Here is a 56,060-nt window from a genome sequence, read left to right on the forward strand (position 1 = left end):
TTAGCCTCAGTTTCCCGAGGTTATCGTTCTCTGTAGGGTAGTTTGGCCACGTGTTACTGAGCTATCCGCTACGAGTCTAAGCTCGTACAACTAGCATGGCTAAATCGGACCCCGATAGCAATGACCTCCGGCAGGATCAACCGGAATGTTCCTGACCCTGGTGGGTCAGGGGGTGGCGGGATTTGCTCTCTGACGAGAGCGAATCACCGTTGTGTAAGTATTGCATGGTCCGAGTTCGGTGACGGGACCGTCGGTCGGTCGGGTGTCACCGAACTACGTTGGCTCACATCAGATTCCGTCGTGTACGGCGGACCGCAGGGGCGGAATCCTCATTTCCTTCGGACCTGAACCAATGTGATTCGGGGGTATAAACCCATCGAACCTCGTTGGCGGTCCACGATTGATGGCCGGTTTGAACGACCTCGCAATCGCATCGTGTCTTTGTCTTTCCGCATTACCTCCGAATGCCCTGATACACTTAAGGGCATCGGATGCCGGTCGTCGCCAAATCGATATCCGGCGGCGACCTCGCGTACTTCGACGAAAACACCCTTAGTATATAAGGGCGTCGTCTCGGGATTGCCACAGGGTTCGTGCAGGGCACGACTTCGGGGCAACCCCGGTCACCCCGTCACGGGGCGACCTTCGCATTATCAGCAATGGCAGGGTTACATAAAAGGCCGTCGAACCGAAGGCTCCCCGTCATGCGGTTTCACACCGTGAGAGAGTCGTCGACACGCGACAGTGTAGAACAGAGTACGGACTCGACGAAGACGCGGCTCGAGGAAGTAGTGTGTCGCACGGCAGGAGGTCGACCGGTCATCCCACGCGTTGCGCGTGTGGTCTAGTCGAGTGTTAGCCGCGCGTCTGTCTCTCCGAGTACGCGCTAAAAAATCCTGTCGGAGAACAGCGGCGGCAAAAGATGTCCAGACGACGAACTCCTACTCTTCGATGTGTTCGATACCCTTCTTCGAGACGTTCGCCTCCGTGATGTCGTCGGGCATCCAGTCGGGTTTGTTGTCGGGGGCCGTCTCGTTCCACGCCCACCCGTCGTAGATGTGGACCTTGTCGGTCCCCTTCTCTCGGAGGCGAAGCTCTGTCCGGTCGGCGTTCTCCTCGGAATTGCCGGGTTCGAGCCGTCTCGCGGCCTTCAGCGCCGCTTGTCGGGGAGTATTCCCCGAAAACACACTCGACTCCGTTCCACTCGTATCTCGAAGCGCGAAATTGCGCTTACCGTCTTCACGTACCATGGTTTTCTGCTCTCCATGGCAATCGAACACACGGTCTGATATAAATATATCGGCTAAATGAGCACTATCCGACGAAACCGTTAAATATTATCGTCGTGGCTGCTGGCGATTAGGAGACGAGGAACCGTCGCCGACGCTGGGCGGCCGTCGCCCGGATTTCGTCTTGAATTTCGTGATTTCGTCTCTTTTTCTCTCCGCCCGCGCGCACGCGGAGCGCGGTGAGACAACACTTATGTATATCCTACAGCGAAGTTCGAGTAGACAACCGCGATGGTTCGGAAAAAGAAGCTCAGCCCGAGTGGCGCCAAAGACGAAAACGGCGAATACCACAACGTACACGTAAACCTCCACGAAGACGAACTCGCGGTCGCTGGTCTCGATATCGGTGACGAAGTGTTCGTCCGTGTCCGCGACAACAAGATTATCATCCAAAAAGCCGACCCGGACGAAGTAGAACACGACTTCTGAACGCGTCCGTTTCTCGATAATCCTACTCCGCCAGCGACGCGTCCGGCGGATTAATGCCGGCACGTCGGGTGCGTACACACGATGCGACTGTACGACGCGACGAAACCCGCGCTGTTCGCGCTACCCCCCGAGACGATTCACCGAACGACTCACCGACTGCTCCGCGCCGTACAGCACACCACAGTCGAGGATGCGCTCGCACGACGCTACGTTGTCGACGACGCCCGTCTCCACGTCGAGCGGTTCGGACAGACGTTTCAGAACCCCGTCGGCGTCGCCGCCGGGTTCGACAAGAACGCCGAGATTCCTTCAGTGCTCGCCGCCCTCGGCTTCGGCCACGTCGAAGTCGGCGGCGTCACCGCCGAGCGTCAACCCGGCAACCCCCGTCCACGGATGTTCCGTCTCCCCGAGGACGGCGCCATCATCAACCGGATGGGCTTCAACAACCACGGAGCCGACGCGGTGGGTGACCGACTCGACACCGAAGAACTGCCCGACGTTCCCGTCGGCATCAACATCGGCAAGTCGAAGTCCACGCCGCTGGCCGAGGCGGCCGACGACTACCGTTACACCTACGAACGCGTCGCCGACGCGGGCGACTACTTCGTCGTCAACGTCTCCAGTCCGAACACGCCGGGACTCCGCGAACTCCAGAACCGCGAGTCCTTAGAGCGTATCCTCGGAGCGCTCAGAGACGCCGGTGCCGCCCCATTGCTCGTGAAGTTCTCGCCGGACCTCCCCGAACCGGCTATCGAAGATGCGCTCGCCGTCGTCGACGACCTCGAACTCGACGGCGTCGTCGCCACGAACACGACGACCGAACGCCCCGCCTCGCTCAGAAACCCGAACCAAGCGGAGAGAGGTGGCCTCTCGGGCAAACCCATCGAGAACCGCGCGACGAAGACGATACGGTTCGTCGCCCGTCGGACCGACGTCCCGATAATCGGTGTCGGCGGTGTCTCCGATGCCGAAGGAGCCTACGAGAAGATTCGCGCGGGCGCGAGCCTCGTCCAGTTGTACACGGGTCTCGTCTACGAAGGTCCGAGCGTTGCCCGCGACATCAACGAAGGAGTACTCGCCCTGCTGGAGCGAGACGGGTTCGACAGCGTCGAAGACGCGGTCGGCGTCGACCTCTGAGAACGTCGACCGATAGAAGCAGTCCGCACACGCGGGCGACGCCCGCGTGAAGTTCACCGACTGACCACCCGTTCTGCAGTGAGCGTCGGCTCAGTTCTGGACGATGACGATAGCGTCGTCGGCTTCGAGCATCTCGCCTTCGCCGGTGTAGCGACGTTCGCGGTCCACCTCGAACATCTCCGAGTCGAGTTCGATGCCCGCGACCGAGAGCGAATCGTCGCCGAGTTCGTACTCGTCCGCTTCGAGACCGGCCTCGATTTCGGGCACTTGGCTGCCGTACTCGGGACCGACGACGGAGTAGTCGAGGTCGATGCCCGTCACGACCGACTCGATTTCGGGTTCTTCGTCCAGCATCGTCAGCGAGTCGACGTGCATCACGCGCTGGATGTCCGCCTCGAACCCGGCGACGTTGCCGTACACCTCGACGGTGTCGATAGCGGCGTTCAGCGACAACTGCGCGTCGCTCTTGTACTTACGAAGTGCGCCGACGACGGCCATCGCCGTCTCGCCGGCCTCGTGGTCGGCGTCCAACCCGAGCGGTTCGGGCCAGTCGGTGTTGTGGATGCTCGTCTCGTCGTACAGTTCGCGCCACAGTTCCTCGGTGATGTGCGCGAGGAACGGCGCAAACAGTTTGAGGAAGCGACGGTGCGCCGTCTGCAGCGTGTACGCCGCCGACTCATCGTCGCGTTCCTTGGCGATTTCGAGGTAGTCGTCACAGAACGTGTGCCAGAAGAAACTCCGGAGGTGGTCCCGCGCCTTCGAGAACTCCCGAGCTTCGAGTTTCTCAGTGACGAAGCGGATGGTGTCGTCCATCTCCGCGAGCAACCAGCGGTCGATAGCTTTCAGGTCCGGTTGGTCGAGTCGCTCGTCGGGGGTGAGGCTGTCGACGAGTTTCGACGCGTTCCAGAGCTTGCGGAGCAACTTCTCGCCAGCGACGATGCCTTTCTCGTTGTACGGCAGGTCGTCGCCGACGGCGCTGCCCGCGGCCCAGTAGCGCGCGGCGTCGACGGGGTACTTCTCCAACACCTCGTCGGGCGAGACGATGTTGCCCAGCGATTTGGACATCTTCACGCGGTTCTCGTCGAGCACCATCCCGTTTATCATCACCGAGTCGAACGGCACCTCGCCGGTGTGCTCGTAGCACTTCACGACGGTGTGGAACAGCCAAAACGAGATGATGTCGTGGCCCTGCGGGCGCACGTCGAACGGGTAGATTTCGGGGTGCTCCATCCCGTACTCTTCGCTCTCTGCATCCCAGTCCCACCCGGCGTTGATGAGCGGCGTCAGCGAGGACGTGGCCCACGTGTCGAACACGTCGTCTTCGGCGACGAACTCGTCGTGGCCACACTCCGAGCAGGCGTCGACCGGCGGGTCGTCCGACAGCGGGTCGACCGGCAGGTTCTCCTTGTCGGCGATGACCTCGTGGTCACACTCCGCACAGTACCAGACCGGGAACGGAATCCCAGACGAACGCTGTCGGGAGATAGACCAGTCCCACTGGAGACCCTCAATCCAGTTCTTATATCGAGTAAACATCTTCTCGGGGAACCACTCCATCTGGCGGCCCGCCTCCAGATACTCGTCGGTTTTGTCGAGCAGTTTGATGTACCACTGCTCGGTGACCAGGAACTCGACGCTCGTCCCGCAGCGCTCGTGGACGTTCACCACGTGGGTGATGGCGCGCCGGTCCAAGAGGTAGCCCGCGTCGTCGAGGTCCGAGACGATGGCCTCGCGGGCCTCGTCGCGGTCCAGTCCGGCGTACTCGTCGGCTTCCTCGGTCAGTGTCCCGGACTCGTCGATGGCGATGCGGAGGTCTAGGTCGTGTGCCTGATACCACTCGATGTCGTTTTGGTCACCGAACGTACAGCACATGACGATGCCCGACCCCGTTTCCATGTCGACGCGGTCGTCGGCGATAATCGGCACCGACTGGCCGAACAGCGGAATCGTCGCTTCTTCGCCCACCAGGTGTTGGTTATCGTCGTCGTCGGGGTGGACGAAGACGGCCACACACGCGGGAAGCAGTTCGGGTCGCGTCGTCGAGATGATAAAGGAGTCTTCCGAATCCGTGACCTCGAACTCGAGGTCGTGGAAGTGACTCGGCTGTTCGTCGTCTTCGGTCTCCACCTGCGAAATCGCCGTTTCACACTCGGGACACCAGATGGCGGGTGCGCGCTGGCGATACTCGCGGCCCTGCTCGTACAGTTCGATAAAGGAGAGTTGGGAAGCACGCTGGACCCGCGGTTCGATAGTCCGGTAGGTGTGGTCCCAGTCGATAGAGATACCGAGTGCCTGCATCTTCTCGGTGAACTCCGACTCGTACTCCGCGCAGACCTCGCGGCAGAGCTGTTGGAACTCGCGACGCTCGTAATCTTGGTGCTGGATGTCGAGTTCGCCTTCCGTGAGTCGCTCGGAGGCGATACCGTTGTCGTCGTAGCCGAACGGGAAGAAGACGTTCTCGCCGCGCATCCGCTCGAAGCGGGCGACGAAGTCCTGTAGCGTGAAGCCGTAAACGTGACCCCAGTGGAGACTCCCCGACACCGTCGGCGGCGGCGAGTCGATAGAGAAGACCGTATCCCCGTCTACCGCGGCGTCGTCGTAATCGTACGTGTTCTCGTCAACCCACCGCTCCTGCCACTTTCGTTCCGTGGCCTCCGGGTCGTAATCTCCACTGGGCATTCTCGGACGTGTCTACTCCCCGGACCGCTGTTAAACGCCTCGGTTACGGGACACCGGAGGCGGCGGCGAACGACAATGAAGCGAGGAGGCGGCGGCGACGTCGACAGCGACATCCTCACCGCGACCGCCAACACAGCCGAAAAGCGACCCGATACCTTTGTGCCGTCATGTCGTACCACGGTCTATGCAAGGTATTCGCTGGGTTCAACTGAGCACCGACGAACTGAACGCGTTTCTCGGCAGCGGGGGGACGGGCGTCATCTCCTTCGGTGAAGGGGTCGATAAGTCACCGTTCACGGTTCCGGTGTCCTACGGCTACGACGCCGAGACGGGCAACTTCTACTTCCGACTCTCGTTTCGGCCCGAGGGGACGAAAGAGAGCGTCGTCGACAGGCCCATCACGTTTGTCACACACGCGCAGACCGACGACAGGTGGCGAAGCGTCGTCGCCACCGGGACACTCGAAGACGTGACCGAGGCATCGTACGAGTCGAACGCCGTGCAGGGACTGTGGGCGGTCGAAATCCCAGAGGTAGACATCTTCGACCGACCGCCCGAGGAGATTACGTTCCGCGAGTACCGCCTCGACCCCGAGATGCTCACCGGTCGAAAAGAGGTCAAAGCCGGCGACTGAGCAAAAGCAAACCGAGAACGGAAGTGAGAGGGTCAGTCGTCGTCCGACATCGCCGCCGCGTCACTACTGGCCATCGAGTGCGACGCGAGCGCCGCGAATCCGGCCTCCAAATCCGAAATCAGGTCGTCGACGTGTTCGACGCCGACGGAGATGCGAATCAAGGAGTCAGAGATACCGAGTTCGTCACGTTCGGCCTGCGAGAGCGGCGAGTGCGTCATCGTCGCCGGATGCTCGACGAGCGACTCCACGCCGCCGAGGCTCACTGCCAGTGCGAACTCCGAGAGGTGGCCGAGGAACGCGGCCGTCCCGTCGAGGTCGGTGTCCAGTTCCACCGAGAGTACGCCACCGTAACCGGACATCTGTCGCTCGGCCAGTTCGTGTTGCGGGTGGCTCTCCAATCCGGGGTAGTGAACCGCCCGCACGCGGTCGTGGTCCTCGAAGAACCGCGCGACTTCCATCGCGTTCTCGTTGTGCTGGCGCATCCGCAACGGGAGCGTCTTCATTCCCCGGAGCACGAGATACGAGTCGAACGGCGAGAGCATGTTGCCCATGCCGACGCGCTGGAGGAACGCAATCTCCTCGGACAAGTTCGGACAGTCGGTGATGGCCGCCCCGCCGAGCGAGTCGCTGTGGCCGTTGAGATACTTGGTTGTGCTGTGGACCACGACATCAGCGCCGAGTTCGAGCGGGTTCTGACACGCCGGACTGAGGAACGTGTTGTCGACGCCGAGCAGCGCGTCGTGGTCGCGCGCAACCTCGGCGATGGCTTCGATGTCACAGAGTCGAAGCAGCGGGTTGGTCGGCGTCTCCATCCAGACCAAGGAGGTCTCCTCGCGCATCGCGTCGGCGACGGCGTCGACCTCACGGGCGTCGACGAACGACACGTCGACGTGGAGACGCTCTTCGAACAGTCGGGTGAGCATCGTGCGCGTCCCGCCGTAGAGGTCGTCGAAAGCGACGACGTGGTCGCCGGGTTCGACGGCGGCCATCACCGTGGCGACGATAGCGGCCGTTCCGGAGGCGAAGGCAAATCCGTGTTCGCCGCCTTCGAGCGCCGCGAGTCGATGTTCGAGCGCGTTTCGCGTCGGATTCGAGAGCCGTGAGTAGAGGAACTGGCCCTCGTCGGGGTCCAAGTCTTCGAGACCGACGTCGGGGTTGATGTCGGAGACTTCGTACGTCGAACTCAGGTGGAGGGGAACGACGACGTCCTCGACGCCGTCGGCGGGTCGCTGGCCGCGTTCGCCGTAGGTCACGGACAGAGTCTCGAACTGTTTTTCGTGAGGATTCATGACGTATCGTCCTGCGACAATCAGCCACATATATCCACCGGAGCCTGAGATTCCCAAGAAGAATAACGGAGAATCAGATATTCGTTCGAGTTATTTGTATTCAGTCAGAGAGAATCGAGACCGGAGCCAGTGACAGTTGCTGCAAAAGGGAGTGTGTGAGGAATGAAGCGAGTCGGGTCGAAGCAAGCCGGAAGTCCAGTTGGCGAACCCTGAAGCACAGCGGGCGAATACACGTCGAAAGTGGCTCCAGACGACCTCTCCGAGGGCAAGCAGTCGGAAGCGCCCGTAGTCCGGCCGTTCGGCTACGTCGAAGACGAGGCGGTCGTCCGGCGCATCGGCGACCGGAAACTGTACCTCGGGAACGTCCACGCGGCAAACCCGGAGCGACACGACCACGAGTTCCACGCAGTCCTCTCAGTAACTGACGAAGAACATCCGCTCACGACACACCATCGCCCGCTCGTCGACGGATACGACGCAGAGTGGTCGTCGTTCGAGGGCGCACTCGACACCGCTCGGCAACTGTATCGAACCGACCGGCCGACGCTGATTCACTGCAAAGCCGGCATCTCGCGGAGCAGCACGGTCGTCGCTGCGACGCTCGCAATCGAAGAGAGTCGGTCGCTTGCCGACTCGTTCGCGGTGGTTCGGCAGGCGCGGCCGCACGCCGTGTCGCACCCGAGACTCCGCGAGTTGGCGGTCGTCTATCTCGCCGCGCGACGGTGAGCGTCGTCGCTACTGTTCGGTTTCTCGCTGTACGTACTCGCGTGACTCCTCCAGCGTCTCGGTGTTCAAAAGCAGCTGTAACTTCCGTTCGAACTGTTCGTCGGAGAGTTCGCCGCTGACGTACCGTTGTCGAAGTCGGGTTAGTTCCTGCGTGGGGTTCGACCGCGTGCCGTCGTACTCGGGTCGGGCGGGACCCGACGCAACGAGGTCCGCGAGAAATTGGCTCCACGTGCGGAAGTTCGCCAGTAGAAGCGCGAGTATCAACCCGGCAGGCACGAAAAAGAGCAGTCCAGACGTGATAGGCGAGATGGACCCGGAGAGAAGCGCAAATCCGACCGCGAGACAGAGGCCAACGAACGTCCCGACGAGGCCGATTTCGGCGGGCGTCTGCGATTCCGGGTCGAGAACCATTGCTGTCACTTCGGTAATCAAATGAGATAGATAAGTGTACTCACTGCGAAAAAAGAAAAGCTGAGCGTCCTTACTCCAGCGCCGACAACTCGAACTCGAACGCCACGACGGGCAGTTCGAGGTCGTGTCCGACCAACACTTCGGGGAGAATCTCGCCGACGACACCCACGTTTTCGCCGTCGACGACGACGGCAGCGGTCCGTCCGTCGATGAACGACGGATGCTCAGTAGCAGGAGTCTCCAACTCGACGCCGAAGTCGCCACAGAGCGCCTGCAGTTTGGCTTTCGCGTCCTCGTACGTCGCGTCGTAGCGCGCGAGTACGCCCGCGACGCGGTGACTCTCGGCGACGCCGGTGTTCTCCTCAGTGTCCTCGTGGGCGACGAAGCCGACTTCCGAGAGGTCCTGCGGGTAGGCGCGGTGGGTGTTGTTCTCCAAGACGGTCATCAGCGACGGCAGCGCCCACGTCCGCAGCATCGTGTAGTCTTCGCTGTACGGTTCGACGATGCGGACCGGCGGCGTCGCGCCGAGGACGGTGTCGGCGTCGCTCTCGGATTCAGGCGCCACGGACATCCCATCGTAGTTCATCGCCTCGTCGGTCATGTGGAAGTTCAGCATGTCCTCGAAGCCGAGGCCGACGAGTCGCTCGCGCACCGCGCGTTCGAGGTCCGACCGGTCGTGGCGGCCGCCGACGGTTCCCACGTCGGGGTAGCGCGGTTCGAGCGTGTTGAACCCGTAAGCGCGACCCACGTCGTCGACGAGGTCCACCGGATGCAGCACGTCGACGCGGTACGGCGGAATCTCCACGTCGTAGCTCATCTCGTCGCCGAGGTTGGTGGTGGCGTCCAGTCCGGAGCGCTCGAACAGGTCGACGACTTCCTCGAACTCCAACTCGGCGCCCAGCAGCGTCTCGATACGGTCGTGTCCTACCTCCTTCGTGTCCACGTCGAAATCCGGGCGGACGAGCGTCCCTTCCGGTGTCTCGACTTCGACTTCCTCGACGGTCCCGCCGCGCGCCGACAGCGCGTAGCAGATGATGTTGCACATCTTGTCGATGGTCCACTGGTCGGTTCCGGTCAGTTCGACGAACAAATCGGTCGAGTCCTCGTCGACTTCCGTCCGGCGACCGTTGATGACCGGCGGGAACGAGAACAGTCCGAGTTCGTCGTAGATGGCGGGGTAGCGCTCGTAGTCGGCGACGACATCGGCGTACTTCTCGCCAGTCGGATGCTGTTCGAGCACCTCGCCGGGCGTCAGTTCGGCGTCCGAATCGAGCGGAACGAACCGCTCGCCGTCGGGGTCGACGCCACGGTACGTGATGGAGTTGCCGCCGCCCTCGCCCAAATCCTCGCCTTTCAGCATCACGAGGTCGTGGATGCCGATAGCGCCTTTGACGCGCTTTCGGCCCATCGTCGCGTGGAGTTTCTCCTGCAACTGGATGAGCGAGTCGAGTGTCTCCTCGTCCATGTTGACGCCGCGGACGACAGCGCCCGTGACGTACGGTCGCTGCTCGGGGACGGACTCCTCAACGTCGATGGTCCAATCGGGCGAGTTCAGTTGCGGGACGTACACGCCTCGGTCGTCGCCGTACTGGTAGCGAAGCGACCGGGCGACGCCTTCGACCGAGAGACGGTCGAGGCGGTCCGGGCCGAACTCGAACTGAAGAAGACCGTCCTCGGTTTCGCCCTCGTATTCGAGGCCGAGCGCGAAGAGGTCCTCCTTGAGTTCTTCGTCGGATTTCTCGTCGTGGCCGGTCAACTGGCGAAGTTCGTCGGTGTCTACGTCTACGACTGGCATTAGCGAATCACCTCCGCGTTCCGCAGGAAGTCGAGGTCGGCGAGCGTTCCGTGTAGGTCCCGGATGTCTTCGGCACCGGTGACGAGCATGGCGAGCCGTTCGAGTGCGAGGCCCCACGCCATCACGTCGCAGTCGACGCCCAACGGTTCGAGAACCTCGGGGCGGAACATTCCCGAGTTGCCGATTTCGATGAGTTCACCCGTCGTCGGGTGACGACCGAACAGTTCGAAACTCGGCTCCGTGTACGGGTTGTAATGTGGTTTGAACTGGATATCCGTGATGCCGAACTGGCGGTAGAACTCCTCGAACGTCCCCATCAGGTCGCGCACCGAGAGGTCCTCGGCCATCACCCACCCCTCGATTTGGAAGAACTCCAGAAGATGGGTCGCGTCGAGGGTGTCGTTGCGGTACACCTTCTCGACGGAGAAGTACCGCTGTGGAGGCTCCAACTCGCCCTCGGCGAATCCCGAGAGATAGCGCATCGACAGCGACGTGGTGTGACCGCGCAGGTCGATTTCTCGTGCGACATTCTCGGTCCACGGCGAGTGGTAGCCGTCGCCGTCGTCGCCGACACCCTCGCGGTGTGCGGATTCAACGCGGTCGAGGAGGTCTTCGGGAATCTCCTCCATCGGCGGAACGTCCAGCGCGAACTGGTCCCAGTGGGTGCGCGCCGGGTGGTCCTGTGGCATGAACAGGCAGTCGTTAATCCAGAACTCCGAGTCGGCGTGTGGACCCTCCATCTCCTGAAAGCCCATGCCGACGAGCGTGTCCTTCACTCGCTCTGCGGTTTGGCGAAGGACGTGAACTTTCCCGCCGCGTTCCTCGGGGGCGTCGGCTTCGACGTTGTACTCGGTGAACTCCACGTCGCGCCACTCGCCCGAAGTGAGGAGTTCCGGAGTGAGTCGGTCGACCGTCTCGGCGACTTCGACGCCTTCCATCATCGCGGTGACGCCGTCGTCGGTGAGCGAAATCGAGCGAACCGTCGATTCAGTTCGATTGACGAGTCCGCGACGGTCGAGTTCCTCCAGCACCTGCTCGTCGTCGACCGCTTCGCCGTCCGCGAGCGCGGCGAGTGCCGCTGCCTCGTCGTCGGCGTCGGGGTCCGCGTCCGCGTCGACGACCAACTCGCCGCTGTCGATGCGGCCGTAGCCCTTCCGCGCGAAGTTCGACAGCGCGATGTCGACTTCGGGGCCTGCCAGTTCCGACGCACCGATGACTTGGCCCATCGGGACCGCGTCGGCGTCGCCGCCAGCATCGACGGCGGCGCGGTAGAGACGAACCTCGGGGAGACCCGCCTCGATGTACTGTTCACCCTCCTCGGTGAGCGTCGTCGTCGTCTCGGTCCGTTCCTCGATAGCGACGAGGCCGTCGTCGCGGAGGTCGAACGCCGCTCGCGTCACCGTCTCCGGTTTGAGTCCTGTCTCGTCGGCGAGTTCGCCGACGGTCTGTTCGTCCGTGCTCGCGGCTTCCAACACCGCGACCTGTGATTCCGGGAGTCGCATACTGATTGCTGATTGTCGTTGACACCGTTTGCCCGCTTGTTAGCAGTTCCGAACGCTCGTCGCCCGCGGCGGTCGTCGATGGCCGGCGAGTGGCCACCGGACGACCGGACAGTCGGACGACCGGCCGACCCGAGCGGTTTCGTCGCCGCCGACGCCCTCGCGTCGGTGGAGAGTCCGCCGCTCTCAGGCGGCCGCAAAGAAGAAGCCGAACCCGCCGCTGTCGGTCGATTTTGTTGTCTGACTTGCGCCGATGGGTTCGGTGCGCATACCCCTTCGTTTCCGATGCGCGGGCAAAACGGTTCCGAACACGTGCGATTACGTCTCACGCTCGGCGCTGGTGCCGCCAACCGGCGACGGCTCCGAGCGGAAGCGTGAGCCACCACGTGAGTACGAGGCCGTAGCCGGCGGCGACGACACCGGCCCACGCTCCGCGGGGCGTCCCCTCGACGAGTTCGGCGAGACTCCACTGGTCGAAGAACAACGCGGAGTTGACGTTCTCGACGAAGATTACGACGACTCCAGCGACCGAGACGCCGAAACCCGCGAGGACGTAGCTGCCGAGAACAGTGACGACGCCGGCGACTGCACCTCGTCTCGCCGACGCCGCCGCGGGAACGAATCGTCGCCACGTGACGACCCCGACGAGAAACGCCGCGGGTGTGACGAAGACCGCGGCGACGACGCCGAGAAGCGGGAAGAGAAATTGGAGAGCCGTGTTTCGGACCTGTGGGTCCGTCTGGACGTAGTCGAGAACCGAGACGGCCCCGGAGAGGACGACGAATACGGCGACAGCGGCGAATGCCGCACCAGCCATCGCGTATCCGGCAGCCATCGAGGCCGAGCGCTCTCGGAGATGGGTTCGGAGGAGAGCAGTTCGAGGGAGGGGCGCCATATCGACCGATTCTCTCGACAGGATATAAACACACGACTCCTCGCAGACTCAGGCGACGTTTCGCTCCTCGATGGCCTCGCCCGCCTCGAACCGCGACGACGACAACGCCGACACGTCGACGTGGGAGGCCTCGCCGTCGAGACAGAGTTCCGCGACGACGCGACCCGTTGCGGGCGCGTGCTGAAATCCGTGCCCCGAGAAGCCAGCAGCCGTGACGACGCCGGGCGCGCTCTCCTCGACGATGGCGTGGTTGTCGGGAGTCACCGCGTACAGTCCGGCCCACCCGCGGACGATTCGGGTCTCGGGGCCGAAGTAGTCGGCGCAGTCGGCGGCGCGTTCGACGGCCGTCACCGCCCAGTCGAGGTCCATCGACTCGGAGAACCGGTCCGGGTCCACGTCCGAATCCTTCTCGTCGAACTGGCCGCCGACGAGCGCCTGTCCGTCGCGTTCGGGGCGGAAGTACGACCCCGTGTCGAGGTCGATGGTGAGCGGTTCGGACTCGGCGAGTGTCGACTCTGGCTCGACGACCGTAACTTGGCGACGCCGCGGCGAGATGGGGAGGTCGAGGTCGACCATCGCGCCGACGCGGGCCGCCCACGCGCCGGCGGCGTTCACGACGAAGTCGGCTTCGAGCGTCTCACTCGGCGTCTCGACGCGGAACCGCGGAGATTCGCCATCGGAACCGATTCGGTCGATTTCTTCGACCGGTGTCTTCGTCCGTACGTCGACACCCGTTTCTCGGGCGGCGGTGGCGTACCCCTGCAGCGCGAGATACGGGTCGGCGAAGCCGTCGAGCGGCGAGTAGGTGGCTGCGACGAACTGCTCGCTTCTGACGTGGGGCCACCGCTTTCTCAGTTCCTCTGGTGAGAGCAGCTCGCTTTCTCCGCCACACGCTCGCTGCATCGTCACTTGGTCGCCGAACGCGGCGGCGGTGTCGTCCTCGCGGGCCAAGAAGAGATAGCCCGGCCGGTTGTAGGCGATGTCGACGCCGAAACGCTCCTCGAACGACTCCCAGACGGGTAGACTCGCAAGCGAGAGTTCGACGTTCACCCGCGTGGAGAACTGCGTTCGAATCCCGCCGGCAGCGCGGGCGGTGCTGCCGCCGCCGAGAGTTCCCGCTTCACAGACGGTGACCGCCGCGCCGCGTTCGGCGAGCGCGTGCGCACAGGAGAGACCGACGATTCCGCCCCCGACGACGACTACGTGCATGGCATGCGCATCGGTGGCGTGACACAAGCGTGTTTCGACCGGCGGTCGTCGGCGCATGTCTCCGACCACGAAACGTTCACCTGTCTTCCGTGTGGACTGCTGGCATGACCAGACGTACGATTCGCGTTCTCTCCGACGACGATGTCTCTCGCCTGCTCTCGCTCTCGGAACTCCTCCCAGTCGTCGAAACGGCGTTCGTCAAACAGGGTCGCGGCGAAGTGGAGCGTCCGCCGCGTCCACACTTCCCTGTCGGCACCGACGAATCGGAAGCGAATCCGGCTGGAACCGCGTTAACGATGCCCGCGTACCTCCACGGCTCGGACACCTACGCGACGAAACTCGCGGCGGTCCACGGCGGCAACGCGGAGCGAGGGTTGCCGACCGTCAACGCTCAAATCGCGCTGACGGACGCGAATACGGGGTTGCCGCTGTCGTACATGGCCGGGACGCGCATCACGAACGCCCGAACCGGCTGTATCGGCGGCCTCTCGGCGAAACATCTCGCGGCGGGCGAGAGCGTACGACTCGGCGTCGTCGGCGCGGGCACCCAAGCGCGCTGGCAGACGCGCGCTATCGCGGCGGCGACGAATCTCGAATCCGTCCGAATCTACTCGCCGAGCGACTCCCGCAAGGAGTGCGCAGCGGACCTGCGAGACGACGACGAACTCGCCGGTGTGGACGTGCAAGCGGTGGAGACGCCCGAGGCAGCCGTCTCGGACGCGAGCGTCGTGGTCACCGCGACGACGAGCGAGGAGCCGGTTTTTCGGGGGTCGGCGCTCGATTCTGGGACGCTCGTCGTTGCCGTCGGCGCGTACACCTCGGAGATGCGCGAACTCGACTCGGAGACGATGACGCGAGCGTCACAGATTTTCGCAGACGTTCCCGAGGAGGCGGCGGAGACGGGCGACGTCGCCGACGCGGGACTCACGGAGGCTGCCCTCACACCGCTGTCGGACGCCTTCGAGGGAAAATCGGGACGCGAGAGCGACGACGAGATACTGGTCGTCGCAAGCGTCGGCACTGCGGTGCTGGATGCGGCGACGGCCGCGCACGTGTACGAAACAGCGGAGGACGAGGGTGTGGGAGAGGAAATCGGATTCTGAGCGGACGCGGCGACCGACTCAGTGCTCGCCGCCGGGACCCCGTCGCTTCGAGTCGAGGTCGATGTCCAACGAGTCCAAGAGTTCCTCGGCTTCCTCGCGTTTCTCTTGGTGGTCTTCGAGGAACTCGCGCATCAACTCGGCGGCCTGTTCCTTGCAGCCACCGCAGAGACGTTCGCCGCCGACGCACTCGTCGTACACCTCCTTCGCAAATTCGTCGTCGTCACCCGAGAGCAGGTAGGCGTACAGTTCGTAGACGGGACACTTGTCGGCCTCGCCGCCGAGTTCGCGCTGGAGGTCGGCCGTCTCGCGGCCGCCGGTCGTCGCCGACCGGACCTTGTCGTAGCCCTCTTGGGGGTCGTCGAGCAGGCTGATGTGACTCGCCGGAATCGACGAGGACATCTTCCCGCCGGTGAGTCCCGTCATGAACCGGTGGTAGATAGAGGATGGCGGCAAGAATCCGTAGCCACCGTTCTCTATTTCGACCTGTCGAGCGAGTTCTTCGGCTTCTTCGGCGCTGAGTTCGAACGTGTCGACGTGTTCGTCGAAGACGCGTTTCTCGCCGTCGATAGCTTCGACGAGCGCATCGAACGCTTCCTCCGTCGCGTTACGGTCGAGAAACCGGACGCGGGGGCGAAGCGGTTCCATTCCCGCCTCGTCGAGTTTCGCGCGTGCGGAGGCGACGACGTCGGAGGCGGCAACGACGCCGAGTTCGTCGAGCGTCTCGGGCGTCGCGTCGTCGAGATAGTCGGCGACGTGGACGCATCGGAGGTCGTGGTCGTCGAACTCGTCGGGGTCCAGATGTTCGTAGCAGGCGGCGACCAGTTCCTTCTCGGCATCGTCGAGTTCGAAGCTCGCGTACGCCTCCGTGACGCCGAAGAATCGCATCCGCGAGGCGAGGTCACGGGCGAGGCGGACGTGAGGGTCCTGGTCGGGACCGACGGGGATGACCGTCGGCTTCGGATTCTCCAACTGTGGGTAGAGGATGTCGGCCATCTGGGTGACGACCGACTGCATGTGCGAGACGCTCGTCTCGCCGCCGAAGCCGTAGATAGCCTCGAACTCCGAGAAGTTGGCTTTCGAGCCGAGTTCGAAGGCGAGGTCCTGCAGTTCGCGGTTGTCGGACTGCCGGTAGAGTTCACCGTCTTCGGCGTCGAAGCCGAGGGCGATGAGCGACAGCAGGTAGTCGCGGGCGTGTTCGTCGATTTCGCCCCACGAGAGGCCGCGGGCCGAATGGGCTTCGAGGTCGGCGATGAGGCCGTAGGCGTCGCCGCCCTGCTGTTGGTGCCAGATTATCTCGTCGAAGACGAGTTTGTGGCCGATATGGGGGTCGCCGGTCGGCATGAACCCCGACAAGACGGCGAAGTCGTCGCCGTTGCGCATCGCGTCGGCCACCGGCCGATAATCGCGGTGGCCGAAGATGACGCCGCGGCGCATCAGGTAGTGGGGGTTAGGCACTTCGTCGAGCAGTTCGTCGAACTCCTCGATACCGAACTCCTCGAACAGTTTTCGATAATCGGAGACGGTCGACGAACCCCACGGGTCGAGCGCAACGTCGTCTGCTCCGGCGGTATCGGTCTCTGCTTCGCCTCCATCCGTTCGTACTCGGCCGTCGTCGGTTCGCACTCTCGTCTCGGATGCCTCGGGCATCTCGGGCGTCTCCGTCGTCTCGGGGTCGGTGTCGTGTGTCATGGAAATGGAACTCGTGAATTTCGGTCGCAGTCGGTCACCGTCGGCGAAATCGACGTGCGGAACTACGGCGTCAGCCGACCGACCGAAAGCCAGTCTATGCCTTCGTTGGCGTCGGTTAGCGCAAAAACCATTCGTTTCCGGACCCCGCCGGCGAGGCGAACGTCCAAAGAGAGGTCCCGCGGCGCGAACGAGTGGTCCGGTTGGACGACGCGGACGAGCGTCTCGGAGTGGCCGAGGTCCTCGACGGAGTCGACGCTCGCGTACGTCCGGAAGTCCGCACCGAACTTGAAGCCAGTTTTGGGAACGACGTTGCGCTCGCGCAGGGCGTCGTAGACGCGGAGTCGGCGGTCGAACCGCTCGCCTTCGACCGCGCGGCCGCGTTCGACGACGGCGGCGTGGTCGTCGTCGGTGCCGAACAAAAGCGCGCCGTCGGCGACGAGCGACGCCGATTCGAGCAGCGACAGTTGGACAACTCCCTCGATATCCGCGTCACGGCCCGAGAGCGGCTGGCCGTAGAAGCCGGACTCGAAGAGGTCTTCGGGTGCGTTCCAACAGACCGCCCGGTCGTCGAGGAGGTCACCCTCCAGATTCGTCGGTGGGTCGTACGCCGTCTCGCCGTCGTAACTGTACTCGCTCGCCTCCAGATACGTCAGTTCGCTCTCCTCGTCGACGACGGCGAAGACGTAGCCCGCCATCTCGGTGGCGGAGACGGACGCACGTTCGCCGACGACGCGGACGCAGTGTTCGACGACGCCGTCGTCGGCATCTTTGCCGCGCGGAAAGACGACGAAGTCGCAGTCGGCAGCGTTCGCGGTGTCGGCGTCGACCCACGGTTCGCGGGCGGGCAGGAGGTAGAACCCGCGTTCGCGGAGGTCGGCGTAGACGAGGAACTGCAGTGCAAACCGTGGTTCGGCGTCGGTCGTCGAAACGAAGAAGTCGCGGAACCCGTCGCCGTCGACGCTGTCGAGGTCACCTCGGTAGAGGAGGTGTGCGGCTTCGACGGGCGCGAGGTCGATTTCGTTGCCTTCAACCGGCGCTCCGTAGCCGCGTGCATCGTGAAACTGCTGGCGGGCGTTCCCGCCGACACGGACGGCGTCGTCGCGTGCGTGGCCATGCATACGCTATGGGGCGCGGAGGGACGACATAGTTTCTGCGGTCGCACACCGACGCTCGCATACGATTACCGACCACTGTTTGCAGTCAGTTGCCAACAATCGTGTAGGACCGACTGTCGACCGTCGTCGACGTTTGCCCCTCGGTCACTCCGAGTGAAACGCGTCGCAAGTACCGTCGAGACAGCGTCGGCCGCGCGCCGTCTCGAAAATCGGGAGGCCACAGTCGCAGTCGTCGACGACGACGCCCGCTGGAATCGTGAACGCGGTGTCACAGGCGGGGTAGCCGTCACAGCCTGCGAGAAGCGGGCCGCCACCCGCCCGTCGAACTCTAAGGTCCGACCCGCAGTCCGGACAGGTCCACTCACGGTCGAACGCTTCGCGCACGAGGTCGTCGAGCGACTCACAGGAGTAGTCGATACAGCACTCGAAGACCCGGCCGCGTTCGACGCGCATCAGCGGCAGGCCGCAGTCGTCGCACGTCTCGTCGAGGACCGCCGCACCTGCGGGTAGCGAGTACGACGCCTCACAGTCGAGACACCGAACGTCGCCGCCGGTTCGGACGAGCGCGCCGCCGCAGTCGGGGCAGTCGCCGACCGGAACGCCCGCCGACGTGGCGGGGTAACTCGCGTGTCCGGTCGCCGCGTTCGAGACGACGCGGAGCGTCTGGTCGGTGGTTCGGGCGGTGACGGCGAATCCGGAGTCGTCGGCTTCGACGGTGACCGAGTCGGCGCGGGTGAGCCACGCCACCGGTTGATAGCCGTCGGCGTCGTGGACGAGCACCGTGCCGTCGGGTTTCACGACCACGACGACGTGCCCCCGCTGGGTCTGCTCGCGTGCGCCCTCGAACGTCGTGGTACAGTCGCCGGCGAAGAGTCGTATCTCCTCGGACATACGCCGGGGTGGTCCCGTCATCGGATTTGAACGCTCGGCCCTCCACGCCGAGTTCACCATCTCAAAACTGTGAAAACGAATCATTCATCTATTCATAGAGTGTAGTCGGAGTGATAGCTATGCCAGCCATCGAACTACGCGGCCTGACGAAGCGGTACGGGAGTCGGCGGCGACTTCCGGGACGCGGGCGACGCAGGAAGCGAGAAGGGGACAAAGAGGAGACAGGCGGAACGCTCGCCGTCGACGACCTCTCGTTCAGCGTCGAATCCGGAGAGGTGTTCGGCTACCTCGGGCCGAACGGGGCCGGGAAGACGACCACCATCCGGACGCTACTGGGCTTTCTGTCGCCCACTTCGGGGTCGGCGTCGGTGTTGGGTGCGGATGTGAGCGACGAGACGGCGCTCTTGGACGTCAAACGTCGAATCGGCTACCTGCCGAGCGAAGTCGAGTACGACCCCGGCGCGACCGGACGCGAAATCATCGACTACCACGCGGCGCTGAAAGGCGACGTTCGCAGCGACGAACTCCTCGAACTGTTCGACGCGCCCGTCGACCGTCGCGTTTCGGAGTACTCGACGGGCAACAAGCGCAAACTCGGCCTCGTGCTGGCGTTCATGCACGACCCCGAACTCGTCGTGATGGACGAACCGACCTCGGGGTTGGACCCGCTGATGCAGGAGCGCTTCTACGACTTCCTCGCCGACGAGAAGACGCGCGGCGTCACCGTGTTCTTCTCCTCGCACGTGCTCGCGGAGGTTCGCCGCGTCTGCGACCGAGTCGGCATCCTCCGCGAGGGACGACTCGTCGCGCTCGAAGACGTGGAGACGCTCCTCGACCGCAGCGGCAAACGCGTCAGAGTCCGAACCCTCGACCCGCTCGGCGCGGGCGACTTTGCAGTCGACGGCGTCCACGACCGAGAGCAGTACGGCGAGGCGGAACTGGCGTTCACCTTCACCGGCGAGTACGACGCGCTCGTTTCGGAACTCAGCCGTCATTCGGTCGTCGACATCGACGTCCGCGAAGCGCCGCTCGAAGACGTGTTCATGCGTTTCTACGGCGACATCGACCCCGATACCGACACCAGCGCTGATGCGCTGGCGGACGAATCGGCCGATGCCCGCAGTCCGCAGACTGCGACGACCGGAGGTGACCTCGATGGCTGAGTCGGTCGGCGACTCCGAGCGAGGCGTGGCCACGGGCGAACGACCGGCAGGCAAACAATCTGCGAGCGGGAACCGCCTTCTCGCGGTCGTCCGCTACGAAGCGGGGCGGAAAGTTCGCGGGAGTCTCGCGCTCTCGGCGCTTCTGACCGTGCTGACTGTGATGTACGTCGGTCTCTACCCCTCCATCACCGCGTCGGGCGTCGACCTCGATGCTTACATCCAGTCGCTGCCGCCGGCGTTTCAGGAGGCGTTCGGCGTGTCGACGCTCAGCACCATCGAGGGCTTTCTCGCCGTCGAACTGTACCAGTTCGCGTGGGTGCTGCTTCTCGGCGTCTACTTCGCCTACAGCGCGGCGTCGCTCGTCGCCGACGACGTCGAACACGACCGGATGGACCTGCTGCTGTCGACGCCGACGCCGCGCGGCACCGTCGTCGTCGGGAAGTTCCTCTCGATGCTCGTGCCGATTGTCGTCGTCAACGCCGTCGTTTTCGTGGCCGTACTCGTCTCGACGACGCTCATCGACGAACCCGTCGCACTGGTGGACCTGTTGGCCGCACACGCACTGTCGATACCGTATCTGCTCGCCTGCTCGGCGCTCGGACTGCTGCTGTCGGTGACGCTGGATAGGGCAAGTATCGCCCAGCGCGGCGCTATCGGCGTCGTGTTCGGTCTCTTCCTCTTGGAGACGGTCACCGCCAACACCGACTTCGAGTGGGTCGGTGCGCTCGCACCGACGCGGTACTACGACCCGACGGCGGTGCTCGTCGACGGCGAGTACGGCCTCGTCGGTGCGACGATACTGTTCGGAGCGACGGTCGTTCTCGTCGCCGTGGCGCGGGCGTGGTTCCAGCGGAGGGACCTCGCGTGAGTTCGAGGAGAGAAGAAAACGGGGCGGGGGCGACGCGATGAGGGGCTTCACCGACGCCGAGCGCGAACGAATCGAGCGGGAACTCGTCGACGTCGGCCGTGAACTGTTCGCGCAGTACGGCCTCTCGAAGACGACCATCGCCGACCTCACGGAGCCGGTCGGTGTCGCGCCGAGCACGTTCTACCAGTTCTTCGACTCGAAAGAAGCACTCTACCTGCACATCCTCGAAGGCGAGGGAGAACGACTCGTCGCCAGACTCCACGAGTCGCTCGCGGACGTCGACGACGCCGAAACCGGGATTCGGACGCTGCTCGACGTCGTCATGGGAGAACTGGAGACGAACCCGCTGATTCGAGCGCTCGTGAGCGCGGACGAACTCGGTCACCTGCAGTCGCAGTTCACCGACGCCGAGGCCGCCGACGCCCGCGCGCAGAAGACGGCGTTACTGGAGTCGTTTCTCGACCAGTGGGAGGAAACCGGCCTGTTAGCAGACGAAGGTCCGAGCGTCGTCGCCGACGTACTCCGCGCGGCGACGTTCGTGACGCTGTACCGCGAGGAGTTCGACGACTACGGCCGCGTCCGCGACGCTCTCGTCGACGTCGTCGCCGTCGGCGTCACTGCCGACCGAAGCGACTGAGAGGCACAAACGGACGGTTTCACGTTCGTACTCGCACCCGCGTTCACGCTCACTGGCAGGTCTCACCTGCGGCGCAACGCCCCGGCGACCACCAAGAGCGCAGCGAGTGCAACACCGACACCGAATCCGGGGACCGGGGTCGAACTGGAGTCGTCGCCGTCGAGGTTACCGTTCGGAATCTGCTTGCCGGTGACGGTGACCGTCGCCGACTGCTCGTCGGCCCGGGCAGTGTGGGTGCCGGTTGCGAGAATCGTTCGGGTGAACTGGACCGTCGCGGTACCGTTCGCCGGAACGGTCACCGTCTGTACGTCGGCGACTTCCCCGAACATCCACAGTCGAACGGTGTAGTTGGCGGCCTCGTCCTGCGTGTTGGTCACCGTCGCCGTGAGCGTCACCGGCGACCCGGTCGGAACGGTCGACCGGTTCGGCGAGAGGTCCGTCACCGCGATGGTTCCGGGTGGGAGTCCACTCACCTCAGTCGTCGTTGTCGTCTGTGACTCTGTCTCCGTTGTGTCACTGTTTCCTCCGGTCGTCGGGTCGTCGGTCTCCGTGGGTGTCGAATCCGGTGTCTCAGTGGGAGTGTCGGTCGGCGTCGAAGTTGGAGTGTCGGTCGGTGTCGACGTCGGAGCGTCTGTCGGCGTCGACGTCGGAGTGTCTGTCGGCGTCGACGTCGGTGTCTCGGTCGGTGTCGACGTCGGTGTCTCGGTGGGGGTGTCCGTCGGTGTGGAGGTCGCTGTCTCTACAGGGGTGCTCTCGGATTCCGTCTCGTCCTCGGACTCCGACACGGCTGAGTCGGATTTGTCGGATTCGTCGTCGCTATCCGGGTTTCCAGCGTCTTCCGGCGGCCCATTACCCCCGTTTCCAGCATCCTCCGGTGGACCGTTCCCTTCGTCGCCGGCACCCTCTGGTGGCCCGTTACCTTCGCCAGCGTCCTCCGGTGGGCCACCAGTCCCGTCGGCCTCCCCATCGCCGTCGTCTTCTTCGCCTTCTTCGTCGCCGTTTTCACTGTCGCCATCATCGTCGTCATCCTCGTCTTCGCCGCCCTCGCCCTCGTCGTCTTCGTCGTCTTCGTCGTCTTCGTCATAACCCTCGGCGTCATCGTCTTCGTCGCCCTCCTCATCGCTCTCGCCTTCGTCATCTTCGTCTTCACTGTCGCCATCATCGTCTTCCTCCTCTTCCTCCTCTTCCTCCTCGTCCTCTTCGTCCTCTTCGTCGTCTTCTTCCTCGTCACCGACCTGCTGGAACGTCGGGCCGTCCGTGTCGGAGACGGTCGCGGCCGTCGACACTGCGGGTGAGAGCGAGACGGTCAGACAGAGCAGCACGACGAGACAGACCGTTTTGAGACGTGTTCGTGTCATAGGTGGGGGAACGCGGTGGCTCGGTACGGGTCGCCGTACCGGCCGGTCGTCGACTGCCGGACCCACCGCCGGAGCGGGCTTTGTTATGGGCATCCCCACACCGTTTCTTCGACACTGATATGCTACGGAGAGCGCTTCTTTCCGCCCTTTACGGGTTTTCAGCAGCCGAATTATAAATGAGAAATACTGTCCAATGAAAACGAACGAGTAACCGCGGCTTAGCACGGTTCTCCCCGCAGAACTATCCGTTCGGCCCGTGAGTGAGCGGTATGGATGCGGTCCTATTCGACATGGATGGAGTCATCGTCGACTCCGAGGAGTTCTGGCACGAAATCGAGGACGAGATTATCTTCGCCGACGTCGTCGCCGGCACGCCACCGGCCCGCGACGAGATTACGGGGATGAACTACCGCGAGATTTACGACTACCTCGCCGCCGAGTACGAGGTCACCGTCGAAAAGGACGAGTTCATCGCCATCTATCAGGACGCCGCCGAGGAGATTTACACCGAGAACGTCTCCGTGATGCCGCAGTTCGACGCCCTCCTCGACACGCTTCGGGACCGCGGCGTGACCATCGCAATCGTCTCCTCCTCGCCGCAGTCGTGGATTGCGATGGTGCGAGAACGCTTCGGTCTCGACCCGCTCGATTTGGTACTGAGCGCCGAGGACATCGACGGCCCCGGCAAACCCGAACCCGCCGTCTACGAAGCCGCCGCCGAGAAACTGGGCCTCGACCCCGAAGACTGCGTCGTCGTCGAGGACTCGACGAACGGAACCCAGTCGGCGCACCGCGCCGGCACCTACGTCGTCGGCTACCGAACGGAGACGAACGCTGAAACGGACCTCTCGGCGGCGGATACGGTAGTCGAGGGACCGACCGAACTCAGAAAGGAGTTGCTCGCGCAGACCGAGTCGGCGCGCTGAAGAGACGAAGAGAAGCGAAAACCAGCGAGCAAAGAGAGAAGAAGGCTACTCGACGACGACGGTTCGGGAGTCGACGACCGGCGACAGCGGCAGTTCGGGAAACGCCGCTTCGATGCGGAACTCCAGTTCGTCCTGCGCGCCGAAAACGGCGACCGGAACGGTCGTCTGGTCCGAGAGGTAGGTCGTCTTCTGACTCATCTCGACGCCGTTGACCGTGACGCGAAGGCCCGTCCGCGCCGCGCCGCCGACGTTTTTCACCGTCACCTCGCGCATGTCGTTGTCTCCTTTAGCGATACTCTCGGGGAAGCTTCCCCACTCGATTTCGAGTCGTGGCAACGACTTCGCGCGCTGGACGACGCGTTCGGCGACGCCTTCCGAGAGACCGGCGCGAGTCAGTTCGGAGACGCCGGCGTCGACGACGTCCGCCGGCGACGCGAGACCGCCGGTCGCCAACTTGCTTGCGCGGGTCGGACCGATGCCGTCGACGGCAGTCAGCGCCGCCGCGTCACGACTGACGCCGTGTTCGACTCTCGCCTCGATGCGCCGGGCGAGGTTCGCCGCCCGCGGCCCCGAGAACTCGTCGAGGAACTCCCGAAGCGCCGCCAGCAGTCGCAGCGCGTTTTGGCGGATGACCCACGCGTCGCTTCTGAGGTCCGAGGGCGTCGACCCGGTCATCCCCGCGTGAAGAATGGCGAGCACTTTCCGATTGCCGTCTTCGAGAGTCGTGTCGACGCCCGAGAGTACCGAGTCGACGGCGTCCTGTTCGGCCTGCCGCGCCGACACGCTGTCGAACTCAGATGCGCCCGCGACGGCTTCGAGTACGTCGTCGACGGCGATTCGGTCGCGTTCGGCGAGGTCGGCGAAGCGCCGCGAGGTTTCGAGGCGGAGGTAGTATTTCGAGGCGAGGCGACCGAGCGTCGTCGGATTCACGGCGAGGCTCTCGTCGGTGGCGACGAACCCGCGGTCGACGAGTGTCTCCAGCGTGTCGCGGACGCGTTCGCGGAGGCCCTCGAAGTCGTAGTCGGCGGGTTTCGACCCCGCTCGGACGTAGTAGAACGTGGTTTCGAGCCACGACATCACGTCGTCCAAATCCGCAATGGTGCCCATTGCGATTTCGGCGTTGAGATGCGAGTCGAGGTCCGCAGAAAGCCGCGACTCTATCTCCTTGCCTTCCCGCAGCAGTCGGCGGTACTTGTCGGCCTCCGAGTGGTCGCAGACGACCCAGCCGTAGCCGACGTCGTCGTAGCCGGGACGGCCCGCGCGGCCGAGCATCTGGAGGACGTCGAGGGGGCTGATGTCCACGTCGCCCTCCAAGGGGTCGTGGTGTTTCGTGTCGCGGATAACGACGCAACGGGCGGGGAGGTTGACGCCCCACGCGAGCGTCGACGTCGAGAACAACAGCTGAATCTTCCCTTCTTTGAACCACTTCTCGACGCTGTTTCGGTCGTCTTTGGCGAGGCCGGCGTGGTGGAAGCCGACGCCGTCGAGCACCGCCTTCCGGAGGCTGTCGTTTTTCAGTTCTTTGGCATCAGTGTGGAAATCGTAGTCGCCGCGAGAGCCGATGGGGATGTCGCGCTGGCCGATTTCGTCGCGGGCTTTGCTGGCGGCCATCACAGCGTCCTGTCTGGAGGCGACGAAGACGAGCGACTGGCCCCCGTCGCGGATGTGCGGTTCCGCGAGGTCCAACGCCCGGTAGAGGCGGCGGTACTTGTCCTGAAACGGGTTGTCGCCGGGGCTGTACGTCTGGACGCTCGCGTGCAGGTCGACCGGGCGATAGTCGTCGCCGAACTCGAACGTCGTCTCGGGCACTGCGTCGAGCCACGCCGCCACGTCACCGACGTTCGGCATCGTCGCCGACAGTGCGACGACGCGCGGGTCGCAGATGCGCCGCAGACGTGAGATAGTCACCTCGAGGACGCCGCCACGGGATTCGGAGTCGAGCAGGTGGACCTCGTCGATAACGCAGCAATTCACGTCGGAGATGAACGAGTAGCGCGCGGAGTCGTGTTTCCGAGTGGCCGAGTCGGTTTTCTCGGGCGTCATCACGAGGATGTCGGCGCGTTCGGCGCGACGGGGGTTCAAATCGCGCTCGCCGGTGACGACGTACACCGAGTAGCCCATCGACTCGAAGCGGTCCCACTCGGCTTCCTTCTCGTTCGTCAGGGCTCGGAGGGGGGCGACGAACAGCGCCGTGCCGCCGTCGCGCAGACACTTGCAGATAGCGAGTTCCGCGAGGGCGGTCTTGCCGCTGGCGGTCGGTGCGCTGGCGACGAGGTTCTCTTCGCGTTCCATGATGGCGGGCAGCGCCTCCCGCTGCATCTGGTTGAACTCCTCGAAGCCGAAGGCGTCGGCGAACTCGGGCACCGCCTCGGCGACCTTCATTCGGCGCTCACCAACGGAGTCGGCGAGTGTCGCAGGTGTGTGGAAAGAGGCGACGAGCGGGTCATAGCCGGAATCCGGAACCGCGGCGACAAAGGCGTTTCCTTACTCCGAGCGGTCAGTCGCCGCCGGAGGCGACAGAAACGGCACGTTCGAACATCCCGTCGCTGGTCGTGTAGTAGTAGTACGCGCCGGCACCGACGGCGGCGGCGACGTTCGAGAGCGTCACCGCCCAGAAGACGGCCGAGACGCCGAAGTCGAACAGGTACACACCGACTGCGGCGATGGGGAGTCGAACGCCCCAGTACTGTGCGAGCGAGACGACGAGACTCGTCTTCGTCTTCCGCGCCCCGTTGAAGCCGCCGAGGAACAGATACGTCGCGCCGAGCGCCCAGTAACCGAGCGCGAGAATCTGGAGGTACTGTACCGTCCATCCGAGTGCCACCTCCGAGATGTCGGGGACGAAAAGCAGCGTCAGCGACTCGGGGACGAACCACTGGACGGCCCCGATGAGACCGAGAGCGACTGCAGCGATGGCGACGCCGGTCCACGTCGTCCGGTTGGCGCGTTCGGGGTTCTCCGCGCCGAGGTTCTGTCCGATGATGCTCTGAGAGGCCTGCTGGAGGCCGCCGGCCGGAATGAACGCGATGCTGGCGATGCGAGCGCCGACGGTGTACGCGACGAGGCCCGCCGCCCCGCCCGCGACGGCGACGATGCCGACGATGACGACCCGGACGGCGTCCTGTGCGATTCGCTGGCCGACGAGCGGACCGCCGACGTCTAGAATCTCACGGTACTCGGCGACGTCGAAGCCGACGTCCGCCGTCGAGAGCGAAAACGTGTCGCGGGGACCGACGGCGAGCGCGATAGCGAGCGTCATGCCGGCGGCGAACCCGGCCACCGTCGCCAGCGCCGCACCCTCGACGCCCATCTCGGGGAACACCCAGAGGCCGAGGATGAGAAACGGGTCGAGAACGAGGTTCGTCACGACGGTGACGAGCGTGACGTACAGCGCCGCACGGGAGTCACCCCACCCGGTGAACGCACCTTCGAGCGTGTCGCTGACGACGACAAAGGGCATTCCGAGGGCGTAGGTCGCCAGATAGATAGCCGCCATCTCGGCGAACGCGGGGTCGGCACCGACGAGACGGACGATTTCGGGTGCAGCGACGTACGTGAGCGCGCCGACGACGGCAGCGAAAGCGAGACCGAGCGTCACCCCGTGGAAGGCGATGCGTCTGGCACCCTCGGGGTCGTCGCCGCCGACGCGTTGGGAGACGATGACCTGCGTGCCGACGAACGGCGCGAGCGTGACGAGGATGACGACGAGGCTGATAATCGGGTAGTTCAGCCCGACAGCGGCGACGGCGTTCTCGCCGTAGCGGCCGAGCCAGAACACGTCGACCAGTTGCTGGACGACTTGTGTGAGGCTCTGGATGACGAGCGGTGCAGCGAGGACCACCAGCGCACGGGATATCGACCCCTCCGTGATGTCCTCTGTCGTGAGGTCGAACATCGTATTATCGTTCTCTCATTCCTCATGCATAATAAACCTCTGCCAGTCCGTGAGTAACCATCTCCCAATCAGGAAGAAAAGAGTGTTCGAAAATCAGATATTGCTCGGTCAGTAGTCGTCACCGAACGAGGCGTCACCGACACGGAGCGCACTCTCGACGAGCGTCTTGTGGCCGCGGCGGAGGCGTTCGGAGAGCGCCTGCTGGGAAACACCGAGTTCGGCGGCGAGTTCGCTCATCGTCACCTCGCGGGGAACGTCGAAGTAGCCGCTTTCGGCCGCCGTGACGAGCGCCGTGTACTGGTCTTCTGTGAGGCCGAACTCGCCGCGACCCGTCGATTGCTTCAGGTCGTAGATGTTCTTGATAGAAAACGTCAGCCCCTTGTCGGTACAGAACTCGTGAGTCGCAGAGAGCGCGTCACGGGTCGGAAAGAGAATGCGGAGATGCCACCGGTCGTCTTGGCCGTGCATCTCCATCACCGTCCCGCCCTCGTCGAGGAGGATATGCATGATGACGCGAATGTTCTCGACCCAGTTCATCCGATACAGGAGTTCGTCACCGAGGTCGTCGAGCAGTTCGGCGTCTTCGATGCTCGGGTCCGATTCGAGCGCCTCGGTTATCGTCTCCGTTTCGGCTCCCGACACGCGGACGTACGGCATCACGTGATCGGACTCGTGAGCGGCGAGGCGTACGACCTCGAACTCTGCCCCCGGAATAGAGACGAGTGCTTGACGAAGCGCGAACTCGTTGGCGGGGAGTTCGACCTCCGCGATAGTACTCATACACACAGGGTCGGTCCGGACCGAATTGAACTTACTGGCGCGGTCGCGTACGCAACGAATATCGCCCGACGGGACAGTCACGTCTTGTTATATTCACGATTGTTCGTAGCGGTCGAAAGGGCGCGTATATACAGGCACAATCAGCATCCCCCTCGTCGGTGTGTTATCTACTACCGTAATGGACGCACTCAGAGAGTTTATCGAAGGACGGGTGCCGAACGAGTGGGTACGTGTGCCGGGCAAGGAAGTCGCGTTCGAGCGAGAGGGAGTTCGTGTAGAGGCGAGACGGACGGCCAATCCACGTCAGTTCGGGCAAACGTGGGAGATTCGATGCCGACGGTCCGCCGGGGAAGCAGTAAGGGAGCAGACCGTTCGGTACGTCTCCTCCAGAGAGGCAGCGGTCGAAGGACTTTACGACTGTATTCGACGAGTAGAGAACGGAGAGCGTCTCGCCGAACCAGACGTCGCCAACGGGTCCCTTCCGACGGTGGGGTACACCGCCGACACGGCCGCAGAAGTGACTGCCGCGGAGGCCTCCTCACAGGTGGAACCGAGCGGATGAGTTCCGATACCAACGAGTCGGCGGCGGACACCGACACGCCCGTCTCGGCGTTCGAGTCCTCGCTCGTTTTAGTCTCGAACCGTCAACCGTACAGCCACCGCTACGAGGACGACGAAATCGTCGTCGACCGGCCGGTCGGCGGTCTCACCGCCGGCCTCGACCCGGTGATGCAGCAGGTCGACGGCACGTGGATAGCGTGGGGCGACGGTGACGCCGACGCCGAGGTGACCGACGACAACGACTGCGTCCGCGTTCCGCCGGAGGACCCGAGTTACACGCTCCGTCGGGTGTGGCTGTCCGACGAGGCCGTCGACGAGTACTACTACGGCTACAGCAACCAAGTGCTGTGGCCGCTGTGTCACGACTTGGTCGGCAAGACGAACTTCGAGGACCGATTCTGGTCGCGCTATCAGGAAGTGAACGAGCAGTTCGCCGACGCCGTCGTCGAACAGGCCGACGAGGAGTCGGTCGTCTGGTTCCAAGATTACCATCTCGCGCTCGCACCCTCGCACGCGCGCGAGGCGCTGCCGGAGACGACGCTGTTCCAGTTCTGGCATATCCCGTGGCCGACGTGGGACACGTTCCGCGTCTGTCCGCACCGCGAGGAACTGCTCGGCGGACTGCTCGCAAACGACCTTATCGGCTTTCACACCGAGCGGTACGTCGAGAACTTCCTCGCCTGCGTCGACGCCTGTTTCGAGGCGGCGACGGTCGACACCGACAGCGGCGAAGTCGAGTACGACGGCGAGACGACGCTCGTCCGGGCGTTTCCCCTCGGCGTCGACGCCGAGCGCATCGGCGAGTTGGCCGGCGAACGTGAGGAGACGTTCTGGCCGGAGTTCAAACGCGAGTACAGTATCCCGGACGACTCACGGGTCGCCGTCGGCGTCGACAGACTCGACTACACCAAAGGCATCCCCGAGCGTCTCGACGCGCTCGAAGAACTGTTCGAGACGCGACCGGAGTGGCGCGAACGACTGACGTACGTCCAGAAATCGACCGAAAGCCGCTCCGATATCTCCGAGTACCAACGGCTTCAGTCGGCCGTCGACGAACGTATCGAGCGCCTCAACGAGCGGTTCGCCACGGAGTCGTGGCGGCCGGTCGTCCGCATCGAAGAACACCTGACGAACCCGGAACTGTACGGCCTGTACGCCCACAGCGACCTCGCGCTGGTCACGCCGGTCCGCGACGGAATGAACCTCGTCGCCAAGGAGTACGTCGCCGCCCAAGCCGACGACGATACCAAAGACGGCGTACTCGTGTTGAGTCGGATGACCGGTGCCCACGGCGAACTCGGCGACACCGCAGTGACCATCGAACCGTACGACGCCCCGGAACTCGCCGGCCAGATAGAGGAGGCGCTGACGATGCCGGACCACGAGCGGAAACGCCGAATGGACGCACTCAGAGCGTCGGTGCTGGAGAACGACCTCGACACGTGGCTGGCGTCGCTGCTCGGCACCGTCCAAGGACTTCGACGGATGAGTACGCAAGACACCGACGACCGAAACCAACGGGAGACGAAATCGTGAGCGACCAACACGACCCGAACGAGTCGGGCGACTCGGGCGACGAAGCACGCTTTCAGCCCCGAGACGGCGTCACAGAGACGATAGCCGTCCTCCAGACGCGGTTACCCGACCACCACGGGTTGCTTCTCTGTCTGGACTTCGACGGGACGCTCGCACCCATCGTCGACGACCCGGAAGCCGCCGAGATAACGCCGACGAACGCGGAGTTAGTCGACCGACTCCGCGACGCTCCCGGTATCGAACTCGCCGTCGTCAGCGGCCGCGGCCTCGCGGACGTCCGCGGACGCGTCGACGTCGACGACGTCACTTACGCCGGTAACTACGGCATCGAGACGGACTACGGCGACGGCGACATCGAAGTCCACCCGGACGCCGCAGCAGCGGAATCGGTCGTCGAGCGGGTCCGGACGAGACTCGAAGACGAACTCGAAGACGAGGATGGCGTCGCCGTCGAAGACAAACGCTGGACGACGACGGTCCACTTCCGGCGCGCGCCCGACCGGGCCGAGGCCGTGACCGACCGTGTGGAAGCCGTCGTCGCCGAACACGGCGACGACCAGTTGACGACGGCATCAGGGAGAGCCATCGTCGAGATAAAGCCGGACGTGGAGACGAACAAAGGGGCGGTCGTCTCGGGGTTCGCGGCCGAAGCAGACGGCTACCTCCCGATGTACGTCGGCGACGACGTGGGCGACCGGTCGGCGTTCGAGGCCATCGACGCCGCGGGCGGCGTGAGCGTCTACGTCGGCGACGAGGACATCGGGGCAACGGCGACCGTCGCAAGTCCCGACGAAGTGGCGGCGCTGTTGCGGTGGATAGCCGACGACGGCGTCGACTACGTCGGCGGAAACGGAGCAGTCGACGAGACGCACTGAGGTCGCGCCACCCCGAGTATCATCACGTTTTTGCACGCCCACCCGTAGGGATACGTATGGCTTACAGGCGGAAACCGGACTGGCTGAAGATGCGGCCGCCGTCCGGTCGCCGGTTCACCGAAATCAAGCAGACCCTCCGTGACCGTGACTTGCACACGGTCTGTGAGGAGGCGAACTGCCCCAACCTCGGCGACTGTTGGAGCGGGCGCGACGGACCGGGGACGGCGACGTTCATGCTGATGGGCGACCGCTGCTCGCGTGGCTGTAACTTCTGCGACGTCCAAACCGGAGGCATGGAGTCGCTCGACCCCGAGGAACCCGCGAACGTCGCCGAGGCCGTCGCCGAAATCGGCCTCGACTACGTCGTGCTTACCTCCGTGGACCGCGACGACCTGCCGGACCAAGGCGCGAGTCACTTCGCACAGACGATTCGGGAGATAAAACAGCGCGACCCCGAGGTGCTCGTCGAAGTGCTGATTCCGGACTTTCAGGGTGAACCCGAACAGGTCAGAAAGATAATCGACGCCGAACCGGACGTTATCGCCCACAACATCGAGACGGTCGAACGCCTCCAGTGGCCCGTCAGAGACCGCCGCGCGAACTACGAGCAGTCGCTGTCCGTGCTCGAACAGGTCGAGCGAGAGTCGGATATCTACACGAAGACGAGTCTGATGCTCGGTCTCGGCGAGTACCACCACGAGATTTACCAGACGCTATCTGACCTCCGCGAGGCCGACGTCGACATCGTCACCTTCGGGCAGTATCTCCAGCCGTCGCGTTCGCATCTCGACGTCTTCGACTACGTCCACCCCGACGCCTTCGAGACGTGGCGACGCGTCGCCGAAGACGAGTTCGACTTCCTCTACTGCGCCTCCGGGCCGATGGTCCGCTCGTCGTACAAGGCGGGCGAGTTGTTCGTCGACGCCCTCCTGCGCGACGGCAAGAGCGTCGAACAGGCGAGAGCGGAAGCGCGCGCCGCGGCCGGAAACTGAAACGGGCCCCGCCATCTCCTCTCCGGAAACACTCATATCCCCCGCGAGCGATGCGCTAGGTATGGCAAGCACCCTCCTCCGTATCGCCTTCGTGTTGCTCCTGTTGTTCGTCGCGTTGAGCGTGCTGGGCTTTCTCGTCGGCCTCGTCACGACCATCGTCGACACCGTCGTAACGCTTCTCGTCCTCGGAGCGCTGCTCTACGGCTGTTACTGGCTGTTCTGGGGTCGCAGCGGGTCGAGCATCTGAGCGCGCCGAGGACAGAAGAGCGAACCCAAAAGCGGACCGAATCGCCGCCGCGTGAGCGTTTATCACACCCCGACGTGAGCGTAGCGCACGATGTCGAACCACCCCGGCGAGTACGTCGGTGACGGCGACCCAGTCGTCGACGCCAGCCTCTCGGACCGCCCGGCCGAACTTCTCCAAGAACTGATTCGTTTCGACACGACGAACCCGCCCGGAGCGGAACGTTCGTGTATCGAGTGGGCCGCCGACCTTCTCGCAGATGCCGGTATCGACTCGGAACTCTACGCTCAAAATCCGGACCGACCGAGCCTCGTCGCGCGCATCCCCGGCGGCGATTCTCCCGCACTGATGCTGTACGGCCACGTCGACGTGGTACCGACGAGCGACCAAGACTGGACGCACCCGCCGTTTTCAGGCGTCGAAGAGGACGGCTACGTGTGGGGCCGTGGCGCACTCGACATGAAGTCGGGCGTCGCGATGTTCGTCGCCGCGTTCCTCCGCGCCACACAGGAAGAAATCGACCTCGCGGGTGACCTCGTACTCTGTCTGCTCGCCGACGAGGAGGCCGGCGGCGACGAAGGGGCGGCGTTTCTCGTCGAAGAACATCCCGAGTTGTTCGAGGATGTGGAATACGCCCTCGGCGAGTTCGGGGGTTATCCGATGGAGTTGGCGGGCGTCCGCCTCTATCCCGTGCAAGTCAACGAGAAGCAGGTCTGTTGGGTCCGCGTGAGCGCGACCGGACAGGCGGGCCACGCCTCGCGGCCGAGTCGCGGCGACGCGGTGGGCCGCATCGGCGAAGCGCTCGTGACACTCGACCGAGAGCGACTCCCCTACCATCTCACGCCGCCGGTCGAGGAGATGCTCGACCGGATGGCCGACGAGGTCGACGAGGAAGCGGCCGCGGTGTTGCGAGGGCTGAAAGACCCCGACACCGTCGACGACTCCTTGGCGGCGCTCGGCGACGAAGCCGGGACGTTCGAGGCGCTGTTGCACAACACCGCGAACGCGACGATTCTCCGCGGCGGCGACAAGATAAACGTCGTCCCGGCGAGCGCCGAGTTCACCGTCGACAGCCGCCTCCTGCCGGGACAGACCGACGAAGACGTAGCGACCGAACTCCGCGATCTGCTGGGTGATGGCGTGAGTGTCGACGTCGAACGCTTCGAACTCGGCCCCGAAGAGACCGATTTAGGGATGTTTCCACTCTTGGACGACGTGCTCCGCGACGCCGACGAGGCGGCGGTTCCAGTCCCGTACGTTCTCCCGGCGGCGACCGACGGTCGCATCTTCGCACGAATCGGCATCCAGAGCTACGGCTTCACGCCGATGAACCTTCCCTCCGACTTCGACTTTCAGTCGTTCGTCCACGCCGCCGACGAGCGGATTCCGGTCGAAGCCGTCGAGTTCGGTACCGACGCCGTCTACGACGTCGTTCGTCGATACGAGGGAGCAGTCGAGTGAGCGGACGGTAAACGAGACGACGTTCGCCCCTCTCCGAGCGGGAGTTACGGCCAAAAACTAGACAACTGTTTACGCCCGTCAGACACCGTGAGACGCCCACACACGGCAGTCTCTCTCGTTGCATCCCGCAGATGGGTAGCAATCCTTCCCATTTGTCCATTATACTCCGGAATGTGGAGAGATAATCACGCGAAGCGGCTGGAAGCTCCGGAAGATATGTCTAATCAGAAATTTTACCGCGGCCTCGTGGACAGATTCGACGTGGGCGGCAGAATTTCTGACTATAGTAAATTATTTACGAAAACCCTATAACTCGGGCGGGAGACTGTTCGACCATGTGCAGGTGGGTTCTCCCGTGAGCACGCTACAGCGTGACCCCGACGAGATGGTCCGGGTACTGGACGAAGACGGTTCCGTCGTCGGTGAGGTTCCCGACCTCGACGACGAGGAGTTCGTCGAGATATACCGGCAGATGCGGTTGGCACGGCATTTCGACCAGCGCGCGGTGAGCCTCCAACGACAGGGGCGGATGGGGACGTACCCGCCGCTCTCGGGGCAAGAAGGCGCGCAAATCGGCAGTTCGTTCGCGCTCGCCGAGGACGATTGGATGTTCCCGAGCTACCGCGAACACGGCGCGGCGGTCGTTCGCGGCCTCCCGCTGAAGCAGACGTTGCTGTACTGGATGGGCCACGAGGCCGGCAACGAGATGGAAGAGGGCGTCAACATCTTCCCCGTCGCCGTCCCCATCGCCAGCCAGATTCCGCACGCGACGGGCGCGGCGTGGGCCTCGAAACTCAAGGGTGAAAACAAGGCGTTCATCTGTTACTTCGGCGACGGTGCGACCTCGGAAGGCGACTTCCACGAGGGCGTCAACTTCGCCGGCGTCTTCGACACGCCGAACATCTTCTTCTGTAACAACAACCAGTGGGCGATTTCGGTGCCCCGCGAACGCCAGACCGCGAGCGAGACCATCGCCCAGAAGGCCGTCGCCTACGGTATCGACGGCGTACAGGTCGACGGCATGGACCCGTTGGCGGTGTACAAAGTGACGAACGCGGCCATCGAGAAGGCGAAGAACCCCGACGAGGGCCAACTTCGCCCGACGCTCATCGAGGCGGTGCAGTACCGCTTCGGCGCGCACACGACGGCCGACGACCCGACGGTGTACCGCGACGACGACGAAGTCGAGCAGTGGAAAGCCAAAGACCCCATTCCGCGACTGGAGGCGTTCCTCCGCGAGACGGGCCGACTCGACGACGAGTCCGTAGACGCCATCCGCGAGGAGGTCGAGGCTCAGGTAGCAGACGCTATCGAGGCCGCCGAGTCGGTCGAACGACCGGAACCGAGCGAGATGTTCGAACACGTCTACGCCGAGATGCCCGACGACCTCCGCGAGCAGATGGCCGAATTCGAATCGATTCGTGAACAGTACGGCGACGAAGCCTTCCTCGAAGACTGATGGCACAAGCAACACAATCGCAGAATCTCACACTCGTGCAGGCGGTACGGGACGGTCTCTACACCGAAATGCAAGCGGACGACGACGTCGTCGTCATGGGCGAAGACGTCGGCAAGAACGGCGGCGTCTTCCGCGCCACCGAAGGACTCTGGGACGAGTTCGGCGACGACCGCGTCATCGACACGCCGTTGGCCGAATCCGGAATTATCGGTACGGCAGTCGGCATGGCCGCCTACGGCCTGAAGCCGGTCCCCGAAATCCAGTTTTCGGGCTTTATGTACCCCGGGTTCGACCAAATCGTGAGCCACATGTCTCGGCTCCGGACCCGTTCGCGCGGCCGCTACACGCTTCCGATGGTGCTTCGCGCGCCGTACGGCGGCGGCATCCGCGCACCCGAACACCACTCCGAATCGAAGGAAGCGTTCTACGCGCACGAAGCGGGCCTGAAGGTCGTCATGCCGTCGACGCCGTACGACACCAAAGGACTGCTCATCTCCGCGATTCGCGATCCTGATCCCGTGATCTTCCTCGAACCGAAGCTCATCTACCGCGCATTCCGCGGTGAAGTCCCCGAAGACGACTACACCGTGCCTATCGGTGAAGCGGCAGTCCGCCGCGAAGGGACTGATGTGTCGGTGTTCACCTACGGTGCGATGACTCGCGCGACGATGGAAGCCGCGGAGAATCTGGAGGGTGAAGTCGACGTGGAAGTCGTCGACCTCCGAACCGTCTCGCCGTTGGACCGCGAAGCCATCGTCGAGTCGTTCAAGAAGACCGGTCGCGCCGTCGTCGTCCACGAGGCACCCAAGTCGGGTGGCCTCGGCGGCGAAATCACCTCCATCATTCAGGAGGAGGCGCTGTTGTACCAGGAAGCGCCGGTCGAACGCGTCACCGGCTACGACGTGCCGTACCCGCTGTACGCGCTGGAGGACTACTACCTCCCGAACGCCGCGCGCGTCGAAGAAGGTATCCGCAACGCGGTGGAGTTCTAATCGATGGGAGTCAAGGAGTTCAAACTACCCGACGTGGGCGAGGGCGTCGCCGAAGGCGAACTCGTCTCGTGGCTCGTCGAAGCCGGCGACACCGTCTCCGAGGACCAAGCAGTCGCCGAGGTGGAGACGGACAAGGCGCTCGTCGAAGTGCCGTCGCCGTACAACGGCACGGTGAAGGAACTGCTCGCCGAGGAGGGCGAAGTCGTCCCCGTCGGAAACGTTATCATCACCTTCGAGGTCGAGGGTGAAGGCGACGACGTGTCGGCAGAACCCGAACCGGAGTCGGAAGCGGAAGCAGAGAGCGAAGAAGCTGAAACAGCTGTCGCCGGCGAATCCGCCGAGAAAGGAGCCGACCAGCAGGCCGAGACGCCGAAAGGTCGTGTCTTCGCCGCGCCGAGCGCCCGACGCCTCGCGCGCGAACTTGACGTGGATATCAACGCCGTCGACGGCAGCGGCCCCGGTGGCCGCGTCACCGATGCCGACGTTCAGGCGGCCGCCAACGGCCGGATGGACAGCGGCGTCGAAGACAGTGAGGAAGAAAGCGACGACGGGCCGCGCGACGTCTCGACCGGTGGCAAGAAGTCCGCCGTAAGTCGCCGCGACGACGGCCAGTCGACGAACGGGGCGGCGGCGAGTTCGAGTGCCGAGGCCGCCGGCCGCGACCGGACGCTCGCCGCACCCGCGACGCGCCGGATGGCCGAAGAAGAAGGCGTCAACATCGACGACGTGCCGACCGACGAGACGCGCGACGGGCAGGCGTTCGTCACGCCCGAGGCGATTACGCAGTACGCACAGGCTCAGCGCGAGGCGCGCGAAGCCGAAGTGCAGGCCGACGCCGAGGCGGCGGAAGCCGGCAGTGCCGAGGCCGCCGAAGTAACCGAAGAAGGCGTCGCCGAGCGCATCCCGTACCGAGGCATTCGGCGCACTATCGGCCAGCAGATGGAGAAGTCGCTGTACACCGCCCCGCACGTCACCCACCACGATACGACCGTCGTGGACGAACTCGTCGACGTGCGCGCGGAGTACAAGGAACTCGCCGCCGAACGCGACGTGAAACTCACGTATATGCCGTTCGTGATGAAAGCCATCGTCGCGGCGTTGCGCGAGCACCCGATTCTGAACTCGACGCTCGACGAGTCCGACCCCGACGACGCGGCGATTCTCGTCAGAGACGACTACAACATCGGCATCGCGGTGGCGACCGACGCCGGTCTGATGGTGCCCGTCGTCAAGAACGTCGACGAGAAGTCCATCCTGCAACTCTCCCGCGAGGTCAACGACCTCGCCTCGCGCGCCCGCGACCGGAAGGTCACCCGCGAGGAGATGCAGGGCGGCACGTTCACCATCACGAACTTCGGGGCCATCGGCGGCGAGTACGCCACGCCGATTATCAACTACCCCGAGACGGCGATCTTGGGACTCGGTGGCATCGAAAAACGGCCGACGGTCGAAGAAAGCGAGGACGGCGACGAAGTCGTCGCAGCGAGTACGCTCCCGCTGTCGCTGTCTATCGACCACCGCGTCATCGACGGCGCGGACGCCGCAGCGTTCACGAACACGGTGATGGAGAACCTCCGTAACCCCAAACTCCTGCTACTCGAATAATATAATGGTCGTCGGAGATATCTCAACCGGAACGGACGTACTGGTCATCGGCGGCGGACCGGGCGGCTACGTCGCCGCCATCCGCGCCGCACAACGCGGACTCGACACGACGCTCGTCGAGAAGGACAACTACGGTGGCGTCTGTCTCAACCGCGGCTGTATCCCCTCGAAAGCGCTCATCACCGGCGCGGACCTCGCCCACGAGGCGGGCAACGCCGAGGAGATGGGCATCCACGCCGACCCCGCCGTCGACATGGCGCAGATGGTCGACTGGAAAGACGGCATCGTCGACCAACTGACCGGCGGCGTCGAGAAACTCTGCAAAGCCAACGGCGTCAACCTCGTCAAAGGGACGGCGACGTTCAAAGACGAGAACAGCGTCCGCGTCGCCCACGGCGGCGAGGGCCAAGGCTCGGAGTCCATCGAGTTCGACTCCTGTATCGTCGCCACCGGCAGTCGAACCATCCAGATTCCGAACTTCGACTACGCCGACGACCCCGTTCTCGGCTCGAAAGAGGCACTGGACATGGACTCGATTCCGGAGCGTCTCGTCGTCGTCGGCGCGGGCTACATCGGGATGGAACTCTCGACGGTGTACGCCAAACTCGGCACCGAGGTAACGGTCGTCGAGATGCTCGACGACGTGCTTCCGGCGTACGAAGACGACATCTCGAAGGTCGTCAAGCGCCGCGCGAAAGACCTCGGCATCGAGTTCAACTTCGGCGAAGGTGCCTCGGAGTGGCGCGAGTCCAGCGACGGCGGCATCACCGTCGTCACCGAAACCGAAGACGGCGAGGAGTCGACCTACCCCGCCGACAAGGTGCTCGTCGCCGTCGGGCGCTCGCCCGTCACCGACACGCTGGGTCTCGACGCCATCGGCCTCGAACCCAACGAGGGCGGATTCTTGGAGACCGACGACTACGCGCGCACCGACATCGACCACATCTACGCCGTCGGCGACGTGGCCGGCGAACCGATGCTCGCGCACAAAGCGTTCAAAGAAGGCATCGTCGCCGCCGAAGTCATCGCCGGCGAACCCGCGGCGCTCGACTATCAGGCCGTCCCAGCCGCCGTGTTCACCGACCCCGAGATTGCGACGGTCGGCATGACGAAAGACGAGGCCGAAGAGGCTGGCTTCACACCGGTCGTCGGCCAGATGCCGTTCAACGCCAGCGGGCGTGCGATGACGACGGGCCACACCGAGGGCTTCTGTCGCATCGTCGCCGACGAGGATTCAGGATTTATTCTCGGCGGCCAAATCGTCGGCCCCGAGGCGTCGGAACTCATCGCCGAACTCGCACTCGCCGTCGAGATGGGCGCGACGCTCGAAGACGTCGCCGCGACCATCCACACCCACCCGACGCTCGCGGAGGTAATTCAGGAGGCCGCCGAGAACGCCGAAGACCAAGCGATTCACACGCTGAATCGCTGAGTCACTGAATCGCTGACGCTGGGCTGCTGAACCGCTGAAACGACACACAGTTTTTTCATGGGTCGGTGCGCGTATCGCGCATGGGCCTGTTTGGTTCCCCCTCCGAAGCGGACGAAGACGTGAGCGGCCAGTTTCGGCCGGTCGACGAAGAAGAAAACGAGACAGACGAGCGTCAGCCCCAGTGGTGGGTGTCGGCGCGTCCCCGCGACGACCAGTTCAACGGCACACTCAAGCGCGTCGTCGACGAGGACGCGGGCGTCGTCATCTACGCGTACACCAACGGCAACGCCGGCGGTGTCACCTCGGTTCCCCTGTCGCAGACGGAACTGGACGTCGGTAGCAACTCGAGCGACTCCGACGACGCCGACCACTCCAGCAACTGACTACGCTAACTCGTAGCACGACCCGTCGGAACGCCCGGCAACGGGAGATTTCGTGAGTCGTCTCCGGAACGGCTTTCTTTCTGCCCGCAAGAGCAACCGCCAATGAAGTTGTTCGGGTCGAGTGGAACGCGCGGGGTGGCGAACGAACAGCTAACCCCCGAGTTCGTCCTCCGGGTGGCGAAAGCCGCCGGAACGGTGTGGAACGTCGACCGTGCCGCCGTCGCCCGCGACACCCGGACGACCGGCGAGTTGTTCGCAAACGCCGCTGCCAGCGGACTGGCGAGCGTCGGTGTCGACGTCGACCGCCTCGGCGTCACGCCGACCCCTGCGGTGACGCGCTACTGCGAAGTCGAAGAGATTCCGGGAATCGTCATCACCGCCTCGCACAATCCGCCGGAGTACAACGGCGTCAAGCTGGTCGGCCCCGACGGCGTCGAACTCGTCGTCGAACGCCTCGAACGCATCGAAGACCACATTCTCGCCGAGGAGTTCGACACCGTCGCGTGGGACGAAGTCGGCGAGACGCGGCGCGTCGAGTCGGCGAACCGCGATTACGTCGAAGAGATGCTCGCCACCGTCGACCGCGAGAAAATCGCCGCCGGCGATATCAAAGTCGCCCTCGACCCCGGCCACGGCGCGGGCGCGCTCACCAGTCCCGGGTTCTACCGCGAACTCGGCTGTGAGGTCGTCACCGTCAACGGCCAACCCGACGGCCACTTCCCCGGCCGAAACCCCGAACCCGTCGAGAAGAACCTCCGCGACCTCGGCAAACTGGTCCGTGCGGCCGACGCCGACGTCGGCATCGCTCACGACGGCGACGCCGACCGAGCCATCTTCTTCGACGAACACGGCGAGTACATCGAAGGCGACGCCTCGTTGGCGGCGCTGTCGGCGGCCGGCCTCTCCGAAGGCGACACCACCGTCGCCGCAGTAAACGTCTCCCAGCGACTCGTCGACGTCTGCAACGACGTCGGGGCGACGCTCGAACTGACGCCAATCGGCAGCACGAACCTCATCACCCGAATTCGGGAACTGTGGGCCGAAGGCGAGACCGTCCCGGTCGCCGGCGAGGGCAACGGCGGGGTGTTCTTCCCCGACTACCGGCTGGTCCGCGACGGCGCGTTCATCGGTGCGAAGTTCCTCGAACTCGTCGCCGAACGGCCGCCGAGCGAAATCGTCGCCCCCTACACCGACTACTACAACGTCCGCGTCAACCTCACGTACGACTCGGAGGCCGAACTGACCGCGATGCTCGCCGCCGCCGAGAAGTACGCCGAGAGCGCCGACGCCGAACCGAACACCATCGACGGCCACCGCCTCGACTACGGCGACGCGTGGGTGCTCGTCCGACCTTCGGGAACGGAGCCGAAGGTGAGAATCTACGCGGAGGCCCGCGAAGAAGCCCGTGCCGAGGAGCTGGCCGAGAACGTCCGAGCGGCGCTGACCGCGGCGCTTCCGGACCCGTAACGCGATTTTTTCTCGCCGGTCACGTCGAGGCGTCGAGCGCAGTCGCCGACTCGTAGCCGTACTCGTCTACCACGTCACGCAGACGGTCACGAGAGTCCCCGAGCGCCTCCAGCGACTCCGCCACCTCGCCACGTTGCAGGCGTTTTCGTTCAGTGTCGGTGAGCGACTCTCTCGCCTCGGCGGCGGTTCGGAGTCGGTCGTACTCCGTATCTTCGGCTAGATACCGGAGTTCCCGACAGCGGGCGACGACGTCGTCGGGGGCGAACCGCGAGACAAGCGAGACGAGTTCTGACACGCGAAACCGGAGTTCCTCGGCCGACGGCGGCGGCCACGACACTCGGAGCGGTCCGCCGTCGAGACGGCGCAGGTACGTCCGGTTCACCGCGACGCGGGCTTTCAGTTCGCTCGGGTCGGCGACGAAGTGCGAGAGTTTCGAGTTCGAGTAGTCGGCGTACTCCAACAGCTCCGGAATCGAGTCGTCGCCCACCTCGGCCGACTGGACGTACTCGCGGAGGTCCGTCGGCGGCGCATCGTAGTCGACCAGTGGATAGCCGGCGGCCGTCGAAAGAAACGAGAGCACGTCGCGGGCGCTCGTCTCGCGTTTGTACGTCTCGAACGCCTCCGCCACTGCGTCGTTGTAGGCCCGAATCGGCTCCCGGATTCGGGCGACGGGCGCATCGAGGTCCGCCTCGCCGAGTCGTTGTAGTCGATTGAGTTCGGCGAGTCGTTCCTCGACGGTCGAGAGACATCGCTCAGCGTCTCTCGTGGCGGTCCGGTGTCGCTCCCGCGCGGCGTCTCGTTTCTCGACCAGCGCAGCCACGTCGGCGGCCGGTTCCAGTGCGTCGCGGGCAGCGTGAAAGTGTTTCTCGCTCAGACGACGGCGGTCGAGTACGTCGTTGGCCGCCTCGAACGCGTCGGCGGCGGGGGCGTCGTCGTCGACCCCCTCGACGAGTTCGAGGAACTTCTGTTCAAATTCGACGAACGCGCCGAAATCACCCGTGCCGGTGGCACGGTCCTCGTACCGGTCGAGGAGCGCCGTCGCGCGGTCGTACGCGTCGGCGACGGATGTGACAGCAGTTGTGCCTCGGTCGGCGATGGCCGTCTCGGCGTCGCGGCGGGCCTCGTACGCCGTTCGAAGTTCGTCGGCGGCGGCGTCTGCACACGAGACGAGCGACGAGTCGGATTCGGGGGCACCGGTTCCGCCGTGTTCGTCACTCGTCGAATGGTCCGCGTCGGTCATGGGTTCAGTAGACGTCGTCGGGGTCGAAGACACGTTCGCCGACCTGCTCGCCCTCGACGGTCCGGTAGAAACAGGAGCGGTGGCCCGTGTGACATGCGCCGCCGGACTGGTCGACGAGATACAGCAGCGTATCGGCGTCGCAGTCGACGCGAACCTCTCTCACGTCTTGGGTGTGCCCGCTCGTCGCGCCTTTCTCCCAGAGTTCGTCGCGGCTTCGAGAGTAGTAGTGTGCGCGACCCGTCTCGCGGGTCCGTTCGAGCGCCTCGGGCGAGACGTACGCCAGCATCAACACCTCGCCGGAGTCTGCGTCCTGGGCGACGGCGGGAACGAGGCCATCGTCGCCGAACTCCACGTCGACAGTCATAGATGGACAGTTGCGGGTGTGGCCGATATGTCTTGTGCGTTTTCGACGCTCACACCAACCCGACCGCACCGAGAACCCCGAACAGTACGTCGCCGTAGGTCAGCGCGACGAGCAGGCCGACAAACATCGGGACGATGAAGGGGAGGCCGGGCATCATCCACACCTCCTCGCGGGTCGACACGAGGTCGAGGCCGTTTCGGAGTTTCTCGGGCGTCGTCCCGTACGCGCTCCACTCCAGCGAATTCAAGAACTTCTCGGCGGCCCACGGGTCCTCGTAGTCGGTGGAGTTCTGTTCGGGTCGCTCTCGAACGACAGCGCCACCGTCGGCGACGGTGGGGCTATCGGATGGAGCGTCGTCGACCGAGCCGTCGCCGACGGGGTACGTCTCGGTGACGCTCTCGGGGTCGCGGTGGGCGTCGGGGTCGGCACGGAGCGCCGACAGCGTCGTGCCGCGCCAGCGCAGGTACATCCGAAGCGCGTCGAGGTCGAGTCCATTGCGGGTGTAGCCGTCGGGCGTCTCGAACAGACTGCCGTGGCGAGTCGACAGCGAGTCGACCGAGACGGGTCGTCCGAGGAACATCACCGGCGAGAACTGCCGAGTGACGAGATTTCGGAGACCGAGTACGAGCGGGTACGCGACGGCGACGAGAACGGCGTTCGTCAGAATCGTGAACGAGAACACGCCGAGCGTCGTCTCGACGAACGGGAGTTCGACGCCGGAGACGAGATACGAGGGAAACGTCGGGAAGATGAGCGCGAGCACGATGAGCGCCTTCGCGTCCGCCGCGCCGAACCCGCCGATGTACCAGAACGCGTAGCCGATGGGCGCGACGAAGAACACGCTGATGCCGACCTGCAGGAGAAACAGCGAGTCGAGCGGGCCGAACGGGTACGTCGCCCAGAGGTCCCACCCCAACAAGACGATGCCGAGCGCTGCCAGCGGCGGCCACATGCGGTTGGGGAGGCGGCGCGTCTTCACGTCGCGCCACGCGGCCCACAGGAAGACGGGGACGACGAGCAAGCGCAGTAAATCCGGCATCGTACCGAGCATGATTCGCCCGTTGTAGGTCGGTAAAATAGGTGTTGTGGTCGCGCCACGACAGTTCGGAAAACAGGACGGTTCGGGAAACGTCGAACGGCGGAGCTACTGGACGGTAACTGCGCTGCTCTGCGGGTCAGTCGTCGAAAAATTGGGGTGTTTGTGTCCGTACGAGTCGCGTCGGCGGCGTCCAGCGGTTTGCTGGCGTGCCGAACTTAGATGACGCGGTTCTGCAGGTAGTCGAGGTGCTTGGCGTTGTACACGATCTGCACCTCGTCCGCAGCGGGCGAACCGATGCAGGTGAGACGGACAGCCTTCTCGTCGACTTCTTCGTCGGAGAGAATCTGCTGCATGTCCATCTCGATTTCGCCTTCCTTGAGGATGGCGGCACAGTTCGCACACGCGCCTGCACGGCAGGAGAACGGCCAGTCGTAACCCTGCGCCTCGGCGGCTTCGAGGATGTATTCGCCCTCGTTGACGTCGAGTGAACCGTAGTCCTCCTCGTCGAGGCCGGCGTCTGCGGCGTTGTCGAAGAGGTCGTCGTCGTCGAGGTCCCAACCCTGGTCGTCCAGTACTTCGTAGTTAAGGTATTCTACCGTGGGCATCACCCATTGGTTCGGCACCCATACCATTAGACTTTGCTGTTCAGCCCTGGAGTCGTGTGGTGATTCCGAGGACGAAAACGGACGCACGGAACCGAACACCACCTACAACGGCACGAACGTGAAGAGCAGGAACGACGCTACCGCCGACAGCGAGGGGGTGAGAATCCAAAAGAAGATGACACGACCGGTCGTCCCGGGGTTGAACAGGTCGTTGGCGGTGAGTTCGTCGCTCTCGTCGCCGACGCGGGGGACTTCCTCCTGGCGTTCGGCCGCCAGCGCGTTCACCGAGACGTTCGGTCCCTCGCCGCGGACCGCCTGTCCGAGCGTCACCGTCCGCGTGGCGCGGCCCCACCCGAGGCCGACGATGCTCATCGTCGCGCTCACCGCGAGACTCGCGGGGATGCCCAGCGCCGACAGCACGGCGATGAGCGTCGCGCTGACGACTTCGACGATGAGCGCCGCCAGAATAGGGAGGTCGGTGAGGTCGTTGCCGACGGTGTCGAGCGTCCGCCGTGCGATGGTGAACGCGCCGAGTGCGATAGCGCCGCCCGCCAACAGCACCCCTTGGTCGATGGGAACCGCCCCGTTGCCGACCAGTGGGGCGACGGCGTTGGCGGCGTTGGACGCGCCCGCCGAAAACGCCATGTAGCACGCGATAGCGACGACGAGTATCGCCCCGCCGAACTCGCGCATCGTCGTCCCCGGGCCGAGTTTCGGTAGCGGCGTGTACTCGACGAGGGGACCGTCGCTGCTGTCGATGACGAACCGGGCGTCGAGATACGGGTAGACGTAGCGGCCGATGACCGCACAGACCCAGAAGGCGAGAATCGGTGCGACAATCCACCACGAGACGATTTCGAGCATCTTCGGCTGGTTCAGCGTGTCCGTCGCCAGTCCGAGGCCGGCGATAGCGCCGACGGCCGTCATCGACGTTGAGGCGGGCACCCCGAAGGTGTTCGAGACCAACAGCGCAAGCCCGACGAACAGCAGAACGGCGACGCTAGCGGCGAGAGTAAACTGACTCTGGGGGACGATTTCGCCGCCCATCGTTTCGACGACTTCCCGGCCCACAGTCCACCCGCCGAGCAGTGCGAACACCGCCATCAGCGAGGCGGCGACGAGTTTGTTCACCACACCGCTGCCGACGGCGGGGCCGAACGCGACGCCGGTTGAGGAGCCACCGATGTTGAATCCGACGAAGATGGCGACCAGAATGCCGACGGCGAGGAGAACTTCTACCACGGGGTAGAATTACTCTCGAAAGACGGTTAAGCCGTCCGCATTCGGACCGGCGCTGTCGGCTGTTTCGGAGGAACGTTCAGAAGAACGGCGCGAACCGGAACACCGTGTAGGCGGCGACGGTGGCCAGCGCCGGGACGAGATTCTGGAGGAGGACGATTCGGGCCGTCGTCGCCGGTCGGTACAGTTCGGCCGTCGCGGCCGTCTCGTTCGGCGCGAGCGGCGGTTCCTCGGCCACCTCGTCGGCGGTTCCGAACCCGGTCGACGCCGACTGTGTGGACGCCGCCGACTGCGTAGATGCCTCCGAGGATGCCGTCGCCGCGGGCGCGCCGACGCTTTCTGTGGGTGTGCCGGGAAGCGTCGACCCTTCCGCGCGGGTCGCCCGCCCCCACCCGAGACCGACGATGCTCATCGTGGCGATGACGACGAAACTCGCCGGGATACCGAGTATCGAGAGAACGGTGACGAGACTCGCACTCACCGTGGCGACGACGAGCGCCGCCGCCAGCGGGAGGTCGGTGAGGTCGTTGCCGACGGTGTCGAGCGTCCGCCGCGCGATGGTGAGTGCCCCCAAGCCGATAGCGCCCGCCGCGAGCAGAATTCCTTGGTTCATCGTCACCGACCCGTTGCCGACCAGCGGGGCGACGGCGTTGGCGACGTTGGATGCGCCCGCCGAAAACGCCATGTAGCACGCGATGCCGACGACGAGCGCCGTTCCGCCGAGTTCACGCATCGTCGTGTTCGGGCCGAGTTGTGGGCGAGGAGTGAACTCCAACAGCGGCCCGTCAGACTGTCTGACTGCGATTCGGCCGGCGATTTCGTCGTACGCGTAGCGACCGACGACGGCGCTCACCCAGAAGCCGACGATGGGTGCGACGAACCACCACGAGACGATTTCGAGGACGACGCCCGTGTTCAACCGGTTCGAGGCGAGGCCGAATCCGGCGATAGCGCCGACGGCCGTCATCGACGTGGAGGCCGGTACCCCGAAGACGTTCGAGACGAACAGCGCGAAGCCGATGAAAAACAGCATGGCGATACTCACCGAGAGCGTGAACGGGTCGCCCGTGACGAGGTCGCTGCCGAGAGTGTCGACGACGCGGCGGCCGACGGTCCACCCGCCGATGAGCGCGAACACCGCCATCAGGCCGCCGGCGGCGAGTTTCGACACCGCACCGCTGCCGACCGCCGGACCGAATGCGACACCGGTGTTCGACCCGCCGATGTTGAACCCGACGAAGACGGCGACGATAATACCGAGCACGAAGAGGAGAGACGACACTATCCGTGGTTGGCGCGAGAGTCACATAAGCCCCCGGTTCCGGGTGACGAGCGGACGGCAGGTCCGACCGGACGACTCCGACCGGGGTGCTTTACTCACCGTGGCACTCAGCGTCTGCCATGAGCCACTTCCCGGAGTTCGAGGTCGTTCCCGCAGTCGACGTACAGGACGGCGAAGTCGTCCAACTGGTGCAGGGCGAACGCGGGACCGAGAAGCGCTACGGCGACCCCGTCGAGGCGGCGCGGCGGTGGGTCGACGAGGGCGCGGAGACGCTCCACCTCGTGGATTTGGACGGCGCGTTCGAGGGGCAACGCGAGAACGCCGCAGCCATCGAAGCCATCGTCGACGCGACGGACGTCGCCGTGCAGGTCGGCGGCGGTATCCGAACCGCAGCGGACGCAGTCGCGCTGCTCGACGGCGGCGTCGACCGGGTCATCCTCGGCACGGCGGCCATCGAGAACCCCGACATCGTCGGCGAGATAAGCGACGAGTACCCGGAGTCGGTGATGGTGAGTCTCGACGCAAAGGATGGGGAAGTCGTCGTCTCGGGGTGGACCGAGGGGACTGGGCTGGACCCGGTGGAGGCGGCGGCGCGCTACGAGAAACTCGGCGCGGGCGCGATTCTGTTCACCGACGTCGACGTCGAAGGGCAGTTAGAAGGCGTGCAGACCGACCGAATCGAGCGTCTCCCCGACGCCGTCGACATTCCCGTCGTCGCCAGCGGCGGCGTCGCCACCGTCGACGACGTGCGGGCGCTCCGAGAGGCGGGCGCGGCGGCCGTCGTCGTGGGGACGGCACTGTACGAGGGGCAGTTCACGCTCCGCGAGGCGATGTCGGCGTAAGTGACTGCGCCGACGGAGATACCGAAGACGACGCGACGACTCAGTGACGGAACCGGCAGCCGACACCGCGTTCGAGCGTGTCGACGGTGCCGACGGCCGCGAGCAGCACGAGGCCGAACCCGAGTACCACGCCGGTAAACGTCATCGACGACAGGAACAGCACTCCCACGACGAGTGTGAGCGCTATCGTCAGTTCGCGCTTCATCGATGGTCGGTAGAGGCGCTTCAGTCATATGAAGCGGTAGCAGACGGGCGTCTGCCTTGCGTCATACGATTGTGAACGTTTTGTCGGTTTCGTAGAGCGAGAACGAAAGGTGAACGCCGGAGTCGAAGGGGCCACGGAGCGCAACGGTGATACGCGCCGCGTCCGAGAAGCGAGCATGAGCGACCGGACGGCCGCCGTGTTCCGCGAGACGGCGGAGACCACCATCGACCTCTCTCTCGACATCGACGGCAACGGCGAGGCCGACATCGACACCGGAATCGGCTTCTTCGACCACATGCTGACCGCGTTCGCCAAACACGGCCTCTTCGACCTCGACGTCGAGTGCGACGGCGACCTGCACGTCGACGACCACCACACCGTCGAGGACGTCGCCATCGTCCTCGGCGAGGCGTTTGCGGACGCCCTCGGCGACAAGCGCGGCATCGTCCGCTACGCCGACCGGAAAGTTCCCTTGGACGAGGCCGTCGTCGGCGTCGTCGTCGACGTGAGCGGCCGCCCGCACTTCGGCTTCGAAGGCGAGTTCTCGCAAGAAACCATCGGCGAGTTCACGAGCGACATGGCGCGACATTTCGCGTACTCGCTTTCGATGAACGCCGGCCTGACGCTCCACGTCGACGTCGAACGCGGCGTCAACGCCCACCACGAGGTGGAGGCGCTGTTCAAGGCGCTCACCCGTGCGCTCGACGACGCGACCCGCATCGACGAGCGTCGCGCCGACGATACGCCGAGTACCAAAGGCGAACTGTAGCTGTCGTCGGCGACATCTCGCTTCTCCTCACTCGACGCGCCGAAACAGGCTGGGGTAGTCGCGGACGACGCCCGCCGAATCGACCGGAATTTCGGCGGAGAACCCGCTCGTCAGACTCTCGTATCTAAAGCGGCCGCCGTCGGCGTCGGCGGGGTCCAAGCAGGTGTACCGCTGCCGAACTGCTGACACCGTCAGCGACGGAACCGAGACGTACACCATCGAGAGCGTCGCCGACTCGCCAGTTGCGAGGTTCAGGCGGCGAATCGGGAGCGCGTTCGTAAAGGGGGTCGCCGAGATATCCACGTCCAGACAGCCGTCGAGTTCGGGAATCGGCGCACCGTCGTCGTCCCACCTTCCCTCGCCGTCAGCCGAGAGACGGAGACGCTTCTCGGAGTCAAACGAATCGACCGACACCGACCGAACGCGTCCGTCGGCGTCGCAGTCCAGCGCGTATCGAATCCGGTACCGTTCGTCGTCGGTAGCGCCGAGAACGACCGACTCCGCCGACAGCGGTTCGAGGTCGTACCGGAGATGTTCGAGTCCGACGCCGTCGTCGGGTTCCCAGAGTACGTCGTGCATACTCGACCCGCGATTGCGAACGCGAAAGCGCGTTCGGTCTCTCCTCGACGAGTTCGGTTCAGCCGCGGTGGAGTTGGCCGTTTCGCTCGGCGAGGACCCCCCGGTCGATAGCGTAGTCGAGGATGTCGCGTACTTCCGCGTCGTCGAGGTCGTACGCGCCGGAAGCGAGCGACTCGATTTCCGCGCGGTCGACGGGGAACTCGCGGTTCGAGAGCAGTCGCATCACGGTTCTGAACTCGGCTGGCTCTTCCGTGGGTGCAGAGGAGTCGGTGTCGGCGGTGTCGACGTCGGGGGCGTCGTGGTCAGGGTCGAACTCGCCGTCGTCGGTCGTTTCCGACGCACCGGGAGTCGGTTCGGCATCTGTCGACGGAGTGTCGACGTCGGTCGGCGGTGCGTCGGTCGGCGGTGCGTCGATAGTGATGCCAGCGGCGTCGGCCGCGAGCGGGTCGTCGAAGCCGGTGGTGTCGATGGCGTCGCCCGGCGGCGGTGGCGTCGATTCCACGCCCGCGTCTGTCTCTATAACATCCGCGTCTTCGTCTGCCTCGGTAGTCGGTGTCGTCTCGTCAGCGCCGGGCGAGTTCGGTGACGTGGGTGGCGAGTGTGGTGACTCCGACGGCGACGGGGAGACGGCGTCCGGAGACGGGGATGGGGGCGGAGCCTCGGAGTCGCTCCCACCGAGCACGTCGACGATTGGTTCGAGGACGGTGCCGAGTTTCTTCCGGCAGGTCGTACAGAGCACGACCGTCCGTTGTTGTTCGTCGGTCGGGTCGAACCGCGGCGGGACGACGGCGAATTCGGTGAGGCCGTCGCCAATCTCTCCGCAGAAGTAACACGAGTCGAGGTCGGCCATACCGCAGACGCGCGGGCCGGCGGCTAAAAACCCACGGCGCGGCGAGCGGACGGCCACAACTAAGACCGAGAGGCGCACACGGACTCGCAAGCGAATGTTCGACGAAATCATGGAGAAGTTCGAGGGGAGTCCGAGCCAACAGGCGGTCATCCGTCTGCTCCTCGAACGCGGCTTTTCGGTCAACGACGAGGGACGCGTCGTCTCCGGCAGCATCGAGATTCCGAACACCCAGATTGCGCGCGAAATCGGCGTCGACCGCCGCGTCATCGACTCGACGACCGACGCGATTCTGGACGACGACGACCTGCGACCCATCTTCCAGAACATCAGCGCGATTCCGAGTCTGTTGAGTCTCGCGCCCGTGTTGGATTTGGCGGCGCTCACCGTCGAAGTCGGCGACGCCGACGAACCGGGTATCGTCGCACAGATTACGACGCTGTTGGCCGACGAGGGTATCAGCATCCGCCAGACCGTCAGCGAGGACCCCGAGTTCACCGACGAACCCAAACTGTACATCGTCACCGACGACCCGATTCCGGGTGACCTGCTCAACGAGATTTCGGCGCTCCCGTTCGTCCGCCGCATCAGCCTCGCCTGAGTGGTTCGCGCCTCGAAGCCCGACCGTCGATGAACAGCGTCATTTACCCTGACGGTCCAAGAGTCGCGCATGGAAGAGCCGATTGCCGCCCAGTCTAACGAGCCGACGTCGACGGAGAGTGCGGGCCTCGTCGTCGGCCGTCTCGTCGCCGGACAGGCGGCGTTCGTCGCGGCGACCATCCATCTGTGGTGGGGGTTCCCGCGGATGCTGGCGTATCTGCAGGCGGGGTCGTTCGTCGACCCGCGGCCGTATCTGTTCGTCCCTTCGGGACTGGTGCTTCTGGGCGTCGTCGGCGCGATGCTGCTCGGCCGCCGCGACAAGGCGCTGTACGCCGTCGCCGCGGCGGTGCTCGCGGCGTACGTCCTCGGCTACGCGTGGTGGCATCTCGGCGACCACGGTGGGCTCGTCCCCGGCGGTCACGCACTGGGGCCGCTTGCGACCATCCTCGAACACCTCCTCGCTCAACCCCGTGACTTCGTGTCGATGTTCGCCGAACTCGTCGGACTCGGGGCGTTCGCGGCACTGCTCGCCTTCGACGACTGAGCGAGCGAACGACAGAGACAACCCTTTCTTTCCGCGCCTCGCGCACACGACCATGACCGACGCCTATCGCACCGTCGCCGGTCGGGCGAGCGCGCAGTTCGAGGTGAGAGGTTCGGAGTTCATCGGCTACGTCGCTCCCGCCGACGACGTCGACGCGGCGGAGGCGTTCGTCGCCGAAATCGAAGAGAAACATCCCGACGCCAGTCACAACGTCCCCGCCTACCGCGTCCCCGCGGGTCCCGTCTCCGCGTCGAATCCGGGCGACGTGATGCTCCGTGAGTACCAGAGCGACGACGGTGAACCGACCGGGTCGTCGGGCAAACCGGCGCTGAACGTACTCGTCCAACAGGACATCAGAAACGTCGTTGCCGTCGTGACGCGCTACTACGGCGGCACCAACTTGGGTGTCGGCGGCCTCGCTCGGTCGTACTCCCGCGCGGTCAAGGAGGCCGTTGACGCGGCGGGCGTCGTCGAGGAACTGCCGCACGAGACGTTCGCTCTCGATACCGAGTACGACGACTCGGGTACTGTTCGAGGGATTCTGGAGAGCGCGGGCGTCGAGTTCGATGCCGACTACGGCGAGACGGTCGAGTTCGAGGTCCGCGTCCCCGTCGACGACGCCGACGAACTCCGTGAACGACTGCGGAACGCGACGAGCGGACGGGTCGGCGTCGAGTAACCGACGCTGGGTCGGCGTCGAGTAGTCGGCGCTCAGCGAGCGCTCGCTGGACAGGTGCCGGACGCTCGTGAACGCTCACATAGTTCCGGCAGCGACACACTGAGGGCGAGCGATTGCATCGCTCAGTACATGACCGAACGAGACGAGGCGAGCGAAGTTGACGAGGTGGAGGAGGCGTACGAGGCCATCGTCGTCGGCGGCGGCATCGTCGGCGCGTCCACCGCGTACCACCTCGCCCGCGAAGGGTGCGAAACGCTGCTCGTCGACCGGCGCGACGAGGGCAGAGCAACCGACGCGGGCGCGGGCATCCTCTCGGCGGCGACGAGCAGCAGAGGCAGCGACAGCACGTGGTTCGACTTTGCGACGACGGCCGTCGACTACTACGACGAACTCGTCGCGGCGCTCGAAGACGAACAGGACGGTCCCCACGGCTACGCGAAGCGAGGCCTGCTGAACGTCGCGTTCGGCGACGACGAAGTCGAACAGTACGACGAAGTGCTCGAACGAATCCGCGAGCGACAGGCCGCCGGTGGGCCGCCAGCGGAGGGGACGGTTCACGAACTCAGTGGCGAAGAGGCCCGAGAACACTTTCCGCCGCTCGGCGAGACGAAGCGCGCGTTCTACTACGACGACGCCGCCCGCGTCGACGGGCAGACGTTCGAGGGTGCGCTCCGGCGTGCGGGCGAGGCCCATGGCTTGGACACGCTGGAGGCGAGCGTCGACTCGCTCGTTCTCGACGGTGACGAGGTGGTTGGCGTCGTCGTCGAGGGAGACGAAGCAGACGAGGAAGACGAACTCGCCGCCGACGCCGTCGTCGTCGCCGGTGGGGCGTGGTCGAACGACTTCGGCGAGCAGTTGGGCGTCGAGATTCCGGTCGAACCCCAGCGCGGCCAAATCGTCCACTTGGACCTCGACGCCGACACCGAAGGCTGGCCCATCGTCAGCCCCTACCGCCACAAGTACATGGTGTCGTGGGACGACGGCCGCGTCGCCGTCGGCGCGACCCGCGAGACGGGGTCCGGATTCGAGCCACGAACGACTGTCGACGGCCTCCACGACGTGTTCGGCGAGATTCTCCGCGTCGCTCCCGGACTCGGCGACGCGTCGCTCCGCGAAGTCAGAGTCGGCCTGCGACCGCTCGCCGAGGACGGCCTGCCCGTCTTGGGCGGAGTTCCCGGCGTCGACGGCGCGTTCTTGGCGACGGGTCACGGACCCAGTGGCCTGCAACTGGGCCCCTACAGCGGCAAACTCGTCGCCGACGCGGTCCGCGGCGAGGATGTGAGCGAGGTGTTGAAACCGTTCGGCGTCGAGCGGTTCTGAATCTGACGAGTAGTTAGCCGTCTGAAAGTTTATTGCGAGGGTCGGCGTACCGCAGCGTATGCTCCTCCAACTCGGCGATGTTAGCCCGTCGTTTTTCGACACCGTGAGACTCGTCGCCCTCGCGGCGGCGACGTTCGCAGTGACGTACGCTGTCGCGCGTCGCGTTCTCTACGCAGTCGTCGACTGGACGTTCACCGGCGTCGAATCGCCCCCACTCGTCCGGTACGGAACGACGGGTGCGAACGCGCTTTCGCTTCTCGTCGCGTTCGCGCTGGCTGTCGGCGTGGTCGGATTCGGGTCGTTCCAACTGTTTTTCGCGCTGCTTTCGGTCGTCGGTCTCACCGCGTTCGCCGGCGTCGCGTATCGAGTCGAGCGAGCGCTGGCGAAACGGCAGTACGGCTAAATCGGGTGACGTGAAACCGGGAGAAGAAACAGCGAACGTTAGTCGGTCGTCGGCGACGCAGACGACGGTTCGGCGCGTTCGCCCTCCATCTGCCGGCGGTTCCGCAGCGCCAACGCACCGAACAACACCGCACCGACGCCGCGGAGCGCCAAGTCGAGCGTCAGAATCTCGATGCCGACGCTCGTGCCGCCCGCCGCGAGGAGCGTGAACACCGGGTCCAGAAGCATCTGCGGAGCCATCAGCAGAATCGAGGAGACGCCGAACAGCACCCGTTCTGCGGTGCCCACCGGCGAGTAGAAGTAGCCGATGATGGTCGGTCCGAGCGCGAGCACCCCGAGGAACAAGCCGACAATCGGAATCGCAACCTCCGGGACGAAGTAGCCGATATCGGCCACGTCGGCGAAGGTGAGGATGTGGTACTGCTCGGTGCTCTCACCGCGGATGAGCAGGATACCCGGCGCGAAGACGAACGCGAACGGGACGATGGCTTTGTTCAAAGAGAGCGTGAACGCCTCGATACCCGTCTTGAACGGGTCGGATTTTGCGACCCCGGAGGCGGCGTACGCGGCGACGGCCACCGGCGGCGTGATGTCGGCGATGACGCCGAAGTAGAGGATAAAGAGGTGCGCCGCCAGCAGCGGGATGTTCGCCAGTTCCGAGATTGCGCCGCCGAGCAGCGCGACGAGGATGATGTACGTCACCGTCGTCGGCATCCCCATTCCGAGGATGATAGAGGAGATGGCGGTGATGACGAGTAGCAAGATGAGCGACCCGCCGGAGACGGCCTCGATGAGCGCGACGAGGTTCGGGCCGAGACCGGAGACGCTGATGACGCCGGGGATGACGCCCGCGGCGGCGACGGCGACGACGACCACCGTCGCGGTACGCGCGCCCGACTCCATCGCCTTCAGGACGAACGTCCCGAAGCGGTAAGCGTTGTTGTCGGCGAGCGAGGGGCGGCCGAAGGCGTTGGCCGTCGTCTCCGCGGCGTCGTCGACAGCGCCGTCGTATTCGAGCAGCGGTGCTTTGAGATTCGGCCGCGCGACGAGGAACGCCACGCTCACCAGCACGATGATGATGCCGAGTTGACCGGCCGCGGCGTCGAGCGCTGCCCGCAGCGACACGCCGCCGGTTCCCGCACCGGTCAGTGCGCCGGCGATTCCCGCGCCCGTGAGCAGGTTCGCAACCGTCTCCAGCGTGAACAAGCCGACAATAGTCCCGATGAGCGGGATGCGCGTCTGTTCGTTGTAGGTGGCGACGAGCGCGATGAGCGCGACGATGGCCACGATGGTGTACCACGCCGACCGAGAGACCGAGTAGCGGATACCGATGAGGTAGACGAGCAGCAACACGATGGGCGCGAGGTAGAACCAGCCGTTTCGCAGGTGTCTGCCGACGGCGACGAGTTCGGAGGGGTCGACGCCGCCGATACCCGCCCGCGACGCTTCGAGGTGGACCATCACCCAGACGCCGAAGAAGAACACGATGGCGGGAATCGCCGCGGCGATGATGACCTCGTCGTAGGAGACGCCGACGAACTCGACGATGAGGAACGCCGCCGCACCCATCACCGGCGGGAGAATCTGCCCGCCCGAGGAGGCGGAGGCTTCGACGCCGCCGGCGAACTCGGGGCGGTAGCCCGAGCGCTTCATCAGCGGGATTGTGAACGCCCCCGTCGTGACGGTGTTGGCGATGGAGGAACCGCTGATGGTTCCCATGAAGCCGCTAGAGAGAATGCTCGCCTTCGCGGGACCGCCTTTGCGCGACCCGGTCATCGAGTACGCGAGGTCGATGAACCACTGGCCAGCGCCGCTCATCTCCAAGAACGCACCGAACAGGATGAAGATGTAGATGTAGCGGACGCTCACTTCGACGGGGACGCCGAAGACGCCGTTTGCGGTGTTGTACCAGAGGTTCTGGATGACCGAGTCCCACGACGCCGACAGCGTCGAGAGGATGCCGAGATACGGGATGTCTTGGGGGATGTTGCCGGCGTAGCGCGCGTAGAGGATGAACACCGAGACGATAGCCATGAGCAGCGTCCCGAGCGTCCGGCGGGTGGCTTCGAGGACGAGGAGG

General features: G+C 64.7%; 53 protein-coding genes and 1 rRNA gene (1 of these 54 running past the window's edge). 28 read left to right on the top strand and 26 right to left on the bottom strand.

Translation table 11 applies throughout. From position 1 onward, the window contains the following. Together AUR64_RS00005 and AUR64_RS00010 are read right to left on the bottom strand one after the other, a co-directional pair. Positions 1–147 (bottom strand): 16S ribosomal RNA (locus tag AUR64_RS00005); the annotation flags it as partial. A 794-nt stretch (positions 148–941) separates the two neighbouring features. Continuing rightward, the gene (locus AUR64_RS00010; RefSeq protein ID WP_058579900.1) at positions 942–1,250 is read right to left on the bottom strand and encodes a non-histone chromosomal MC1 family protein; all 309 of its coding nucleotides are present in this window, start codon (positions 1,248–1,250) and stop codon (positions 942–944) included. Between the two features lie 270 nt (positions 1,251–1,520). Here AUR64_RS00010 and AUR64_RS00015 point away from each other — a divergent pair, with 270 nt between their 5' ends. Together AUR64_RS00015 and AUR64_RS00020 are read left to right on the top strand one after the other, a co-directional pair. After that, complete coding sequence (locus AUR64_RS00015; RefSeq protein WP_058579901.1) at positions 1,521–1,718, top strand: AbrB/MazE/SpoVT family DNA-binding domain-containing protein; 198 nt, start codon at positions 1,521–1,523, stop codon at positions 1,716–1,718. An 81-nt stretch (positions 1,719–1,799) separates the two neighbouring features. Then, positions 1,800–2,855 (top strand): quinone-dependent dihydroorotate dehydrogenase, encoded by a 1,056-nt coding sequence (locus AUR64_RS00020; protein ID WP_058579902.1) that lies wholly within the window; start codon positions 1,800–1,802, stop codon positions 2,853–2,855. 90 nt (positions 2,856–2,945) lie between these two features. Here the strand turns inward: AUR64_RS00020 and AUR64_RS00025 are convergent, their stop codons facing one another. Then, a complete protein-coding gene (locus AUR64_RS00025) occupies positions 2,946–5,534 on the bottom strand; it encodes a valine--tRNA ligase (RefSeq protein WP_058579903.1) in 2,589 nt (862 codons plus the stop codon). A 184-nt stretch (positions 5,535–5,718) separates the two neighbouring features. On the opposite strand from AUR64_RS00025, the gene AUR64_RS00030 reads away from it, so the two are divergent. Beyond that, entirely contained in the window at positions 5,719–6,168 is a 450-nt protein-coding gene (locus tag AUR64_RS00030; protein WP_058579904.1) for a pyridoxamine 5'-phosphate oxidase family protein, read from the top strand. Between the two features lie 32 nt (positions 6,169–6,200). On the opposite strand, the gene AUR64_RS00035 is transcribed toward AUR64_RS00030, so the two are convergent. Then, positions 6,201–7,457, bottom strand: coding sequence for a trans-sulfuration enzyme family protein (locus tag AUR64_RS00035; RefSeq protein ID WP_058579972.1), 1,257 nt, complete (start codon positions 7,455–7,457; stop codon positions 6,201–6,203). Positions 7,458–7,697: 240 nt separating this feature from the next. On the opposite strand from AUR64_RS00035, the gene AUR64_RS00040 reads away from it, so the two are divergent. Further along, the gene (locus AUR64_RS00040) at positions 7,698–8,183 is read left to right on the top strand and encodes a protein-tyrosine phosphatase family protein (RefSeq protein WP_058579905.1); all 486 of its coding nucleotides are present in this window, start codon (positions 7,698–7,700) and stop codon (positions 8,181–8,183) included. Positions 8,184–8,192: 9 nt separating this feature from the next. Here the strand turns inward: AUR64_RS00040 and AUR64_RS00045 are convergent, their stop codons facing one another. The 5 genes from AUR64_RS00045 to AUR64_RS00065 form a co-directional block, all read right to left on the bottom strand. Further along, entirely contained in the window at positions 8,193–8,594 is a 402-nt protein-coding gene (locus AUR64_RS00045) for an SHOCT domain-containing protein (protein ID WP_058579906.1), read from the bottom strand. A gap of 70 nt (positions 8,595–8,664) precedes the next feature. After that, positions 8,665–10,389, bottom strand: a complete 1,725-nt coding sequence (gene pheT / locus AUR64_RS00050) for a phenylalanine--tRNA ligase subunit beta (RefSeq protein ID WP_058579907.1) — start codon at positions 10,387–10,389, stop codon at positions 8,665–8,667. Continuing rightward, on the bottom strand, positions 10,389–11,891 hold the full coding sequence (gene pheS / locus AUR64_RS00055; RefSeq protein WP_058579908.1) for a phenylalanine--tRNA ligase subunit alpha: 1,503 nt from the start codon (positions 11,889–11,891) through the stop codon (positions 10,389–10,391). The genes pheT and pheS overlap by 1 nt, the downstream gene beginning before the upstream one ends. Before the next feature lie 322 nt (positions 11,892–12,213). Further along, positions 12,214–12,783, bottom strand: a complete 570-nt coding sequence (locus tag AUR64_RS00060; protein WP_155120392.1) for a hypothetical protein — start codon at positions 12,781–12,783, stop codon at positions 12,214–12,216. A 48-nt stretch (positions 12,784–12,831) separates the two neighbouring features. Then, a complete protein-coding gene (locus AUR64_RS00065) occupies positions 12,832–13,992 on the bottom strand; it encodes an NAD(P)/FAD-dependent oxidoreductase (protein WP_058579910.1) in 1,161 nt (386 codons plus the stop codon). Positions 13,993–14,096: 104 nt separating this feature from the next. On the opposite strand from AUR64_RS00065, the gene AUR64_RS00070 reads away from it, so the two are divergent. Then, positions 14,097–15,095 (top strand): ornithine cyclodeaminase family protein, encoded by a 999-nt coding sequence (locus AUR64_RS00070; RefSeq protein ID WP_058579911.1) that lies wholly within the window; start codon positions 14,097–14,099, stop codon positions 15,093–15,095. Between the two features lie 18 nt (positions 15,096–15,113). Here the strand turns inward: AUR64_RS00070 and AUR64_RS00075 are convergent, their stop codons facing one another. The 3 genes from AUR64_RS00075 to AUR64_RS00085 all read right to left on the bottom strand — a co-directional run bounded on the left by AUR64_RS00075 (position 15,114) and on the right by AUR64_RS00085 (position 18,790). Then, positions 15,114–16,742 carry a tryptophan--tRNA ligase gene (locus AUR64_RS00075; RefSeq protein ID WP_058579973.1) on the bottom strand — a complete coding sequence of 543 codons (1,629 nt, stop codon included), beginning with the start codon at positions 16,740–16,742 and terminating at the stop codon, positions 15,114–15,116. A 104-nt stretch (positions 16,743–16,846) separates the two neighbouring features. After that, entirely contained in the window at positions 16,847–17,902 is a 1,056-nt protein-coding gene (endA, locus tag AUR64_RS00080) for a tRNA-intron lyase (protein WP_058579912.1), read from the bottom strand. A 141-nt stretch (positions 17,903–18,043) separates the two neighbouring features. After that, positions 18,044–18,790 carry a topoisomerase DNA-binding C4 zinc finger domain-containing protein gene (locus tag AUR64_RS00085; protein ID WP_058579913.1) on the bottom strand — a complete coding sequence of 249 codons (747 nt, stop codon included), beginning with the start codon at positions 18,788–18,790 and terminating at the stop codon, positions 18,044–18,046. 119 nt (positions 18,791–18,909) lie between these two features. Here AUR64_RS00085 and AUR64_RS00090 point away from each other — a divergent pair, with 119 nt between their 5' ends. From AUR64_RS00090 to AUR64_RS00100, 3 genes are read left to right on the top strand one after another with little or no spacing between them, the layout of a single operon-like run. Then, positions 18,910–19,953, top strand: coding sequence for an ABC transporter ATP-binding protein (locus AUR64_RS00090; protein ID WP_058579914.1), 1,044 nt, complete (start codon positions 18,910–18,912; stop codon positions 19,951–19,953). Beyond that, positions 19,946–20,821, top strand: coding sequence for an ABC transporter permease subunit (locus AUR64_RS00095; RefSeq protein WP_082230494.1), 876 nt, complete (start codon positions 19,946–19,948; stop codon positions 20,819–20,821). Before AUR64_RS00090 ends, AUR64_RS00095 begins: the two co-directional genes overlap by 8 nt. Before the next feature lie 37 nt (positions 20,822–20,858). Then, a complete protein-coding gene (locus AUR64_RS00100) occupies positions 20,859–21,458 on the top strand; it encodes a TetR/AcrR family transcriptional regulator (protein ID WP_058579915.1) in 600 nt (199 codons plus the stop codon). 62 nt (positions 21,459–21,520) lie between these two features. Here AUR64_RS00100 and AUR64_RS20995 read toward each other — a convergent pair whose 3' ends face one another. Then, positions 21,521–22,816 carry a PGF-CTERM sorting domain-containing protein gene (locus AUR64_RS20995; RefSeq protein WP_058579916.1) on the bottom strand — a complete coding sequence of 432 codons (1,296 nt, stop codon included), beginning with the start codon at positions 22,814–22,816 and terminating at the stop codon, positions 21,521–21,523. Positions 22,817–23,085: 269 nt separating this feature from the next. On the opposite strand from AUR64_RS20995, the gene AUR64_RS00110 reads away from it, so the two are divergent. Continuing rightward, on the top strand, positions 23,086–23,742 hold the full coding sequence (locus AUR64_RS00110) for an HAD family hydrolase (RefSeq protein WP_058579917.1): 657 nt from the start codon (positions 23,086–23,088) through the stop codon (positions 23,740–23,742). 45 nt (positions 23,743–23,787) lie between these two features. Here AUR64_RS00110 and AUR64_RS00115 read toward each other — a convergent pair whose 3' ends face one another. From AUR64_RS00115 to AUR64_RS00125, 3 genes are all read right to left on the bottom strand, one after another. Further along, complete coding sequence (locus AUR64_RS00115) at positions 23,788–26,124, bottom strand: DEAD/DEAH box helicase (RefSeq protein WP_058579918.1); 2,337 nt, start codon at positions 26,122–26,124, stop codon at positions 23,788–23,790. Positions 26,125–26,239: 115 nt separating this feature from the next. Further along, positions 26,240–27,637: an MATE family efflux transporter gene (locus AUR64_RS00120; protein WP_058579919.1), complete on the bottom strand. Its 1,398-nt coding sequence runs from the start codon at positions 27,635–27,637 to the stop codon at positions 26,240–26,242. Positions 27,638–27,745: 108 nt separating this feature from the next. Next, positions 27,746–28,417, bottom strand: a complete 672-nt coding sequence (locus tag AUR64_RS00125; RefSeq protein ID WP_058579920.1) for a helix-turn-helix domain-containing protein — start codon at positions 28,415–28,417, stop codon at positions 27,746–27,748. Between the two features lie 178 nt (positions 28,418–28,595). On the opposite strand from AUR64_RS00125, the gene AUR64_RS00130 reads away from it, so the two are divergent. The 12 genes from AUR64_RS00130 (at position 28,596) to glmM (ending at position 41,424) form a co-directional block, all read left to right on the top strand. Next, complete coding sequence (locus tag AUR64_RS00130) at positions 28,596–28,979, top strand: hypothetical protein (protein WP_058579921.1); 384 nt, start codon at positions 28,596–28,598, stop codon at positions 28,977–28,979. Continuing rightward, a complete protein-coding gene (locus AUR64_RS00135; RefSeq protein ID WP_058579922.1) occupies positions 28,976–30,514 on the top strand; it encodes an alpha,alpha-trehalose-phosphate synthase (UDP-forming) in 1,539 nt (512 codons plus the stop codon). Before AUR64_RS00130 ends, AUR64_RS00135 begins: the two co-directional genes overlap by 4 nt. After that, positions 30,511–31,389 carry a trehalose-phosphatase gene (otsB, locus tag AUR64_RS00140; protein WP_058579923.1) on the top strand — a complete coding sequence of 293 codons (879 nt, stop codon included), beginning with the start codon at positions 30,511–30,513 and terminating at the stop codon, positions 31,387–31,389. Before AUR64_RS00135 ends, otsB begins: the two co-directional genes overlap by 4 nt. A 56-nt stretch (positions 31,390–31,445) precedes the next feature. Then, on the top strand, positions 31,446–32,381 hold the full coding sequence (gene lipA / locus AUR64_RS00145; protein WP_058579924.1) for a lipoyl synthase: 936 nt from the start codon (positions 31,446–31,448) through the stop codon (positions 32,379–32,381). A 61-nt stretch (positions 32,382–32,442) separates the two neighbouring features. Then, a complete protein-coding gene (locus tag AUR64_RS00150; RefSeq protein ID WP_058579925.1) occupies positions 32,443–32,628 on the top strand; it encodes a hypothetical protein in 186 nt (61 codons plus the stop codon). Positions 32,629–32,718: 90 nt separating this feature from the next. Further along, positions 32,719–34,086 (top strand): M20/M25/M40 family metallo-hydrolase, encoded by a 1,368-nt coding sequence (locus AUR64_RS00155; RefSeq protein WP_058579926.1) that lies wholly within the window; start codon positions 32,719–32,721, stop codon positions 34,084–34,086. A gap of 355 nt (positions 34,087–34,441) precedes the next feature. Further along, positions 34,442–35,545, top strand: a complete 1,104-nt coding sequence (gene pdhA / locus AUR64_RS00160) for a pyruvate dehydrogenase (acetyl-transferring) E1 component subunit alpha (RefSeq protein ID WP_082230497.1) — start codon at positions 34,442–34,444, stop codon at positions 35,543–35,545. Further along, complete coding sequence (locus AUR64_RS00165) at positions 35,545–36,537, top strand: alpha-ketoacid dehydrogenase subunit beta (protein ID WP_058579928.1); 993 nt, start codon at positions 35,545–35,547, stop codon at positions 36,535–36,537. The genes pdhA and AUR64_RS00165 overlap by 1 nt, the downstream gene beginning before the upstream one ends. Positions 36,538–36,540: 3 nt before the next feature. Beyond that, positions 36,541–38,142 carry a dihydrolipoamide acetyltransferase family protein gene (locus tag AUR64_RS00170; protein ID WP_058579929.1) on the top strand — a complete coding sequence of 534 codons (1,602 nt, stop codon included), beginning with the start codon at positions 36,541–36,543 and terminating at the stop codon, positions 38,140–38,142. A 4-nt stretch (positions 38,143–38,146) separates the two neighbouring features. Continuing rightward, complete coding sequence (gene lpdA, locus AUR64_RS00175) at positions 38,147–39,574, top strand: dihydrolipoyl dehydrogenase (protein ID WP_058579930.1); 1,428 nt, start codon at positions 38,147–38,149, stop codon at positions 39,572–39,574. Between the two features lie 80 nt (positions 39,575–39,654). Beyond that, positions 39,655–39,957, top strand: coding sequence for a hypothetical protein (locus AUR64_RS00180; RefSeq protein WP_058579931.1), 303 nt, complete (start codon positions 39,655–39,657; stop codon positions 39,955–39,957). Positions 39,958–40,059: 102 nt separating this feature from the next. Then, positions 40,060–41,424 carry a phosphoglucosamine mutase gene (glmM, locus tag AUR64_RS00185; RefSeq protein WP_058579932.1) on the top strand — a complete coding sequence of 455 codons (1,365 nt, stop codon included), beginning with the start codon at positions 40,060–40,062 and terminating at the stop codon, positions 41,422–41,424. Positions 41,425–41,443: 19 nt separating this feature from the next. Here the strand turns inward: glmM and AUR64_RS00190 are convergent, their stop codons facing one another. From AUR64_RS00190 to AUR64_RS00215, 6 genes are all read right to left on the bottom strand, one after another. After that, on the bottom strand, positions 41,444–42,664 hold the full coding sequence (locus tag AUR64_RS00190; protein WP_205628341.1) for a DUF7118 family protein: 1,221 nt from the start codon (positions 42,662–42,664) through the stop codon (positions 41,444–41,446). A gap of 4 nt (positions 42,665–42,668) precedes the next feature. After that, on the bottom strand, positions 42,669–43,028 hold the full coding sequence (gene hisI, locus AUR64_RS00195; protein WP_058579933.1) for a phosphoribosyl-AMP cyclohydrolase: 360 nt from the start codon (positions 43,026–43,028) through the stop codon (positions 42,669–42,671). A gap of 49 nt (positions 43,029–43,077) precedes the next feature. Next, positions 43,078–44,079 (bottom strand): A24 family peptidase, encoded by a 1,002-nt coding sequence (locus AUR64_RS00200; protein ID WP_058579934.1) that lies wholly within the window; start codon positions 44,077–44,079, stop codon positions 43,078–43,080. Between the two features lie 203 nt (positions 44,080–44,282). Beyond that, positions 44,283–44,672, bottom strand: coding sequence for a ferredoxin Fer (fer, locus tag AUR64_RS00205; protein ID WP_058579935.1), 390 nt, complete (start codon positions 44,670–44,672; stop codon positions 44,283–44,285). A 102-nt stretch (positions 44,673–44,774) separates the two neighbouring features. Next, positions 44,775–45,914: an inorganic phosphate transporter gene (locus tag AUR64_RS00210; protein ID WP_058579936.1), complete on the bottom strand. Its 1,140-nt coding sequence runs from the start codon at positions 45,912–45,914 to the stop codon at positions 44,775–44,777. Between the two features lie 76 nt (positions 45,915–45,990). Then, positions 45,991–47,193, bottom strand: a complete 1,203-nt coding sequence (locus AUR64_RS00215; protein WP_155120394.1) for an inorganic phosphate transporter — start codon at positions 47,191–47,193, stop codon at positions 45,991–45,993. Positions 47,194–47,312: 119 nt separating this feature from the next. Here AUR64_RS00215 and hisA point away from each other — a divergent pair, with 119 nt between their 5' ends. After that, on the top strand, positions 47,313–48,035 hold the full coding sequence (gene hisA / locus AUR64_RS00220) for a 1-(5-phosphoribosyl)-5-[(5-phosphoribosylamino)methylideneamino]imidazole-4-carboxamide isomerase (RefSeq protein ID WP_058579938.1): 723 nt from the start codon (positions 47,313–47,315) through the stop codon (positions 48,033–48,035). Between the two features lie 40 nt (positions 48,036–48,075). On the opposite strand, the gene AUR64_RS20250 is transcribed toward hisA, so the two are convergent. Beyond that, positions 48,076–48,240: a hypothetical protein gene (locus tag AUR64_RS20250; protein ID WP_155120396.1), complete on the bottom strand. Its 165-nt coding sequence runs from the start codon at positions 48,238–48,240 to the stop codon at positions 48,076–48,078. A gap of 175 nt (positions 48,241–48,415) precedes the next feature. Here AUR64_RS20250 and hisB point away from each other — a divergent pair, with 175 nt between their 5' ends. Beyond that, positions 48,416–49,009 (top strand): imidazoleglycerol-phosphate dehydratase HisB, encoded by a 594-nt coding sequence (hisB, locus tag AUR64_RS00225; RefSeq protein ID WP_058579975.1) that lies wholly within the window; start codon positions 48,416–48,418, stop codon positions 49,007–49,009. A 27-nt stretch (positions 49,010–49,036) separates the two neighbouring features. Here hisB and AUR64_RS00230 read toward each other — a convergent pair whose 3' ends face one another. Both AUR64_RS00230 and AUR64_RS00235 read right to left on the bottom strand, forming a co-directional pair. After that, on the bottom strand, positions 49,037–49,588 hold the full coding sequence (locus AUR64_RS00230; RefSeq protein ID WP_058579939.1) for a putative glycolipid-binding domain-containing protein: 552 nt from the start codon (positions 49,586–49,588) through the stop codon (positions 49,037–49,039). Positions 49,589–49,646: 58 nt separating this feature from the next. Next, a complete protein-coding gene (locus AUR64_RS00235) occupies positions 49,647–50,438 on the bottom strand; it encodes a hypothetical protein (RefSeq protein ID WP_058579940.1) in 792 nt (263 codons plus the stop codon). 94 nt (positions 50,439–50,532) lie between these two features. On the opposite strand from AUR64_RS00235, the gene AUR64_RS00240 reads away from it, so the two are divergent. The 5 genes from AUR64_RS00240 to AUR64_RS00260 all read left to right on the top strand — a co-directional run bounded on the left by AUR64_RS00240 (position 50,533) and on the right by AUR64_RS00260 (position 53,981). After that, positions 50,533–51,036: an ACT domain-containing protein gene (locus tag AUR64_RS00240; RefSeq protein WP_058579941.1), complete on the top strand. Its 504-nt coding sequence runs from the start codon at positions 50,533–50,535 to the stop codon at positions 51,034–51,036. 69 nt (positions 51,037–51,105) lie between these two features. Further along, positions 51,106–51,579 (top strand): hypothetical protein, encoded by a 474-nt coding sequence (locus AUR64_RS00245; RefSeq protein ID WP_058579942.1) that lies wholly within the window; start codon positions 51,106–51,108, stop codon positions 51,577–51,579. A gap of 52 nt (positions 51,580–51,631) precedes the next feature. Next, positions 51,632–52,258: an IMPACT family protein gene (locus AUR64_RS00250; protein WP_058579943.1), complete on the top strand. Its 627-nt coding sequence runs from the start codon at positions 51,632–51,634 to the stop codon at positions 52,256–52,258. A 129-nt stretch (positions 52,259–52,387) separates the two neighbouring features. After that, the gene (locus tag AUR64_RS00255; RefSeq protein ID WP_240479548.1) at positions 52,388–53,578 is read left to right on the top strand and encodes an NAD(P)/FAD-dependent oxidoreductase; all 1,191 of its coding nucleotides are present in this window, start codon (positions 52,388–52,390) and stop codon (positions 53,576–53,578) included. 58 nt (positions 53,579–53,636) lie between these two features. Next, positions 53,637–53,981: a hypothetical protein gene (locus tag AUR64_RS00260; protein WP_058579944.1), complete on the top strand. Its 345-nt coding sequence runs from the start codon at positions 53,637–53,639 to the stop codon at positions 53,979–53,981. A 38-nt stretch (positions 53,982–54,019) separates the two neighbouring features. Here AUR64_RS00260 and AUR64_RS00265 read toward each other — a convergent pair whose 3' ends face one another. Continuing rightward, positions 54,020–56,060: the 3' portion of a TRAP transporter permease gene (locus tag AUR64_RS00265; protein ID WP_058579945.1), read on the bottom strand. It continues 668 nt past the right edge of the window; only the last 2,041 of its 2,709 coding nucleotides appear in the window; its start codon lies off the right edge, out of view; its stop codon occupies positions 54,020–54,022.

Origin of the sequence: Haloprofundus marisrubri (assembly GCF_001469955.1) — an archaeon.
Classification (GTDB): domain Archaea; phylum Halobacteriota; class Halobacteria; order Halobacteriales; family Haloferacaceae; genus Haloprofundus; species Haloprofundus marisrubri.

Excerpts from the sequence above, each read along its gene's own strand:
- AUR64_RS00155 (WP_058579926.1), top strand. The coding sequence starts at position 32,719 with ATGTCGAACCACCCCGGCGAGTACGTCGGTGACGGCGACCCAGTCGTC.
- endA (WP_058579912.1), bottom strand. The coding sequence starts at position 17,902 with ATGCATGGCCACGCACGCGACGACGCCGTCCGTGTCGGCGGGAACGCC.
- AUR64_RS00170 (WP_058579929.1), top strand. The coding sequence starts at position 36,541 with ATGGGAGTCAAGGAGTTCAAACTACCCGACGTGGGCGAGGGCGTCGCC.
- AUR64_RS00125 (WP_058579920.1), bottom strand. The coding sequence starts at position 28,417 with ATGAGTACTATCGCGGAGGTCGAACTCCCCGCCAACGAGTTCGCGCTT.
- AUR64_RS00235 (WP_058579940.1), bottom strand. The coding sequence starts at position 50,438 with ATGGCCGACCTCGACTCGTGTTACTTCTGCGGAGAGATTGGCGACGGC.
- AUR64_RS00240 (WP_058579941.1), top strand. The coding sequence starts at position 50,533 with ATGTTCGACGAAATCATGGAGAAGTTCGAGGGGAGTCCGAGCCAACAG.
- AUR64_RS20995 (WP_058579916.1), bottom strand. The coding sequence starts at position 22,816 with ATGACACGAACACGTCTCAAAACGGTCTGTCTCGTCGTGCTGCTCTGT.
- AUR64_RS00190 (WP_205628341.1), bottom strand. The coding sequence starts at position 42,664 with ATGACCGACGCGGACCATTCGACGAGTGACGAACACGGCGGAACCGGT.
- AUR64_RS00135 (WP_058579922.1), top strand. The coding sequence starts at position 28,976 with ATGAGTTCCGATACCAACGAGTCGGCGGCGGACACCGACACGCCCGTC.
- AUR64_RS00110 (WP_058579917.1), top strand. The coding sequence starts at position 23,086 with ATGGATGCGGTCCTATTCGACATGGATGGAGTCATCGTCGACTCCGAG.
- AUR64_RS00095 (WP_082230494.1), top strand. The coding sequence starts at position 19,946 with ATGGCTGAGTCGGTCGGCGACTCCGAGCGAGGCGTGGCCACGGGCGAA.
- AUR64_RS00045 (WP_058579906.1), bottom strand. The coding sequence starts at position 8,594 with ATGGTTCTCGACCCGGAATCGCAGACGCCCGCCGAAATCGGCCTCGTC.
- AUR64_RS00165 (WP_058579928.1), top strand. The coding sequence starts at position 35,545 with ATGGCACAAGCAACACAATCGCAGAATCTCACACTCGTGCAGGCGGTA.
- AUR64_RS00020 (WP_058579902.1), top strand. The coding sequence starts at position 1,800 with ATGCGACTGTACGACGCGACGAAACCCGCGCTGTTCGCGCTACCCCCC.
- AUR64_RS00010 (WP_058579900.1), bottom strand. The coding sequence starts at position 1,250 with ATGGTACGTGAAGACGGTAAGCGCAATTTCGCGCTTCGAGATACGAGT.
- AUR64_RS00090 (WP_058579914.1), top strand. The coding sequence starts at position 18,910 with ATGCCAGCCATCGAACTACGCGGCCTGACGAAGCGGTACGGGAGTCGG.
- glmM (WP_058579932.1), top strand. The coding sequence starts at position 40,060 with ATGAAGTTGTTCGGGTCGAGTGGAACGCGCGGGGTGGCGAACGAACAG.
- AUR64_RS00030 (WP_058579904.1), top strand. The coding sequence starts at position 5,719 with ATGCAAGGTATTCGCTGGGTTCAACTGAGCACCGACGAACTGAACGCG.
- AUR64_RS00260 (WP_058579944.1), top strand. The coding sequence starts at position 53,637 with ATGCTCCTCCAACTCGGCGATGTTAGCCCGTCGTTTTTCGACACCGTG.
- AUR64_RS00180 (WP_058579931.1), top strand. The coding sequence starts at position 39,655 with ATGGGCCTGTTTGGTTCCCCCTCCGAAGCGGACGAAGACGTGAGCGGC.
- AUR64_RS00120 (WP_058579919.1), bottom strand. The coding sequence starts at position 27,637 with ATGTTCGACCTCACGACAGAGGACATCACGGAGGGGTCGATATCCCGT.
- pheT (WP_058579907.1), bottom strand. The coding sequence starts at position 10,389 with ATGCCAGTCGTAGACGTAGACACCGACGAACTTCGCCAGTTGACCGGC.
- hisI (WP_058579933.1), bottom strand. The coding sequence starts at position 43,028 with ATGACTGTCGACGTGGAGTTCGGCGACGATGGCCTCGTTCCCGCCGTC.
- AUR64_RS00070 (WP_058579911.1), top strand. The coding sequence starts at position 14,097 with ATGACCAGACGTACGATTCGCGTTCTCTCCGACGACGATGTCTCTCGC.
- AUR64_RS00255 (WP_240479548.1), top strand. The coding sequence starts at position 52,388 with ATGACCGAACGAGACGAGGCGAGCGAAGTTGACGAGGTGGAGGAGGCG.
- AUR64_RS00250 (WP_058579943.1), top strand. The coding sequence starts at position 51,632 with ATGACCGACGCCTATCGCACCGTCGCCGGTCGGGCGAGCGCGCAGTTC.
- fer (WP_058579935.1), bottom strand. The coding sequence starts at position 44,672 with ATGCCCACGGTAGAATACCTTAACTACGAAGTACTGGACGACCAGGGT.
- pheS (WP_058579908.1), bottom strand. The coding sequence starts at position 11,891 with ATGCGACTCCCGGAATCACAGGTCGCGGTGTTGGAAGCCGCGAGCACG.
- AUR64_RS00065 (WP_058579910.1), bottom strand. The coding sequence starts at position 13,992 with ATGCACGTAGTCGTCGTCGGGGGCGGAATCGTCGGTCTCTCCTGTGCG.
- AUR64_RS00230 (WP_058579939.1), bottom strand. The coding sequence starts at position 49,588 with ATGCACGACGTACTCTGGGAACCCGACGACGGCGTCGGACTCGAACAT.
- AUR64_RS20250 (WP_155120396.1), bottom strand. The coding sequence starts at position 48,240 with ATGAAGCGCGAACTGACGATAGCGCTCACACTCGTCGTGGGAGTGCTG.
- AUR64_RS00130 (WP_058579921.1), top strand. The coding sequence starts at position 28,596 with ATGGACGCACTCAGAGAGTTTATCGAAGGACGGGTGCCGAACGAGTGG.
- AUR64_RS00100 (WP_058579915.1), top strand. The coding sequence starts at position 20,859 with ATGAGGGGCTTCACCGACGCCGAGCGCGAACGAATCGAGCGGGAACTC.
- AUR64_RS00025 (WP_058579903.1), bottom strand. The coding sequence starts at position 5,534 with ATGCCCAGTGGAGATTACGACCCGGAGGCCACGGAACGAAAGTGGCAG.
- AUR64_RS00035 (WP_058579972.1), bottom strand. The coding sequence starts at position 7,457 with ATGAATCCTCACGAAAAACAGTTCGAGACTCTGTCCGTGACCTACGGC.
- AUR64_RS00015 (WP_058579901.1), top strand. The coding sequence starts at position 1,521 with ATGGTTCGGAAAAAGAAGCTCAGCCCGAGTGGCGCCAAAGACGAAAAC.
- AUR64_RS00115 (WP_058579918.1), bottom strand. The coding sequence starts at position 26,124 with ATGAAGGTCGCCGAGGCGGTGCCCGAGTTCGCCGACGCCTTCGGCTTC.
- lpdA (WP_058579930.1), top strand. The coding sequence starts at position 38,147 with ATGGTCGTCGGAGATATCTCAACCGGAACGGACGTACTGGTCATCGGC.
- AUR64_RS00060 (WP_155120392.1), bottom strand. The coding sequence starts at position 12,783 with ATGGCGCCCCTCCCTCGAACTGCTCTCCTCCGAACCCATCTCCGAGAG.
- hisB (WP_058579975.1), top strand. The coding sequence starts at position 48,416 with ATGAGCGACCGGACGGCCGCCGTGTTCCGCGAGACGGCGGAGACCACC.
- hisA (WP_058579938.1), top strand. The coding sequence starts at position 47,313 with ATGAGCCACTTCCCGGAGTTCGAGGTCGTTCCCGCAGTCGACGTACAG.
- AUR64_RS00200 (WP_058579934.1), bottom strand. The coding sequence starts at position 44,079 with ATGCTCGGTACGATGCCGGATTTACTGCGCTTGCTCGTCGTCCCCGTC.
- AUR64_RS00245 (WP_058579942.1), top strand. The coding sequence starts at position 51,106 with ATGGAAGAGCCGATTGCCGCCCAGTCTAACGAGCCGACGTCGACGGAG.
- AUR64_RS00075 (WP_058579973.1), bottom strand. The coding sequence starts at position 16,742 with ATGCCCGAGGCATCCGAGACGAGAGTGCGAACCGACGACGGCCGAGTA.
- AUR64_RS00150 (WP_058579925.1), top strand. The coding sequence starts at position 32,443 with ATGGCAAGCACCCTCCTCCGTATCGCCTTCGTGTTGCTCCTGTTGTTC.
- lipA (WP_058579924.1), top strand. The coding sequence starts at position 31,446 with ATGGCTTACAGGCGGAAACCGGACTGGCTGAAGATGCGGCCGCCGTCC.
- AUR64_RS00085 (WP_058579913.1), bottom strand. The coding sequence starts at position 18,790 with ATGTCCGAGGAGATACGACTCTTCGCCGGCGACTGTACCACGACGTTC.